Source organism: Sphingobacterium thermophilum (genome assembly GCF_039541675.1).
GTDB classification, from domain to species: domain Bacteria; phylum Bacteroidota; class Bacteroidia; order Sphingobacteriales; family Sphingobacteriaceae; genus Sphingobacterium; species Sphingobacterium thermophilum.
Window position 1 is genome coordinate 1 of the sequence record NZ_BAABGR010000020.1, and the last position, 49,199, is coordinate 49,199.

A 49,199-nucleotide genomic window follows, 5' to 3' on the forward strand; every position below is an offset into this window, starting at 1 on the left:
ATTAAATATTACAACGACAAAAGGATAAGAACTAATTTAAATGGAATGAGCCCGGTAGAATACCGAGCTCATCATATCAAAAATATTGCATAAATTCGTCTAACTTTTTGGGGCATGTCTAATTTGCCGGGCATTTTTTATTATAAGTTCATTTGGTATCTTTAGGTATGACTTTACAAGAGTTTATACAAAGTCTGGATTACGACACGATGCCGGAAAGTTTGACTGTTCCTCTACAGGCGTTATGGTGGGATGCTAAGGGCGATTGGGCAAGGGCACATGCCCTTATCAATGATTTAGAGGACAGTGTGTCTGCGCATGTCCATGCTTACCTGCATCGTAAAGAAGGAGACTTGTGGAATGCTCGCTACTGGTACAGTAGAGCACAGCAACCTGAGTTTAAAGGTCCTTTACAGGAGGAATGGCGATATTTATTAGAGCTTTATTTGCGTTAAAGCAAGTAGTGTTTTTTTATTTGTTATCTTTTCTATTACTGCGCTGCCATATTTTGCGCCAAAATTCACCCAGAGAATTAAATTCTTGTCTGTATGCTAATCCTATCGCACTAATATATTCGGCATCGGTGGAGCGTATTAAGAAGTTTCGTGTATAAGGGCGGTTATATGCTCTAAGCAAAAGGTTCCCTTCTTTACGTAGTTTAAAGGTAAGTTCGGCATCTGTGGTAACTCCCTGACGGAAGAAAGTCAAGTCAGTAGCTTCATAATTGCTGCGGTCTGAGATTCCTCCGGAAAGCACCAAACGATCGTTTAGAAGACGTAAGGAAGCTGAAGCATCGTTGAAGGAACGAATGTTTAGGTCCAGGAAATTCATGTTCAACGATTGGGAAATAATGTTGTTGAGTTGGTTGAAAGCTATTTCCGTTCCTGCGGAGAGCAACGTATTGTTTACCTCTCTTCCGATTTCGTTAGTAGAGCTAGGGGTGAAGCTTCTTCTTACAATAAGGCTTAGCGCCTGTTGGTTGATATTGTTGGCATCGCTAAGATAGCTCTGCAGCTGATCTTTGATATATGGATTCTGTGGAAAGTTGAGGTCAAAAGTCACATCGGGTTGGCTAAGTGTACCTTTAATCAGCATGTCAGCCTGTGCTAGCACGCGCTCATTTTCTCCGGAATGTCCAGCAGCATTATAAAGTGGTCCTATCGCGGTCCTTTGTTGGTATATAGCGTTTAGGTTGATGATAGCTTCCGAAGGATTTCCTGTCCAGCGGATAGTTCCTCCCTCTTTGATATCAAAGAATTTATTGATAAAGTCTTGTGCGGTGAAATGAAATTTGCCAGATCTGACAACGTAGTCGCCAAACATTTCAAAGTCTCCGAGACTGGAAATTTTCATGTTGATGTTTCCATTTCCGTTGCCTTTCAAGGAGCCCATAGTCGTCTGGAGATTTACTTCGGCTTCCGGTGTGAAGTTGAGATTCATATTCATGGTCAAGCCCTGCAAGACGCGTTGCTTATCCTTTTTCTGATTTTCCGTAGAATCCTTGCTGACGAAATAGACGAAGTCACTTTCGGAGACAGTCATAGCCGTATTGAATGGCAAAGTTATTGAAGTTCCTGTTTCCGACTTGACGTTGATATCTATGTCTATAGCGGAGGTATATCCCTTAAATTTGAATATTCCTGAGGTGAAGGCAGTTCCAAAATATAGATTGTTATCCTTAAAGGTTGTATTCAGGATCATAAAGTTGCTGGCTCTAAGATCTACATCTATATAGGGGTTAGCCAGTTTTTGGAGGTTTACAAGGCCGTTGGCTTGTGCTCTATTGCCTTTTATGTCGCGCAATACTAGGTTTTGGAGGATGATAGCGTTGTTTTCTACCAAAGCTGTTTGGTTGTCCACAAAGTAGTGCGTGTTGAGGTAGTTTACCGTAAATTCGGCACCTGTGAAACGACCGATGCCGGTTATTTTGGGGTTTTTGAAAGTTCCTTTAATATCGACATTGGCATTGCCTTTACCCCGTAGGTCAGATACCAAATTGCTCAGGAAAGGCTGGAATATTGTTAGGTCAGTCTCTTTCAGTGTTCCCTTAAGATTTAGCGGTTCATTTTCATCATATAGATTATAATTTCCGTTGACAAGGATGCCACGACGTTGCTCGTCCAGCAATTGAAGGTCTATCAACACAGATCCTGCCACCGGCTCAAAGTCTGCTCGTAAGTCCAATTTACCTACAGGAATGTCATTATAAAGGATAGGTGAAGTGTGAATGTTGGCGGAAGCTAATGGCTTACGGAAAACGGAAGTGATGTTTAATTCTCCGTTCATGTCACCTTGCAGGTCTATTCCCAAAGGTCTGGTGACACCTCCTAAGGAGGCTAGACTGAAATCGTTGAATTTAACCTGCAGCCTGTCGTCATCATTGGATAGTATCCCATCAAAGCGTATTTTCTGTCTATCGTGAGAGACCAACAAATTTTCTATATAGATTTTACCTTTGGAGACACGTAGCCTAGCGTCATCGTTGATATTCCAATTTTCTCTGTTGATTATGATTTCTGAAGGACGAAGATGGATGTTTGCCGGCTGGTGATAGGCAAAATAAATATCTCCGTTGAGATTTAAGTAGTTGGTAGCTTTCTTGTCCGATAGCTCTATATTGAAGACTAAACTATCGTTGGCCAACACATTGGAGATGGCGATATGGTTGATATAGGTGCTGTCGCTGAAGTTTATTCTGTCGGCATTGATGTTTAAGGAAAAGGCTCTTTGATCGGCATTTTCATTAATGGTAAGGTTGCTGATTTTTATGCCTTTGTAAGTGATGGAAGGACTGTACGCCTCAAATTGAGCCGTATAGTCTTCGGAAGAAAATTGAGCATTGAGCTGAGCCCCGTCATCCAGTTTTAGGTTTGGATCAAGCAAGGCTGATATAGGTTTAAAGGATTTTACTTTGACCTCTAAGTTGAAATTCTGCGGATTATATGGTGTTGTCTCAATATTTATTGCCGGTGCGTAACGCATAGCCAGTGAGCGGAAATAAGGAACTACGGTGTTTAGGTCTATATTTCCTTTGAGATGTATGTCCAACACATCCGAGGTGAGGTCTATTTTTCGATTGTTTTGGTTTCCACTAGCTGCAAAATCTATTTGCTGTATCAGAAATTCTCCCTTGGTAGTGGTGAAGAGCAGATCTTGTACGGTAGTATTGCCTTTTAGGGTATTCAACGAGTTGCCGTTTAGCTCGGTGGAGAGCTGAGCGTGATGGATGATTACAGAGTCTTTGGTTAGCCATTGCAGCTTATTGGGAGAGGCATAGCTAATGGTGGATAGGATTTTGTAGTTCGGCTGTTCTCCATTCCAATCCAATTCGGCATCATAATTCATTTCGAGGTTTGGGTCTTGAACAGATCCGTTGACATTCAAGATTCTATTTTGAACAGTTCCCTCCAGTCGGATTTGTTGATAATTGTAGTTTTGCAAGTGAAAAGAGTGAATAGTACCTTTGAAAGAAGCTTGAAGAACATTTGGTGATAGTCCCCATCCTTCAAATTCCAGATTGAATCCTGTTTTCCCAAGAAATTTTTGCTCTACAAAATCTCCCAAAAGGAAAGAATTTGATTTTATAGAACCATCGTAGGCCAACTCCTTGTCAATTCGGATGTGAGCATCGGTCTGCAAAGAGCCCAAGCCTGTAGACAGATTTCCCTTAATATCGAAATCATTATAATGACCTTTGAACAGTCCTTGATAGTGTATATTCTTTAAATGGTGGATTGCGGAAGGAAGATTGAATGTCTTGGCATTGGACAGTTGCGCCACCAGAAGCTCTATATCCGGTGCCGTACTGCTAAGCTGAGCTATATCAAAATCGAAAATGGTTTTATTGATGTTGGGTAACCCGATGATGCGGAAATTTCCCGACAGGCGGGTGTGCTGTGCGGTGGTCATGTCCACATCTCGGGCTACGATATGTTTTACGGTACCTTTGAGCTGTGCTCTCTTTATTTCCGTAAAAAATCGGATCTGCTCTACATCAGGAGCAAAAAAAGCGATATCTCTTGAATCTACTGAAGAATTTTTCAGAAGCAGGGTTACCTGCACTTTATCTATAAATTCACCGAAATCCTTGATGTCGTTGTATTTGAATGCTAGATAATCCCTAAGCTGCGATCGATTTGTACGAAGAACAAGCTTAGAGAATTCCATTTTATGATCGGACAATACTACCTCGGAAGATAGTTCTTTAAGGAAAAAGCCGGACCTTTCCTTCAGTGTCAACTTGCTTATTCGCGCTGTCTTCACGGAGTCTATCTTGATCTTGTCTACCGTGCCGGATAGTTCGGTAATATATAGGTTTGCAAAGTTTACACCACGACGTGGGTACTTGTATTTGTGGTTTATGAGTCGGAGCTTGTTGTTTGCAAATTGGATTTTATCGATTTTAAGTTCCAGCTTTTTTGAAGGTTTCTTCTTAGCTGTTTTAGGTTTACTGAATAAACGGATATATTTTGTCAGGTTCGTGCTATCTGCATACACTTCGTAGTTCAGCAAAGCTTCTTCTAGCTTAAGTTCCTCAATAGTTATTTTATTGTTGAAGAAATTACGTAAGTTCAGTGAAGCATGCAGCTCTTTGACAGATAGAGTTGTATCCCCTGATGTTTCAACAACAGCGAGATTATGTAAAGTTAATGTAGAAAAAGGTTTGAAAAATACTTTTTCTAAAGTTATTTTCACTTGAAGTTCTTTGCCAAGGAAATCCGCAACGCGTTGAGTGAGGTAGGTTTGCACAGCGGCGAACTGCAGGGAGAATAACAACAGTACTGTTAGTACGAAGATACTAACAAGACTCCAGAGCGCTATTTTTAGTAATTTTTTGATACTTTTGTCCTTTAAATAATTATTTTTCGAAATGGCTGTAATTCTTGGCATTGAGTCTTCCTGTGATGAAACTTCTGCATCTATATGTATTGACGGTGAGATACGCTCAAATATTATTGCAACTCAGGCTATTCACGCCAAATATGGTGGAGTGGTTCCTGAACTTGCGTCGCGAGCACACCAGCAGAATATCATTCCTACGGTAGATCAAGCTATACAGCAAGCCAAAATTACGAAAAATGATGTAGATGCCGTAGCTTTTACACGCGGCCCCGGTCTTTTAGGCTCTCTATTGGTGGGAACATCTTTTGCTAAGTCCTTTGCTTTGGCACGACAGATTCCTCTTATCGAAGTCAATCACATGCAGGCCCACATATTGGCGCATTTTATCGATGAACCGAAGCCGAACTTTCCTTTTTTGTGTCTTACGGTGTCGGGAGGGCATACCCAAATTGTCCTAGTAAAAGACTATTTCGATATGGAACTTATCGGCCAGACGTTGGATGATGCGGCGGGAGAGGCCTTCGACAAGACGGCAAAAATCTTGAATCTTCCTTATCCTGGAGGGCCGCTCATCGACAAATATGCGCAGCAAGGTGATTCCAAAGCCTTTGCTCTTCCGGAACCCAATATTCCGGATTTGAATTTTTCCTTCTCAGGTCTTAAAACAGCCATTTTATATCTAGTGCAGGGAGAGTTGAAGAAAAATCCTTCCTTTCTGGATGACCATCTTTATGATCTCTGTGCATCCGTTCAAGATCGCATTGTTTCTATCTTGCTGAATAAGTTGCGTAAGGCAGCTAAGATAACAGGAGTAAAAGATGTAGCCATTGCAGGCGGGGTATCTGCTAATTCCGGACTGCGTAAGTCGCTGTACGAAATGGGAGAAAAGTATAAATGGAAAGTCTTCATTCCTAAATTTGAATATTGTACCGATAATGCCGCTATGATAGCCATCGCCGGCTACCACAAATATCTCAAAGGTGAATTTGTAGAGCAAGATATCGCTCCCTTAGCACGTTTGAATGTTGTAGGATAGGATAGGACTTTTAAATGGTATAATATAAAAAGACAAAGGTTTCAATCCAAGATTGAAACCTTTGTCTTTTTATAGCTTTGCTATGTTTTACTTGCCTTCCAATACTTTAGTTACCAATTCAGCAGCTTCTTTTAATAAGATTGCTGAGTAAACTTGAAGACCTGATTCGTCGATTAATTTTTTAGCTTCTTCAGCGTTTGTACCTTGAAGACGAACGATGATAGGCACAGGAATATTGCCAATTTCGTTGTAAGCGTCGATCACTCCTTGCGCTACACGGTCACAACGTACGATACCACCGAAGATGTTGATCAAGATAGCTTTTACGTTAGGGTCTTTCAAGATAATGTTGAAACCAGCTTTTACTGTTTCAGCATTAGCAGTACCACCTACGTCCAAGAAGTTTGCTGGCTCACCACCGGCTAATTTGATGATGTCCATTGTTGCCATAGCAAGACCGGCACCATTTACCATACATCCTACGTTACCGTCAAGTTTTACGTAGTTAAGGTTGGATTCTCCGGCTTCTACTTCTGTAGGATCTTCTTCTGTGATGTCGCGTAAGGCTGCTAAGTCAGGGTGACGGAACAATGCGTTCTCATCTAAGTTTACTTTAGCATCTACAGCCAATACTTTGTCGTCAGAAGTTTTTAATACAGGGTTGATTTCAAACAAAGAAGCGTCGATAGATTCGTATGCTTTATATAAAGCAGTAACGAATTTTACCATTTCTTTTTGTGCGGCGCCAGACAAACCTAAGTTGAAGGCAATCTTGCGTGCTTGGAAACCTTGTAAACCTACTTTAGGATCGATTTCTTCTTTGAAGATAAGGTGAGGTGTTTTTGCTGCTACCTCTTCAATATCCATACCGCCCTCGGTTGAGTACATGATGATATTACGGCCTTTTGCACGGTCCAATAATACCGACATGTAGAATTCTTTTGTTTCACTTTCTCCTGGATAGTATACGTCTTGGGCGATTAATACTTTATTTACTTTTTTACCTTCTGGTCCCGTCTGTGGGGTTACCAACTGCATACCGATGATTTCCGAAGCCTTTTGACGTACTTCGTCAAGGTTTTTAGCAAGTTTTACACCACCGCCTTTACCACGGCCACCAGCATGAATTTGAGCTTTAACCACAACCCAGTCCGAGTTGAAGTCTTCCTTCATCTTTTTAGCAGCTTCTACTGCTTGTTCTGGAGTTTCCGCAACGATACCTTCTTGGACTCTAACACCAAAACTTTTAAGTATTTCTTTTCCTTGATATTCGTGAATGTTCATTGATAAAAAATTTGACGTAAAAATATGACTTTTATTCTTAAGAGACAAGAGTTTATTTTTCTTGACCTGTTTTAGTGATTATAATGTTATTCAGTTCAGACTTATGCTTATTTTATTAAGCCTAGTTATGAGTGTTTTCTTTTGTAGTAAATTTACTACAATTATGAAACAAAACATTTCTTCATGGTAAAATTTATTGGAATTAAAAGATCATCTTTGTCCACGATGGTAGCGTTTTATGCGTAAAACTAAAATACCATTGAAATTGAAATAGGACTAGGATTAATCATTAATTAACTAATTATGGTAAAGAAGACATACATAACACCTTTAATTGTGGTAGACACAATTGAATTGGAAGAGTCTATCTCTGCTGGGTCAGCTGAGCTGTCCGGGGGAAACGGCTCGAACATTTATCAACCGATTATTGACGATAATGATAATTGGAGCTCCGGAACAGGAGGTTCAGTAAATGTGGATTTTTAAAAATTAATGAATATGGTTCGTTTAAAAAACATGCAATATTTTCTGTTTGTTGCTTTGGCTGGATTGATAATGATTTCCTGTGAAAAGAAATCATCGTCGAATGTCGTTGACGAAGAAGACGGAGGTGTAAAGCTGCAGTTTGTTGTTTCAAGTGTTGAAGAGTTTGCTGTAGAAGAAGCAAAAACGGCTTCTGTCTCTCGTAAAGCATCTGGCGTCACAACCCCTCAAATTGAGAGCTTCGAAGGTTTTGATGCTGTGGCGGTTAGCTATGATGAGGATTCTGATTTGAAATATGAAATTGCAGACAAACGTGCTGCCACTTTTAATGCAGGCAATAAATATAGAGTAGTTCTTTATGAAGTATCGGGGACTAATGAAACTTATGTAGGACAATATGTCTTGACTTCAGGCGATAATACCAGTACCATACCAGTAAATTATAACCGCACGTATAAATGGTATGCAATTTCTTACAATTCATCAGAGGTTCCGGCAGAGGTGGCCGATCCGACATCGCCTTCTCCTACTTTTAATTTTGCTAACCGAGATGTGTTGTATGCCAGCGGTCAGGTTACGACAAGTGTGTTAGGAAACAATCCTTTGGGGATCAAGTTCAGACGTTTAGGATCTCGTATTGATGTCGTATTCAACGCTGTTGGTATGTCAGCTTGGGTATTGGACCAGATTAATGTAGACTTAAATGTAAAACAAGGAGTATTCAATCTAAAAACGGGGGCTTTAGTATCCTCTTCCAATTTGACTGTTAATAAGGCAAATACTGATTTTACTTATGTGGATGCTTCTTTTCAGGATATAGCAGCTGTGTCTGTATATACGGTAGGAAATGAAAGTTTGGGAACTTTTACACCTTCGTTGAAGAAGTTCAGAGTGGTGCAGCACAATTCTTTAACGACTAGTGATTCTGACGCTTATATTTTCGGAAATGGTAGTTCGGTGATAGGAAGCTGGAACTTCAGTATTGGAACTCCTGTTAAAGCGAAGTATTATCCATTTACCATCAATCTGGTGCAAGCTCCTATTACGATTGGAGGAGTAAGGTTTGCTCGTGGAAATATCTACGATACAGATAATGCTAGTAGCCAAGCAAGTCCTGTGCGCAATGCAGCAAATATGAGAAGGTACAAGCTTAGAAAGCAAAATGCTAATGTTAACAATTACTGGATAGGAGCTAATTATCATTATACAGACTATTTTCGTTTTGGAGATTCACGAGCAGGATCAGCGCCTCCTTTGTTAGGTTCGTTCTTTAATACAGCAGCGGACGGTTTAGATCCATGTAATTTCTTGTATCCATATGATACATGGAAGACTCCGACTAGAAATGAGTTAGCTGTATTGAGTTCTGCTAGTGGTAAAACCTTTACATCAAACTATATGGAAGTGCCAGGTACAGGGCCTGCAAACTCTCCTTATCCAAGTAATAATCTTCGATTAGAGAAAAAGGGTATATTTGAAAACCTATTGGCTTCGTCTCCTTATATATGGAATTCAGGAACACATCGCTACTGGAGTACCACAAATGAAGGTGTCTGGATTATCATAGGTAATATTGACTGGTACTATTATGCGGAAATGGGTTCTAATTCTTATAATGTTCCAGCTGCCTACGGCGGCCTTGGCCAATGGGCTCAGCACAATCATTATCCTATACGTTGTGTAAGAAAATAAACTAATATATATATATGTTAAGAAGAGTTTAGCGGGTTTGCTAAACTCTTTTTTTGTTCATATTCCGGAATGCATGTTCTCATTACTCATGAAAATATTGACTATCTTAGTGCAATGATTTTACAGGCATCCAATATTTATAAGTCGTACGGGGATCTTCCCATTTTAAAGGGGGTAGATCTGACGGTAGAGAAGAGCGAGATTGTTTCCATTGTAGGGGCATCAGGAGCGGGGAAAAGTACTTTGCTGCATATTATAGGTACCTTGGACAAGGCGGATCGTGGAGAGGTGACCATCGATGGCGTGCAGATCAATAAGCTTTCTGCGAGGGAGCTGAGTGCTTTCAGAAATAAAAATATTGGTTTTGTTTTTCAATTCCATCACCTGCTTCCGGAGTTTACGGCATTGGAGAATGTCTGTATTCCGGCATATATCGCGGGGACTAAAGCTGGCGACGCACAGCATAGAGCTATGGAATTACTGGAACTGCTAGGCGTGGCGGGACGTGCTCAGCATAAGCCTTCCCAACTTTCTGGAGGTGAACAACAGCGTGTGTCTGTGGCCCGAGCTTTGATAAACAGCCCGAAAATCATATTGGCGGACGAACCTTCCGGAAATCTGGATTCCGAGAATGCGGCAGCGCTGCATAAGCTATTTTTCGATTTGCGGGATACTATGGGACAGACTTTTGTCATCGTGACGCACAACGAAGACCTGGCCAACATCTCGGACCGAACCGTACATATGAAGGATGGTTTGATTTACTAGTTAAAAACTCATTACATTGGAAAAGATATTGATTACCGGTGCTACATATGGTTTGGGTGTGCGTGTAGCCAAAATGTTAGAATCTTCTTTTGAAGTAGTCCTTAGTGCTTCGGAGAATATCCCCGAATTTATGAGCCATAAGATTATCTCTATCCCGAAAGGGGTAAATCCTACTTTTGCTCATGAGATGCTGAAGTTGGCATTGGACAAGGGGTGTTCTTATATTCTGCCTTTGCTGTTGCTGGAAATAGAATCTCTTAGCGAATCTTTAGTACTTTTTGAGGAGTACGGAATTACCGTCCTATGTCCTTCGAAGGCTCAGCTAGAGGATATGGAAATTGTTCCGAACCCGCCCAAAGAGCTGCCGCTCAGCGTGCTAGTAAACAAGCGTGACCTGTTAACACAGAGAGAAGTAGATATAGAAGCTAATGGTCTTGGCATCATATCGGACTCGGGAGAAGAATTTTTGTTAGCCATTGCAAGATGATGAGTGAGAAGTTAAAAAATATTCCTACAGACAGAAAGCTGTACGCTTTTGAATTGGACGATGTCCTTTATCCCTATCAAGATTATATTCTGCAGATTTATTATCTGTTTGGGAGTTTCTATGAATTTATCGAAGGGACGGTAAAAGCCAATGATTTGGCTCATTTTATGAAAAAGGTGTATATGCATCATGGGGAAGACATGGTATTCGATGCCGCAAAGGAAGTTTACGGTATTGACGAGAAATATAAGGAGAATCTGGAAAGGCTGAAGGCCAACGGTATTTTGCCGCTGCGCCTTGAATTGTACGAAGAAGCAAAACAGCTGCTTCTTTCGTTATTAGAAAAAGGAAAGCAGATTTGTGTCTTGACGAAAGGAAATCCGGTAGAACAGTTGAATAAACTCAAATTTTTCGAATGGGGAGCATTAGAGCAATATCGTAAAAGTATAAAAATCTATTTTGTTGATGAGCTGCTTCATCAGCAAATTGATATTATTCCTTATCTTGCAGAGGAATTTACTGTAAATGAGGAAGATATTTTTGTGGTCCATTAATCCGAATTAAATTTTCTTGACGCAGATGAATACTTCAAAATATTCTATTCTTATCGTTTTGGCTTGCTTAATTTTCTTTTCTTGCAGAAAAGAAGAAAACATTATCGTCCAAGATTTATACGCTATTGATAAGTCTAGGACGTATACAGATAACGAGTCGGAGAATAGAATAAAGGAACAGGTATGGTTTTATTATAAATACCTTTCTTTGTGGGAAGAGAATATTTATCCGAAAGCTGAAGATTTTGACCTGATGGAAACAACGGGTTATATCCGGGAGAATTTTACCAATTATTTTCAGACAGCTTCGGATGTATTGGATTATCTAATGGGGGTAACACGACGTACTACCAAAGGTTACACCATGACTTCCTCCTTTCCCGGAGAGAATCCTTTCCGTTTCTATAAGAAGCTGAAAAGGACCACCACGGCAGAGAAAGGGGATTATGACAGATATACATACTTTGATCGTGGCGGATTTATCAGTGGAGCCGTAGGTTCTTCACCTTACAGAGAGTCTATGGGCATGAATCTCTTATATCTGCAAAATGAGGATAACTCCAACAAGTATTTGTATGTAGCCTATGTGGAAAAGCATTCACCAGCATATCGAGCAGGTATAAGAAGAGGTGCCCGAATTCTCAAACTGAATGACGACGCTAATATAGATTATAACTATCAAAGTGATAATCAATTTTACCAGCTCGAAAGTTATCTGCATTCCAATTCTCTAAAGGTAGAATATAGAAGCAAGGAAGGGGAGGTAAGGGTTGCTCAGCTTCAGTATTCCAATAGCATTACAGATGTGGTGTATAAAGATACTGTTGTCACCGTTGATGGTATCAAGATTGGATATCTCGGTTTTTCTTCTTTTTTAAGAAAGAATGCATGGGTATTGGACGGAGAAGTACAGAAGACCTTTTTAACCCGTATCCATGAAGTTTTTAACAATTTTAGTTCTCAAAATATAGATGAGCTGGTAGTAGATCTAAGATACAATGGAGGTGGATATATTGATATGCAGGAAGAGATTGCTAATTTTATGGTGCCCCAGCAGGCATCAGGTCAGTTAATGAATACTTATAAGATCAACCGCTATCTCAAGAGTGAAGGAAAAGATGAACCTGGTGAAGACTTCGCACCAGTATATTTTAATAAGCGAGGGGCTTTAAATTTATCTCGTGTATATTTTCTTGTTTCTGAAGAGACCGCTTCTGCCAGCGAATTGTTGATCAATGTATTGGTGCCGTATATGAAGGTCTACATGATAGGTACCTACGCCATGGAAAATGGAAAAGCTGTTGCGCAAAATACATATGGCAAGCCGGTAGGTTTTTTCGGTGTTCCTATCCTTAGCTCTTCAAACCAGCTGTATGTAGCCTCGTTTCAGATGTTCAATAAGGATGGCTTTGGCGACTATTTCCATGGTCTTGTTCCACAGCATCATGTGTGGCCGTATCAGTATTTTTATGATTTTGCTGATCCTCGGGAGTCCTTGTTTGCTGCTGCCATAGCACACATGCAAACAGGCAATTTTCCTTCGACCGTCTCGCGATCAATAAAGGAGGGAAGAGAAGCGTTTAATCCTAAGGATTATACCCCAGTATTTGGAAATAGATATTTCCCAATGATGATAAAAGAAACAGAGAAGCCTTTGCGTTCACTTCAAAATCAATAGATTGTAGTACTTAGTTTTAGAAATGAGGAAAGACTATGGCCAATAAACCCGTTACAATTAAAGAAATAGCCCGTAAGCTGCGAATATCCCCTTCCACGGTATCTCGGGCGCTGAACGACCATCCTAGCATTGGTTTGGTGACTACTGAGCGCGTGAAAAAAATGGCTGCTGAGTTGGGGTATGAACCTAATCAGACTGCTATTTTCTTCAAACAACGCCGAACTTTTATTATCGGGGTGATATTACCTAAACTTTCAGAACCTTTCTTTGCAGAAGCCATTTCGGCCATTGAAGATGAGGCAGCAAAGCATAATTATACAGTACTCTTAGGTCAATCTTTGGATAGTATAGAACGCGAAAAAAATATTGTAAATACTTTCCGTAATCATCGTGTGGATGGTATCATCATGTCTTTGGGAAAGAATACGACAGATCTTAGTTTCACCGAAGCATTAAATAAGTATAATATCCCTATAGTTTTTTTCGACTGTGTCCCTGAGCAGCTGAATGTTCCCAAGGTTTCCTGTGACCTTTCTACGGGTATTTATGAAGCTATCGAGGCGTTCAAGCAAAGAGGGCATCAGCATGTAGCCCTGATAAACGGACCGGAGACGCTCCATGCCTCTGTCGAGCGGACACATAGCTTTAAGCAGGCCTTGGAGAGATGTGGATTGCCTTTTCATGAAGATTATGTTTCCCATACAGACTTGACGGAAAAAGGCAATTTTGAAGCGTTTCAACGTCTGCGTAATTTAAAGGAAAAACCTTCTGCCGTTTTATCGTTCAACGATTTCGTCACGCTGGACTTGATAAAATATGCTAAAGAAAACAATGTTCTTATAGGTTATGATATCCATGTGATTAGCTTTGCCAACTATCCGTTGTGGAAATATATGGATAATCCTCCTCTGGCAAGTATCGAACAATATCCTGCTGAACAGGCTTCCATTGCTTCGCGAATGTTGTTCCGACTCATCAATAATGAAGGTAAGGAGGAGTTGCCTGTAGAAAATGCTAAGCTTTCTTCTAAGCTGGTGTATCAATAAATGGAAAGGAAAGCTAAATTATACTGCATAAAAAAACAGCTGCTCAATTAAAGCAGCTGTTTTTTTTATGATTAATTAGTGTTATTCTTATAAGTGGATTACTTCACCATAGGCGTCAGCTGCAGCTTCCATGATAGCTTCACTCATGGTAGGATGAGGGTGAACAGACTTGATGATTTCATGTCCAGTAGTTTCCAATTTGCGGGCAACTACCACTTCAGCAATCATTTCTGTTACGTTAGCACCTATCATGTGGGCACCTAAGAACTCACCATATTTGGCGTCGAAGATAACTTTCACGAAGCCGTCTTTGGCGCCGGCAGCCGAAGCTTTACCCGATGCAGAGAATGGAAATTTACCTACTTTGATTTCATAGCCGGCTTCGCGTGCGGCTTTTTCAGTATATCCTACGGAAGCAATTTCTGGAGAGCAGTATGTACATCCAGGAATATTGTTGTAGTTGATAGGTTCTACGTGAAGGCCTTTGATTTTTTCTACACAGGTTATAGCTTCTGCTGAGGCTACATGTGCTAGAGCCTGACCTTTCACGATGTCTCCGATAGCGTAAACGCCTTCTACATTTGTTTTGTAGAAATCGTCTACTACTACACGACCTTTTTCTACTTTTACACCTACTTCTTCAAGCCCTAGGTTTTCGATATTTGGTGTGATACCTACAGCGGACAATACTACTTCTGCTTCGATAACTTCAATACCTTTTGCTGTTTTGATGTTTACCTTGCAGAGGTCACCGCTAGTATCAACGGACTGCACCTCAGACTTAGTAAGGATGTTGATACCTTGTTTTTTAAGCGACTTTTCAAGGTGTTTAGAGATTTCCTCATCTTCTACAGGGACGATGCGGTCCATAAATTCTACGATGGTAACTTTTGTACCTATCGCGTTGTAGAAGTATGCAAATTCCACTCCGATAGCGCCGGAACCTACGACTACCATAGATTTAGGCTGTTGTGGAAGGTTCATTGCTTGACGATAGCCGATAATTTTTTTGCCGTCTTGTGGCAGGTTAGGTAATTCTCTTGAACGAGCACCTGTAGCTAAGATTGTATGTTTGGCTGTATATTCTTTGACGCTGCCGTCAGCAGCTTTAACTTCTACTTTACCACCTTTTTTGATTTTTGCGGTACCCATAATCACGTCTACCTTGTTCTTTTTCATCAAGAATTGGATACCTTTGCTCATGCCTTCAGCAACCCCACGACTTCTTTTAATAATTGCACCAAAGTCAGCTTCACCGCCTTGAACTTTAATGCCGTATTCATCAGCATGTTTCAAGTACTCGAACACTTGAGCACTTTTCAATAAAGCTTTTGTAGGAATACATCCCCAGTTTAAACATATACCACCTAAAGCTTCACGCTCTACAACGGCAGTTTTAAAACCTAATTGAGATGCTCGGATAGCAGCAACATAACCACCCGGTCCAGCTCCAATCACAATGATGTCGTAGTTCATATAGTTTTTGAATTATAGTTTCTCTTTCAATTTGTAGCCAAAAATACATTTTTTTTTTGGCTTATGAATAGTCTCTCCGGAGGATATTTGACTTATGAAGATAAAATTATGGCATGAGAATGTAAATTATGTCAGCAATCGGTCAATAAATACGATGGGTGGATGTCCTTTCAATTAATTGTATATTTTAGCGCTAAACACATTATCTTATGTTACGTATATTCAGACAAATAGCGCTGTGGGAAGCGATTTCGACCTTAATTTTATTTTTTGTTGCCATGCCATTAAAGTATTTTGCCGATCTTCCGTTGGCAGTGCGTGTTGCCGGTTCCATTCATGGTTTTCTGGTTGTAGTATTCGTTATTATGCTTCTTATGTGTTGGAAGACTTACCAATGGAAAATTTCGCGCGTATTTAAATACTTCTTCCTCTCTCTTATTCCTATAGTATCTTTTTGGGTAGAAAAAGATCTTAAGAAAGATATATTACACCTCCGCAAATAAGTAGAAGTCTATATTTCAAATTATAAAGATAAAAGCTAAAGCATGACACTTTAGCTTTTATCTTTTGGTAAGTCGTTAATACTCATGTAAGCGTAGGTAATTTCTTTTTTGCCATGAGGGGTAGGAACACCATTTTCGTTGAGGTTTACGAATACCATCTTATCTATGGAAAGTATGGTTTTTCGTGTAATCTTGTTACGTACTTCGCAGGTTAGGGTGATGGAGGTGCGTCCAAAATGGGTGGCTGTTATCCCTAGCTCGATAATGTCTCCCTGTTTGGCAGAGCTTACAAAGTTGATCTCAGAGATAAATTTGGTCACCACATGAGGGTTGCCCAGCTGTACGATGGCATAGATTACGGCTTCCTCATCGATCCAGCTTAACAGTCGACCTCCAAATAATGTTCCGTTAGGGTTGAGGTCTTCGGGTTTTACCCATTTTCGAGTATGAAAGTTCATAGGCTTAAGGATTTAAAAAACAAAAAGTGAATAAAATAGTAGACTTTATCAGATGCCGCTGTTATAATGAAAGGTAATAAAAGCGATTTCAGCATGACTTTTTATGACGGCGAAGAAAAAAGACTATTCTTAGAATTTGTACATGATACAAATAAAACTATTGAATGGGTTAAATCCAAAAATATTGATGGACACATCCAATGGTTTAAAACAGAAAAAATAGAACAATTTTTTGGATTATCATCAACTTCTTCAACAGTAATTTTCATTATACATTGCTCACAAGACCGTTGAATTGTTTTTGTTGAATGGATATATAAGCAAAGAGGCAAAGTTTTTACTTTGCCTCTTTTATATTTTAAGCGTGAATAGCTCTGTTTGCCGTAGCAGCGAGTGCCGCTTCTTTTATAGCTTCCGTATAAGTAGGGTGGGCATGACAGATTCTTGCAATATCTTCAGCAGAAGCACGGTATTCCATGGCTACTACTGCTTCGGCAATCATATCTGCTGCACGCGGCCCTATCATATGGACGCCCAGCACTTCATCTGTTTCTGCATCAGCAAGGATTTTTACGAAACCGTCCGTATCTCCAGATGCTTTAGCACGTCCTGATGCCTTGAAAGAGAAGGTTCCAGTTTTATATTTTACACCGGCTTCTTTAAGCTGCTCTTCGGTTTTACCTACAGAAGCTACTTCCGGCCAAGTATAGACCACTCCCGGAATCAGGTTGTAGTTGATATGTGGTTTTTGCCCTGCAATTCTTTCTGCTACATACACTCCTTCTTCTTCGGCTTTGTGGGCAAGCATAGCGCCTCTTACTACGTCACCGATAGCATAAACGCCTTCCACAGCCGTTTCCATATGTTCGTTGACAGGGATTTTGTTTCCTCTTTCTTCCGGTGTGATGCCTATATTTTCTAACCCTAAATCTTTGGTATAGGCTACACGTCCTACAGCCACGATACAGTAGTCACCTTCAAAAGTTACAGGTTGACCTTTAGCATCCTCTGCTGTCACTGTCACTGTTTTACCATTGTTAGTAGCACCTGTAACTTTGTGGCCTAAGAAGAACTCCATGCCCAATGATTTTTTCAATACACGCTGCAGTTCTTTTCCAAGGCTGCCATCCATGGTGCTGATGATAGATTTTGCGTATTCAATTACAGACACTTTAGCCCCTAGACGCGCATAAACCGATCCTAATTCCAAACCGATGACACCACCACCGATAATAATTAGGTGTTTTGGCACTTCTGTAAGGTTCAATGCTTCGGTAGAAGTGATGATACGTTTTTTGTCTATAGGTAAGAAAGGAAGCGCGGTAGGTTTGGAACCTGTAGCGATAATTATATTCTTTCCTGTGATTTCTTCTGTAGAACCGTCTTTTTTCGTAATCTTGATGGTGTTTTTGTTTATGAAAGAACCAACACCTTCGTACGAATCGATTTTATTTTTCTTGAAAAGAAAAGAAATACCGGCTGTATTTTGAGCGATCACATCGTTTTTACGATCGATCATCTTTTTCAAATCTATTTTGAGATCTTTTACAGATATACCGTGGTCTGCAAAGGCGTGAGCCGCATTGTGATAATGTTCTGAAGTATCCAATAAAGCTTTTGAAGGGATACATCCTACGTTAAGACATGTACCTCCAAAGGTGCTATATTTTTCTATTACTGCTGTTTTTAAGCCTAATTGAGCACAACGGATAGCAGACACATAACCCCCTGGACCACTACCTATAACTATGACATCGTATTGCATAATTGCTGATTTAAAATTTTATTGCAAAGTTAATGTTTATCAATTACTATTGCCAAATTATGTTTGCATAAAAAAAGGCACTTTGATGTGCCTTATACATATCTTAATATTGCTATTTATTCTGCAACGATTTTTCCTTTCATGACGCCGAAATGGCCAGGGAAACTACAGATATAATCGTACACTCCTTTTTCCAATGTTACGGTGATTTTGTCTTCTTCACCAGGTCCTAACAATTTGGTATGAGCAACGATAGATGTTAATGATGACTTAGGGATATATTCGTTGTCTGCCGCCGATGATGCTTCTCCACCGAATGTTGCTAGGTCTACGCCTGGCTTAAGGATGACAAGGTTGTGACCCATTGATTCTTTTGGCATGGTGCCTACGTTTTTGAACGTAATTTCAACAGGTTCGCCAGCTTTTACACGAATCAATTCTATGTTGAATTTCATTTGGTCATTACCCTCTACAGTCCAAGTATTAGAAATTTGAACATTCTCAATACCTTCCACGGTTTCCGTAGAGGCGTTAGACACTTCTTCTGAGGTAGCATCCGCATTGTTTGCATTATTGTTGTTATTATTGCCACCGCAAGAAGCGAAAGCCAATGTTAAAGCAATCGATGGAATTAAAAAATATTTTTTCATATCTGTTTATAATATTGACTTTTTAAAGTTAAGAACATTCTTGATAACGAAACAATTAAATCGGAATTTATTGTCTATTTTTGTAAATATTGACAATCTTATTATACAAGTCTGCAGGATCGAATGGTTTTGCGATTACTTCGTCGGCGCCCACATCGATGGCTGCCTTTTGCTCGTGTTCCATGACGGATGCGGAAACCGTGAAAATAGGGATTCGTCTTTTTTGAGAGTCCGGATGATTACGGATTTCCATAATAGCTTCGAACCCGCTCATCACGGGCATATGGGTGTCCATGAGTATGAGATCAAAATCTTGGCATTCCAAAGCATTGAGAGCTTGGCGTCCATTTTTGACAATGGTGACCTCACAGTTCCACGTTTTGAGCATATGAGAGAGCATGAAGCTGTTTAGGTCATTATCTTCAGCTACCAATACCTTGAAGTCCGATAATTTTTCAAAGTTGGCATAGCTTTCTATCTTTTCTTTTTGTTTGATAGACTGGTTTTTGGCTTCCTTGATGTCTGCTATGAAGGAGAAGGTAGAGCCTTCACCATAGACGCTATCTGCTGTCACCGATCCATTTAAGAGTTCAGCGAGCTTCTTGACAATGGTAAGTCCGAGACCTGTTCCGCCGAATTTTTTCGTAATCTTATCATCTCCCTGTTCGAAGGCATCGAAAATTTTATCTACAACTTCTGGTTTAATGCCAATACCGGTATCTTTTACCGCAAAACGTATGGTGTAGTTATCCTCTTTCTTTTCCAATAGGTCTACGGAGAGGACTATACTTCCCTCCTCGGTAAATTTTAGACTATTGGATATAAAGTTGCTGATAATCTGCTTGAGCCGCAGAGGGTCAAAATACATCAAAGCCGGAATCCGATTGTCGATATCAATTTGAAGGTTAATATTTTTGTTCTGTGCCTTGATGTTGAATATGTTTATCGTCTCATGTATAAGATCTCTGAGGTTGAAGTCTTCAAACTCTATTTTCATCATTCCAGAGTCTATTTTGGAGATGTCGAGGATGTCATTGATGATCATCAGTAGGGAGTTTGAGGCACTGCTCAGGCGGTTGACCCAATCACGTTGCTCTTCCGAAAGGTTAGAGCTGTTGAGCATATGAACAATTCCTAAGATGCCGTTAAGGGGTGTACGTATCTCATGACTCATGTTGGCAAGGAATATTTCCTTGGACTTGCGTGCATGTTCGGCCTCCTTGTTGGCTTGAATCAGTGCAATACGTGACTGTTCGAGCTCTGCATTTTTCTGAATAATCTCTTCCTGAATACGTACATGCTTTACGAAAGTTGTAACCTTGGCAATGGTAATGGCTGGATTCAAGGGTTTATATAAGTAATCTATTGCTCCACTTTCGAGACCTTTAATCAAGTATTTATCCTCTTTGGATATGGCAGTCACCATGATAGCTGCGATATGGCTTGTCTTAGGGTTAGATTTCAGCAAGGAGACGAATTCAAAGCCGTTTATTTCCGGCATCTGAACATCAACAAGCGCTATGGAAATGTCGTTTTTCCAACAAAGTTTAAGCGCCTCATTGGGGTCTGTGGTGCTGATGATATTGATGTCGGGTATATCTTTCAGCAGGGCTTCCAGACTAATGACATTTTCTATTCTATCATCAAGAATCAAAAGGTTGATGTTCTTCATCGCAAACTATTATTTTAAATCTTTGAAAAAGCTGATAATCTGTTCGTCGTTCCACACAAGAGCACCTGTGGTTGCTTTTATACCGGCTCTAGGCATGGTATCTATAATTGCACATTCGGGATTCTGTACAATGGCCCGTCCTCCGAAAGCTTCTACTAGCGCTAGACCCTGAGCTCCATCGGCGTTTGCTCCCGACAGCAGGAATGCCGTACAGCTTTTTTTGTAAATCTGTGCTGCTGTCTCAAACAAAACGTCGATGGAAGGTCTTGAATAATTGATATACTCGGAGCAGTCCAGTGAAAAACGGTAATCAGGCTCCACCAACAGATGATATCCTGCCGGAGCAAAGTAAACATAGTTCTTCTGGATTTTCATATTATTGTAGACAGAAGTAATATTTCTTTGTAACTTTTTCGCTAAACTGCTCTCTATCTGCGTTTCAAATTTTTTATTGCGATGGAGCACGATACAGATGGCCTGCTCAAAATATGAGGGCAACTGCCCAAGGAACGTCGTAATCAAAGGGTAAGAACCTGCAGATCCTCCAACCAGTATGATTTCCTTCGCAGTAGACATTATTTTATTTTTTGATAAATGTTATTTCTTTTGTCAATGACTTTAAATTTCTCTTTGATATCTTGGGCGTACAGACTTTCTTTGGCCCCCAAACATAAGAAGCCGAACAGGCTTAAAGACTCGTAAAAGAGGTTAAGGACTTTTTTCTGTAGCTCTCTATCGAAATAGATCATCACATTGCGACAGAGTATCAGTTGAAATTCGTTGAATACGTGATCGGTCACAAGATTATGGGTAGAGAACAGAATTTTATCTCGGTATTCTTTATTGATGATGACGGCATCATACATGGCCGTGTAATGACTGGAAAAATCACTTGCCAGTTCTGTTTGTAAGTAATTTTCAGTGTAGGACTGGATTTTCCGTGTACTATACACACCTTTGCGGGCAATGTCCAACGCCTTATGGCTGACGTCCGTGGCGTAGATGAAACTTCGTTGAAGAAGGTTGGAGTCTTTTAGCATTATGGCCGTAGAATATGCCTCTTCACCGGTGGCGCACCCAGCACTCCACACCCGAATCTGAGGAAAAGTCTCTATGTAAGGAAAGACATTTTTTCTAAGCGACACAAAAAATTGTGGGTCACGGAACATTTCCGTTACATTCACCACTATTTCCTGGATAAAGTAATTGTCGAAATCTTTGACATTCACAATTGCATTTTTGAGATCTACAAGATCCATTTTCTCCACTTGAAGGAATCTTTCTACTCTTCTTTTCAGGGAGGATTTGGAGTAGCCTGAAAGGTCATACTCCGTAACATTTTTTAAAAGATAAATAATATCTTCTAGATCTTGGAATTGTATAAGTGGATTTGAATTTAGCCCAACCATACCTGCATCAACGAAGTTAGTTTATCAATATCTATAGGTTTGCTCACATAATCGTTGGCCCCTATCTGTATAGATTTCTCCCGGTCGCCTTTCATAGCCTTTGCTGTAACAGCTATAATAGGTAAGTCCTTGTAATTTAACACGTTGCGTATGTACTGAATGGCCTCATAGCCATCCATCTCCGGCATCATGATGTCCATAAGTACGATGTCGATCTTATGGTCCGGATTTTTTAGAATTTCTATTGCTTCTTTGCCGTTATTAGCTACCTCAATATGCATATTGTAGCTTTGTAGGCTTGTCGATAACGCAAAGACATTACGCATGTCGTCATCTGCAATCAGGACACGTTTGCCATTGAGGTTGTTGGTATGTATTACAGTAGGTATTTCCGCTTTGTGTATAATGTTATTTTCCTGTTGTAGTTTGTTTAAAAACAGGTTCACTTCATCGATTAGCCGGTCACTGGATTTGTCAGACTTTAGAATAGTTGCCCTAGCGTCTGCTAGGATTTTGTCATATTGGTCTTTAGGAAGCTCATATGCCGTATTGATGATAATAGGAATTTTTGATAGTTCCTTATTTTCTTTGATACGTTCTATAAGCTCAAGACCGTTGCCGTCCGGCAGACTTAAGTCTAGGATGATGCAGTCAATGTTGTTTTCCTCGTTGAGTTTGTTCCATGCAGAATTCAACGAGAAGGTCTGTATGACATTGATATTTTGGCTAGCAAATGAATTTTTGATGTGGTCGCTTTGCAGCTCTTGGTCTTCCACCAGCAATATTTTCTTCACGGAGCTGCTTAGGTTGAGGTTTATATCTTCGAAGGTTTTCTGTATAGCCTTTTCCGTTACAGGCTTGTGCATGAAGCCTATGGCTCCTTTTTCTAGGAAATCTTTTTTAGAGAATGTAGCTGCAGACATCATGTGTATAGGGATGTGTTTGGTTGCCGGCTCTTCTTTTAGTGTGCGTAATACCTCCCATCCATCGACAATAGGAAGCATGACATCGAGGATGATGGCACTTGGAAGTTCGGTTTTTGCTATTTCTATCCCTTTGGCACCGTCGTGTGCCAACATAACTGAAAATCCATAGTTTTCTGCAAAGCCTTTAAGAATATCGGCAAAATTCACATCATCTTCAATAATCAAAATAGTTTTCTGCTGAAGTATGGAAGTTTCTGCCAATCTTGCTATTTCTTCTTTTATAGGTTTCTCCGGCTGAGATGATACACTAAGCTCTTCTTCATTTTGAGGCGCTGATATGGTCTCAAGAGGTTCTGTAGCCGCTTCCTGCAAAGGTAGGATTAGGGTGAACTTACTGCCTTTTCCTACTTCACTTTCAAGCGTTATACGTCCTCCCAAGAGACTGGCTAGTTCTTTACTGATGGAAAGTCCTAGTCCTGTGCCTCCGTATTTACGGCTGGTGGAGCCATCTTCTTGGCGGAATGCTTCAAATATTAAATCCTGCTTATCTTTTGAAATACCTTTGCCGGTATCTATGACATCGAAATACAGGTTGTTTGATTGAAGCTGTATGTCCAGACGCACTTCTCCGCCGGGCTCGGTAAATTTGAAGGCATTGGAAAGGAAGTTTTTTATGACCTGTTGCAGACGATATTCGTCGGAAAGAAAGGTTTTAGGTACCTTCTTGGCAATAGAAGTCCTAAAAGTGATGTTCTTATCTTCTGCAATGGCTCTAAAGAGCTCTTGGAGCTCTTTGACAAAAAGCTCTGCTTCAATCTCGCTTATGTTTAGTTCAATATGACCTGCTTCAATCTTCGCCAAATCGAGAAGCTGATTAATCAGCTGGAGGAGGTCTGAACCCGCATCATGGATAACTTGGGCATACTTGATCTGTTCTTCATTGAGATTATGCTGCTTGTTATCCTGAAGCAGCTTTGCCAAAATCAAAATACTGTTTAGTGGTGTACGCAGTTCGTGGCTCATGTTGGCCATGAATTCCGATTTATACTTGCTGGCCTGCTCTACTTCTTTGATTTTTTGATCTATTAGCTGTTGAGCCTGATGTAGCTCTTGATTTCTGAGTTCCAGCTCCTCGGCTTTGCGGTTAAGCTCCTGATTGGTTTGGGTAAGTTCTTCCTGTTGTACGCGAAGCTCTTCTTCCGACGATTCCAGTAGGTTAGTCTTTTGTACAAGTTCTTCGTTGGTGATACGCAATTCTTCCTGCTGTGCTTCTAGCTCTTCGTGTTGTACCTGCGCTTCCTCGAGAAGGTGTCTCACCATACGGTGGTTTTGTCCGAAACGGATGCGTGTTGCTAGGTTACGGTTCGCCCTGCGGAAGAAATCCCTATATCGGATAAGATCTTCTTCTTTGCAGTCCAAAGCCACTTCTATTACTCCTATAACTTCATCTTCATAGGATAGAGGGTTGATAAAGACGAACAAATCGTTTCGTGTAATGAAGTTGGAAAGTCCATTCGTCTGGTCATCTTTATCTATTTTCTTGAAGTAAATTTCATTTGTCGCAGCTACCTGACCCAATATCTGTTCGCCGAAGGTAAATTTTTCTATTTTATGTGTGGTAAGTCCTATGCCTTCATACAGTTCAAAGATGTCGGAATTGTCCTTTCGGAAGTAAATGGCTAAAGCATGAAGTGGGAAAGTCTGCTTGACAAAATTTTTTATGATTTGGGCAATTTCACGTTCGTCGTCAACACCGCTTATTTCTTCAATGAGGGCATTGTTTTTCTCTAAAATCCAATTGTATTCATCGATTTTCTTTTGGGCTTCTACAAAGTCCTGGTTGATTTTTTTTAGTTCACGTCTGGATTTCCTTAATGTTTTCAAGGATTGATATACGAGGTAATAAGTGAATAGAATAGTGAAGAATGACAGGATAATCAGAGAAAGAGTAATGTTGCGGACACGATCTAAATGAGTTTTATTTTTGTTGAATTCCTGATTACGGAAATCGAAGATAGAGCTGACAAAATTGTTGTATATCTGGATGTTTTTCTCTTGTTTTGCCAACCAGAAGGATATGACATCAGTATGTTCTTGTTTCATTAATGAGTCCATCCTATCCTCATCCAATAAATCTTGCGCAAAGGATATTATGGTTTTCGAAAGCTGCTTATTCTGTCCTTGCTCTCCTAAAGACTCAAGCTGCAAGATTTCGTTCTTGATATCAGTATGGTAGGAGAGGATCTGTGCTTTCAGCTCATAGGAAGGATTCCTAATATAATCTATATGTCGTTGGGTCAACTTATAAAGTCTGCTGTTCAGATCACGGGCTACTTCCAGCTGCTGTTGTGCGTTATTAAGAATGTTGTCGTTTCTTTTCAAATAATTTTTTAACTCGCTAAACAAATACGCTGAAGAAGCTATAGTAATAATTATTGATATGATTATACTGCTGAAAATCTGATTGCGGTATTTTGAAGTATCCATAGAAAATTGTCTCGCCGATAAGGTCTCTTAAGCTTGCCCAAAAGTAGAAATTTTAAATAAAATATACTTATTTCGGCACGCGATAGTCCCTATTTTAATTGCTATACCAATAGATTAATGGTGTTTTAATGTTTTCTTAGTGCTTTTATACTAAAATAACTGAATTTATCAATTTTTTCCAATAAAATAAAATAAATTAATATCTTTAGGGAACTTAAAACAAGATTGAGGCAAGATGATGAACACAGAAGTTACTATAATCCTCACCATTATCGGTTCGGTAATAGGTTTAGCCGTTTTACTTTATATTTTGCCTATCAATTTATGGTTTACGGCGCAGCTGTCCAATGTAAAAATTAGTCTTTTGAATTTGGTGTTGATGCGTTTGAGAAAAGTGCCACCGGCTTTGGTAACCAATGCTATGATTACTTCGACAAAGGCGGGGCTAACTATTACGACAAACGAAATAGAAACCCATTATTTAGCGGGTGGAAATGTAAATAAAGTTATAAAAGCTTTAATTTCGGCGGATAAGGCCAACATTCCTTTGGATTTTAAGCTTGCTACGGCTATCGACCTAGCAGGAAGAGATGTGTTTGATGCGGTTCAGCTTTCGGTAAACCCTAGAGTCATCAATACCCCTCCGGTAGCGGCAGTGGCTAAAGATGGTATTCAGCTTATCGCCAAGGCGCGTGTTACGGTGCGTGCCAATATCCATCAGCTGGTGGGGGGTGCAGGGGAAGAAACCATACTGGCACGTGTAGGTGAAGGTATTGTGACCACTATAGGTTCATCTGCGGATCACAAGGAAGTGTTAGAAAATCCCGATAGAATTTCTAAAACCGTTTTGGCCAAAGGTTTGGATTCGGGTACTGCTTTCGAGATTTTGTCTATCGATATCGCTGACATGGATATAGGCGAGAACGTAGGAGCGAAACTGCAGACAGATCAGGCGGAGGCAGATCTTAAAGTGGCTAATGCAAGAGCCGAGGAGCGAAGAGCTATGGCCGTGGCTAACGAACAGGAGATGAGAGCCAAAGCACAGGAAGCAAAAGCCAAAGTGATTGAGGCGGAAGCACAGGTACCGATGGCTATCGCGGAAGCTTTCCGAAACGGAAACCTCGGTATTATGGACTATTACCGTCTGAAAAATCTCCAAGCCGATACTGATATGAGAAACTCGATCTCTAATCCTAAAGGTGATGAAAAGAATGGATAGAGGTTTATAATAAAAAACAAAACCTTGGTGATGGGCACCAAGGTTTGCTACTAACCAATTATAAACCTAAATTATGAAAAGACTACTTTATGAACAATCGGGCTTACTACTTCCGTATTGTTGAGACAAAGTTACATCAAGATTTGACTCCCGTCAAGTCTTTTAGAAGAGAAAGTTGTGAAAACAACTAGTTTCTGACATTGTTGTGATTTTTCTTGTAAATCGTGATAAATAGCTGTCGCTATTGAATAAATTTCTAAAAATTGCTTTCCTAAATTTGAAATAATTAATTTTGCTGTCTATATGATTTATACTAAATTCAAAACTATTAAATGTGTTGTGCTGGATGTTGATGGGGTTTTGACAGACGGCAAAATTTTGGTCACGGAAGAGGGCCATCAGCTGCGCACATTCCATGTTAAAGATGGTTATGCCATACAGTATGCCGTAAAACAGGGGCTCACTATTGTGGTGATTACAGGGGCCAAATCTTTAGGAGTGAAAGCCCGATTCGAGGGCTTGGGTGTCAAGGAAACTTATTTGGGAATTCACGATAAATGGTCTGTGCTAGAAGAGGTGATGAATCGTTATCAACTAGCTCCAACGGAAGTCATGTTTATCGGTGATGATATGCCGGATTACCTTTGTATGCAGAAGGTGGGGGTAGCTGTAGCTCCGGCCGATGCTGTAGAGGAAATCAAAGCCATATCTCATTATGTGTCACGCTGTAAAGGAGGGGAGGGCGTGGTACGTGAAGTGTTAGAGAAAATCCTGAAATTACAGGGTAAGTGGCATAATGATATTTTTGTTCCTAGCGTTTGAGAGAAATATGTTATTGGATAGATTGAAGGACATAAGGGTGGTGTTGGCGTCACAGTCACCAAGGCGAAAGGAGCTGTTAGCAGCTTTGGATATTGATTTTGAGGTGATTGTCAATAGTGTTGATGAATCGGTTCCTTCCGATATTCCTAGTCATCAGGTGGCAGAATCGTTAGCGTTGAAAAAGCTTTCCGTTTTTGATACAGAAGAGTTTAGTTCATCTTTGGTTATTGCTGCGGATACTGTGGTAGTAGATTCAGAAAATCAGGTGTTGGGAAAGCCGGTATCTGAGCAGGCAGCTTTTGAGGTGATTAAGAGCTTGTCCGGGAAACCGCATGATGTATACACCGGAGTAGCTATGGCTTATGAAGGCAAGAGAGTGTCTTTTACGGAAAAAACAAAGGTATATTTTGACAGTCTGACGGACGAAGAAATCCGTTACTATATAGCGAAATATAAGCCGCTTGACAAGGCAGGAGCCTATGGTATTCAAGAGTGGATAGGTCGTGCAGCAGTTATATCTATCGAAGGATCATATGAAAATGTCATGGGGCTACCAACAGTTCGGCTTTATAAGGAACTAAAAAAATTAATCAAATAAAAAAGGAGGCTTAAGCCTCCTTTTTTATTTGATATGATATCGAATACCTGTATAGAACATCCTTCCTGTCAAAGGACCCCATAGTAGGTTTGTATCGAAATACTGTCCGAAAGGTTGGTCGAACGCAAGAATAGGATCTTTCTGATATTTATTGGTAAGGTTTTCCCCACCAACATAGATACTGAAGTTTTTATCCTTGCCGAAAGACTTGCTCACCTGTGCATTCATGGTGATGTATGCCGGAGAGTAGCTATCAAGTTGGTATTCTGTAGGATTATCTATAGTTGATGGAAGACGTTTTTTTCCTACTACGTTAAATGTATAGTCAAAACTCCATCCGCTATGCAGGTTGTATGCTAAGTTCATAAATCCTCTGTGTTTTGCAGTCAAAGGCTTACTTAATGTACCAGCCTTCTTATAATCCGTTTTTACATCGAGCAGACGGTATGCAAAGCGTGCTTCAAAGTGGCGGGCTGGCATGAACCGGAATTCGGCCTGTAAGCTGTTGGAATACGATTTGCCATCCAGATTGTAGATATTTACTTCACGTGGATTTTCCCAGTCTATGACTACCTGATTTTCGAAGTTGTTGTGGAACAGCTCTATGGCAATTCCAGACTCTCTGCCGAAAAGTTTGAAATCCTGATCCAAGGTAATTCCTGTATTCCACGAAACTTCCGGCTTAAGACCATATGCCGAGTTGGAAGATTGCAAGTTTGCGTAGTCTATAGTTCTGGCAGAAGCTAGCATACCTATGTTTTCGGCAAAGATGTTTGCGGTACGTTGTCCTCTTCCCGTGCTGATACGGATGGTATTACCTTCAAAAGGATTGTATCGGACTACAAAGCGTGGGGTTGTGAACCATCCGTATAGAGAATTGTAGTCCTGGCGAAGGCCTGCCACCAAGTCGAATTTTTCCGTAGGACTATAGGTATATTCTGCGAATACGCCCGTAACTGTTTCTGTACGCCCGAAATCATGGCTTTCAATATTTTCTTTGTATTTGTCGTAGGATACGGAGACTCCCACTTTATATTTGTGATCAATAGTTCCTAGGATATCTTGAAATATAAGGTTGGCATATCCGTTGGTTTGCTTATTGCTGTAGTCTCTTAAGCCAAAGTAGCTGTCTTGATTGTAGTTGGAAGCAGAAAGTTGCAGCCCTACACTTCTATATCGGTTTTCGGGGAATACATAACCTATTTTTCCGAATCCTTCAATTCTTTCGTTGTCGAAACCTAGTCCGTAGATGGCATTGCTTCCACGGTCTTCTTTGTTGAAAGATGTTTGCCCTCCTGTACGCTTGTCTTTTAGGTATTTAACCCCAAATTGGGCGATAAGACCTTTGCCGTTTTCGAAGTGCCATCTATTTATACCGGAAAAGAGATTACCTACAGGGACATCCCTAAAACCATTGTGACTGAAGTTCATGTCTTTGTTGTACATGAAGTTGTCATGTAACAAGAGACCTACAGACCATTTGTCGTTGATCTTTTGAGCCAAGTTGAGGTTGAGGTCTGTACGTCCCATGTTGTTGGCATAGGCATTGAAGAATAATCTTTCCGAAGTGTGCGGCTTTTTAAGTTCGACGTTGATTTGTCCGGCCATATTTTCGTAACCGTTTACTACGGAGCCAATACCTTTGCTGATGTCGATGGACTCAATCCATGTTCCGGCGATGCTGTTTAATCCCAGTGGAGAGGCAAATCCTCTGGGGCCCGGAAGGTTTTCTACTGTAAGTTGGGTATAGATGCCGCTGAGACCTAAAAGTTGTATCTGTTTGCTTCCTGTCACGGCATCGCTGCTTACCACGTCCACAGAAATTGTTGTTTCAAAGCTTTCGCTGAGGTCGCAGCATGCAGCTTTGAATAGCTCCAATGCCGTAAGAACTTCGACGCGGTTGGCATTGAGCGCTTTGATATAGTTGGATTTTTTTCGACGTGACACTACCACTTCCGACAACACATTGTTTTGAGCGTGGATGACCAATACCTCATGCAGATCTTTTACTTCTATGACTACAGGCTGCATGCCTACGGCAGTGAAGACGAGATGTTTGTTGCCTTCATTATGCTTGATTTTAAAGACACCGCTCTCGTTGGACGTCGTTTGTCCTTTGGGGCCTTCCTGCCAACGAATATTCACATTTGCAATAGGAGTAAGTGAAGCTTTGTCGTCCTCATTGACTACTACACCGGTGATGATGTGTTCGTGGTTGTGATGGTCGGATGTTTCTTTTCTGCCCTTTCCGTGATTATGATAATGATTGTGGTCTTCTCCTTTATGGCCATGATGCTCATGGTCATGATCGTCTTCATCATGTTCATGGTCTTCTCCTAATCTTTCGTAGAGGCAGCATTCATGCAGCTTTTCATACACTTCGTCTGGCGCACGATGTAATGGTGTGTCATGCCCAGCCATTGCAATAGCCTTCTGTATGGCAGAAAGTGTAGTATTGGAGTTATAGGAAACGGTTATTTTTCGTGTTTTTACGTCCCATACGGCGCTGTTTACGCCTTTTATTTTTGCAGCTTTTTCGATCCTTTGTTTACATAGACCACAATTTCCTGCCACGTCAAACGTTGCTGTGCTATCAGTCTGCGCGTAAGAAAATTGAAATATTGTACAGAATAATAATAATACTTTTATGATTTTGTCCATAGTTTGATTTCATTTATACAACCATAAGAAAGATATGCAATAGGCATCTCCTGCCGTCATATTGCATGCGACTTATATAAATGAAATCCTAAATTCTGTAAATGCAGTTTTTGATATAGATAGGGGGTGAAGAATCTATCGATGCATAAAGATAATTTGTGAAAACAGCTTTATGGAATGTATCAGTGACCTTAAAGTCTAGGGCAATCCATGGTAATGAAAGAATGGCAGGGGTCAGCTTTATGAGAAAGGAAGAGCTGTTGTAATCTTTATGTGAGAGCTGGTCAACTTTTACCACCTCATTCTTGCATTCGCCATGGCAGTGGCCGTCGTGGTCTTCGTGATGTTTGTGTGTTTCTGCACAGAAGATACAGGATTCTGGAGATAACTTTTCATAGAAACTTAAGATGAAGGAGTCTTTACAGATATGAACGTAGATGTTCCCTCCAATAGAGACGAAACAGAACATCACACTCATTAATATAGCTAAGACTCTTTTCATCAATTTTTTATATAAATTTCCTATGTAAAGTTAAATGAATTTTTTATATATTTCAATTATAAAAACCTAAGTTATGATGGAACTATTTTTTCATGACCAATCTTTTGCGGTATTGGGCATTATAGCCTTATGCATCGCAGGAATTATCCTAACAAAAGTTTATTCTAAAATCATGTCGAAGTTACACTAACAACTTCCTTTTTCCGCAATAGTGGTAAACAGTCTTTAAATACATCATGATAGTAGCATGGCGTTCAACCCTTAAAGTCACTGTCATGATGTATTTAAGAAATATCCTTTTCAGTAAAGAGTGACTTGATATAGGATACGAAAGCGAAATAAAAAGTATAGAGCGCAATAAGCGGAGAAGATTTCATGGAAAGCAATAAAGACTTCTTTATTGGTAGTAAGTGTTCGGTCTTAGGAAGCTGTATTGACCTTTTCTAGGTAAGAGAGACGGTAAAGACATCGTATCGGTTGTTGTAAAGAAGCAAAGCCCTCCTCTCATAGGTATCCCAAGCCCTTTCCGTCCCTGATTTTGTTCGTCTTATCGAAATGACACCCACCTTAAAAGTTAAGGTAATAAAGGGAAAGGGATGTGATGGATAAAAGAAAACTTTTTGGCAGCATCCCTTTCCTATTAGGTTGACCTCTCAGCTGCAATAAATCTAAGAAGTCCGCTAATGATAGTTATCGGATTTTTTTAGGATAATTGATCCATACCACGATCCCTAAGATCATTGCTACTCCTGCCCATTGTATGCCGGACACTTTTTCGTGCAGTACGAAGTACGACATAGCAACAGCCACGGGTAGTTCTACCGCACTGAGTATGCTTCCCAGAGCAATATCGATTTTGGGCATACCGTAGGCAAAAAGGAAAGGAGGAAGTACCGTCCCAAAAACGGCCAACAGAAGACCATATTGGTAAATCAGCATATCTGTCTCAGGGTCGAAAAGGGAAAAGGGCTGCAGCGTAGTGAAGATAAGGATGGCAGCCCCTGTCACCATCAGCGCACTTTTTTGTACAGGAGGGTAGTCGTTTCCTACTTTTCCATTTACGATGATAAAAATCGAATAGGCTAAGGCAGCCAACAGACCGAAGCATATACCTAACAGCGAAAGGTCGGAGAAAGAAGATTCCATGGCTCCTGTAGCAAAGACTGTAGCGAAGAGTATGGCTATGATGCCTAACGCCTGGCGGGTGCTGGGCTTCTGCTTATACACGATATAGTTAATCAGTGCACTCATCCATATAAACTGCATCAACAGTACTATAGCTATGGAGGCTGGCACCAGCTGTACACACTTGTAATAGATGATGCTGACAATCCCGGTGGAGAATCCCGCAACGATAATTTTCCAGGACGGTGTCGTGCGGCTGAAACGTTGGGAAGAAGATTTTTTTGCAGAAGTGAGGAAATACATCACCCACAATAGAAGCATTCCCAACAAGGCTTGGATTCCGGTAACCTCACCTAAGGAGAAGCCTGCAGCATACGATTTTTTTACAAAGGTAGAGAGGATACCAAAGCTTGCTGCTCCGAAGAACACAGCAAGAGCTCCTTTAAATTTCTTCATACGACAAAGGTCTTAAGAATTAACGATTAATTTGGTCATTAATATGCTATTTTCTTAACTTCGAACGGTATGCGCTATTACCATTATATTTCCGCAATAATCCTTATCCTGCTGATAAGCTCCTGTGGAGCTTACAAAAAGGACAGCAGTCGTACTTCTTATCCTTTGGAATCCTCTCCACGGGAGTATAAAGATGTGCGTAACCATTATGCGCAGCTGCTCCATGTACACCCCCATAAGCTTAATCCGGCTTTATATGCTTATATTGACGAATGGATAGGTACGCCACATCGCTTGGGAGGACAGGACAAGAGCGGAATAGATTGCTCGGGATTTGTCAATAATCTTTTCCAGAGGGTGTACAATATGAAACTTCCGCGCACCTCGCGCGAGATGGCAGAGATTGTGAAGCGTAAGTATGACCATCAATTGAAGGAAGGGGACTTGGTTTTTTTCGCTTTTGGAGAAAAGGAAATTGACCATGTAGGCGTTTATCTGCATAATGATATGTTTGTGCATGTATCGACGAAGCGGGGAGTCATGATATCCAACCTGAAAGAATCTTGGTTTTACAAATATTTGAAACGCTGCGGAACACCTCGAATGTAAGATCTCCTATGGTAATACTTTTGTCAATTAAATCAGAACGAAGAAGATGAGCCCTTTTTCTGTGCTGAAATGTTTATTTTTGCCCAAATAAATTAAGCGAGATGATTAGTAAATCGAGAAAAATTTTTTTGGCAATCTGTATTATTGTCCCATTTATCGTGTACTGCTGGATATATTATTCATCCATTATACGAAATGCGCCTTACCGCTTTGCGGATTTCGAATCTATAGAGCTTACGTATGGTTTGCCGGACGAAATGGTCAATACTTATAATTCAAAGACCGGTGTATACCAATACCTTACGAGAGACAACAAGCTGATGAAAGACACGGTAAGGATGAAAAAAGACGATTTGCTGTATCTGCACCGTAAAGCTATGGAGCTTGGATTCTGGAATGTGGATAATGATATGACCACCAAAAGAGCTTCTGCAGATGAAGGTAAAGAGGTGCCCCGCTATATTCTAAAATATACTTATAAAGAAAAGTCGAAGGAAGTTGTTTTGGATGCGGATTTTCCAGGAACGCCAAAGATGAAAGATGCCGCTAAATCCACCATCGATGCGGTAATCTCCATGATCGCGGAGGCACAGGCAAGAAAATAAGTAGGAACTAGTTTTTATTAAATATAAACAGGGACAATCGTCGATTGTCCCTGTTTTTTTTAGTGGTTTGTTTTCTGTAGATCTTCAGGGTTGTGCTTATGCTTGAAGAGAATAGCAAAAGCGATAACGATTACCAGCGTATAAGCTGCAAAGGTCAACCATATATCTGGCCAGTCTTTTAAGAATATAGCCTTATCAAAGATGCCTCCTTCCAATATCGAAGAACCTTGATTTTTGATAAAATCCAATAGATGTGGGTTGTCCGGCGTGGTCTCCAGACGCCCTGAAAGGTCAGCAATATTGTTATATGGAATAGTGAAGTATTTGTCAATAAGCCATCCTGATACCTGAGAGCCCAATACAGCACCGAAGCCGTTGGTCATCATCATGAAAAGCCCTTGAGCAGAAGAACGTATCTTGGAGTCGGTCGAACTTTCGACAAATAAAGAACCAGAGATATTGAAAAAGTCGAATGCCAAGCCATACACTATGCAGGAGAGTATGATCATCCACAAGCCTTCTGCTGGATTTCCCAAGGCAAATAATCCGAACCGCAGTACCCAAGCTATCATGGCAAAGAGCATGACATTACGTATTCCGAAGCGTTTCAAGAAGAAAGGAATAGCTAAGATAAAGAGGGTTTCGGAGATTTGAGAGATGGACATAATGATGGTGGAGCGTTCTACGACCAGTGAATCCGCATATTTAGGAAAGAAAGCGAATTCACTGAGGAAGACATCGCCATAGGCATTGGTAAGCTGCAGGGCAGCACCCAAAAACATGGAGAAGATAAAGAACAGCGCCATCTTATAGTTTCCGAATAGCTTGAAAGCTTCCAGTCCAAAAATTTCTGTCCATTTTGCATTCTCCTTGATAAGGCGTTGCGGCGGACATTTTGGAATCATAAACAGAGCGTATAGGGCTACCGTAATGGAGCCAGCAGCTGCAATATAAAATTGAAAGGCTGTAGCTTTGTTACCTGTAAGATTGGTAATCCACATGGCAATGATGAATCCTACTGTTCCCCACACACGGATAGGAGGGAAGGCTTTGATAAGATCGTACTTGGCAGAGGTTAGTGAGCTATACGCTATGGAGTTGGATAATGCCAACGTAGGCATATAACAGCACATGGCGGTGAGCATTACTGTAAAGAAGGTGGTAGGGTGGTCCACCTTTGCCAAGTAGATGAGACATACAGCGTAAAGGAAATGAAGAAGAGCATATAGCTTTTCTGCATTTACCCAACGGTCTGCCACTATCCCTACAATTGTCGGCATAAATAGAGATGCTATCCCCATCGTGGAAAATATCGCTCCGAATTGTGTGCCATCCCAATTTTTTGTACCGAACCAGTAGTTGGCTATAGTAATTAGCCATGCTCCCCATACAAAGAACTGTAGGAAGTTCATGATGGTGAGTCTTATTTTGATCGACATAACGCTTTAATTATAATGATGATTTTCTTTTTTCAATTTCGTCACGAATTTTAGCGGCTACCTCATATTGTTCGTTGGCGATAGCTTTCTGAAGAGTGCTCTCTAGCTGCTCCATAGATAGAGCGGCATAAGGGGAAGTTTCTTTCGGTGAGGAAGATTTTTCGGCAGGTTCCTCTTCTTGACTTTCTCCGGTAGTCACGGCATTGATATTTTCCAAGAAGGCTAAGTCATTGTTTTCCATGACGATTCCTGCTGATGACATGATGAAGTCGTAGGTATAGATAGGGCAATCGAAACGTACGGCCAAGGCCACTGCATCGGAAGTGCGTGCATCGATTTCATGTGTTTCATTGCCGTTGGTGCAAATGATTTTCGCGAAAAATATTCCATCTACTAGGTTGTATATCAAAACCTCGTCAATGGAAATATGGAAAGTTTCGGCAAAAGATTTGAAAAGATCGTGGGTCAGCGGACGGCTAGGTACCATCTTCTCGATTTCTACAGCAATAGCCTGGGCTTCAAAGCCTCCGATTATGATGGGTAATCTTCTATTGCCATTAACTTCTCCCAACACAAGAGCATAAGCCCCCGATTGTGTCTGGCTATACGATAAACCTACTATATCTAACTTAATTTTCTTCATCCGAACACCTTCAATAGTACAAATATGTGAATATTAACGCCAAAAAAAAAGTAGCATGCACATTTTTTGCACATACTACTTTGATATCTAAGGATTTGCTTTTAACTAGTTCCCTTTATAGACTTTCAACGCTTCTATGAGTTTAGGTACGACAACGAAGGCGTCACCCACGATGCCGTAGTCTGCCACCTTGAAGAAAGGAGCTTCCGGATCTTTGTTGATCACTACGATGGTCTTTGAAGAGCTTACTCCAGCCAAATGCTGGATAGCTCCTGAGATGCCTATAGCAATGTACAGGTTAGGGCTTACCACGAGGCCTGTCTGTCCGACGTGTTCGGAATGTGGTCTCCAGCCCGCATCGGACACCGGTTTCGAGCATGCTGTAGCTGCTCCCAATACAGACGCTAGCTCTTCGATCATTCCCCAGTTTTCGGGACCTTTAAGCCCTCGTCCTGCAGATACGACAATTTCTGCTTCAGGAAGGGAGATCTTGTCTGTAGCACGTACGATATCTTTGACTATGGTGCTGAAATCTTCGCCGCCCACCGGTGCGCTATAGTCTTCCACCTGCGCTGTGCCTCCCGTCTCTTTCACCGCGAAGGAGTTAGGGTTTATGGTGATTACTTTTACAGGCGTCTCCACGGTGACGGTAGCAATAGCTTTATTGGAGAATGCATTCCTCTTAAGTGCGAACTGCTCTCCTGTGATGGTAGGCAAGGTAATGGCTCCGGCTACCAACGCTGCATTTAGTTTTGTTGCAACACGAGGGGCTAACCCTTTTCCACTAAAAGTATTGGAAAAGACTACCACGGTAGCTTTTTGCTCTTTGGCTATATGTGCGACTATGGAAGCATAAGCCTGGTTGACAAAATTTTTCAGATTATCCTGGCTGACATGGAATACTTTGGTGACGCCACAATTTCCCAAAGAGGATAGAGCCTGTCTGTCTACATCACCGATAGACACTGCTATCGCTTCCGTGTTTAACAGATCGGCAACTTCTTTCGCATAGCTTGCCGCCTCGAAGGCTGACTTTTTCAACTCTCCGTTTGTATTCTCTATATATACAAGTACTGACATGTTGTTCTCTTCTTTAAGGGTTAAATAACTTTAGCTTCTGTGTGTAACAATTGAATAAGCTCCTGAATGTTATCTTCACTAATCAGCTTCACGTTGCCGCGCGCTGGAGGAGTGTCATAGCTTTTCACTTTGACAACAGGTGTCACTTCTATCGGTTCAATCACTTCCAACGGTTTGGTACGTGCCGCCATGATGCCGCGCATATTAGGAATTTTAGGCTCAGCTACACCTTCCGCTGTACCTACCACCAATGGAAGAGAGCTGCTCAGCACTTCTTTGCCGCCTTCGATTTCTCTTTCTACAGTGGCTTGACCATTTTCTATGGAGAGCCCTTTGGCCACCGAAACAGAAGGGATATTTAACAGTTCTCCTAAAATAGCAGCTACCTGAGCACCATTATAGTCTATGGATTCACGGCCTGTAAGGATAAGATCAAAGTTGTTCTTTTTGGCGTAATCCGCAATCTGATGCGCGACGAACCAAGCGTCAGCAGGGGTTGCGTTTACGCGTACAGCCTTATCCGCTCCCGTAGCTAAAGCTTTACGGATTGTAGGCTCTGTACTGCTGTCACCCACAGTGATGACCGTAACAGTACCATTGGCTCCTCCTCCTGCTAAATCTATGGCTTTGGATAAAGCGATCTCATCGTATGGATTGATAATGTATTGTACTCCGGAAGTGTTAAATTCCTGATTGTTATTGGTAAAAGTAATCTTTGTCGTTGTATCCGGTACATTACTTATACAGACTAATATATTCATGACCTGCTTAATTTAGATTTATAGTTCTTTAAGTTTATTACCAAATATAATGATAATTTTTAATTTTCCTATGCTTGCATAATAAATTATTCTGCTTTTTTTGCTCATCCCGACGGTAGCTGTATTTTTGTAGTATGAACAGAATAGCGCAGTTGGAGGAATTTCTTAAAGAGAGCCCTAACGATCCATTTTTATATTATGCTTTGACGTTGGAATACCAAAAGCTGGGGGACGATTCCAAGACAAGAGCAGGGTTTGAGCATCTGGTGCAGACATTTCCGGATTATGTAGGAACCTATTACCACTTCGGGAAATTTTTGGAACGGTTAGGAGAAAGCCAGCAGGCGGAAGAAATCTACCGTCGCGGAATAGATATAGCTACCCAACTTCGAAATCACCATGCCAAAGGAGAACTTATGGGCGCATTGAATCAGCTTCTAGGCCTTGATGATGAGGACGAAGATTTTTAAATCAAATTTTTACAATTCCAAAATTGAGATTGGTATCTTTTTTGAGAAGACTTTCGTATCATGAGAGTCTTCCTATATATACTGTTGTTTTTGGAATTGGGCGCATTGGCATTAGGTTGTGTCAACAATCAAAAGAAGGTTTCCGCCAAAGATAGCAGTGAAACCATGGAGTCTCTTACTGCCAATATTGTAGGTTTATACTTCGGGCAGCTGCCTTGTGTAGATTGTGAGTCTATAAACACCCATTTAGAGCTTCATCGCGATCATACGTATACATTACGATATATGTACGAAGGAAAATCCGACGATTTGTTTGTCAAAGAAGGCAAATGGGATATAAAGGACGATAAGTTAAGTCTTAAAGGAGTAGACTACCAATATAGAGTTGAAAGAGATAAGTTAGTGCAGTTGGATCTGACAGGAAATGAAATCAAGGGAGATCTCGCGGATCAATATATCTTAGGTAGGATAGAATAGCTTTGTTTGAAATATAAAAGTAAAAAGGGCTAAAAACTTAGCCCTTTTTACTTTTATGGATGTTCGCAAATTTCTTTAAGTTTTGCTACGGTAATGTCGATTTCTTCTTTTGTATTGTATTTGCTGAAGGAGAATCGCACCGAAGGCCTGTTCGGGTCGGCTTTAATGGCACGCAACACATGAGAGCCTATATCCGATCCGGAGCTGCAGGCACTTCCTCCTGATGCCGAAATGCCGGCGATATCTAGGTTGAACAGCAGCATGTCGTTCATATTGGTACATGGCAACGAAACGTTCAACACCGTGTATAGGGATTTGTCTGCTTCGATATTTCCGTTGAAGGCCACATTAGGAATGTTTTCCTTTAGCTTTTCAATCATATAATCTTTAAGGGATTGTATGTAGGTTTGGTGCTTGTGCATATCGCGGTAAGCAATTTCTAACGCTTTGGCTATTCCCACGATGCCGTACACGTTTTCCGTTCCACCACGCATGTTGCGTTCTTGTGCCCCACCGTAAATCAACGGTTTAATTTTATTATTCGAATTGATATATATAAATCCTACTCCTTTAGGACCGTGGAATTTATGGCCAGCAGCAGTAATGAAGTCAATTTTCAGGTCGGTCAGGTCATGTGGATAGTGTCCCATAGTCTGCACCGTGTCCGAGTGGAAAAGGGCATTATATTCTTTGCATAGGGCCGAAACCTTTTTGATATCCAGTAGATTGCCGATTTCGTTGTTGGCATGCATAAGCGATACCAGCGTTTTAGGAAGTGAAGACAGGAGCTCTTCCAAATGAGCTAGGTCCACATTTCCTTTTTCGTCGATGTTGACATAATGCAGCTGGATTTTGCCGTCCTTTTCGAGTTGTTCGAAAGTGTGTAGCACGGCATGGTGCTCTAAAGGAGATGTGATGGCATGTTGGATGCCGTATGCTTCTATAGAGCGGACGATAGCCATGTTGTCTGCCTCTGTACCTCCCGAAGTGAAGAATATTTCGGCAGGGGTGGCATGTAGCAGATGTGCTACTGTCTTTCTGGCTTTTTCTACCAAAGTTTTAACCTGACGGCCGTGCGAATGAATGGAGGATGGGTTGCCGAAATGTTCCTTCATGGCTTCCACCATCACGTCGATGACCTCTGGATCTAAGGGAGTTGTCGCTGCGTTATCTAAATATATTTGCATTGGGCAAAATTAGGGAATAGATATTTTTAATTGAACATTTTTTTGAACTTCGAAAGAATTATCAGAAAGAATGCGGCCAAACATCCTGCCAATGCGATAAAGACTATAATATCGCCGTGTTCGGTATAAAATGTTCGTTCGTCATTCAGATTAATTTCCTGGCTAATTGCTGCAGGCACCCACCAAGCGGTATGTTGCACCACGTCTCCACGTTGATTGATAAAGCCGGAGATGCCGGTGTTGGCGGAGCGTGCTACCCATCGGCGATTTTCTATGGCGCGTAATTTGGCGTAGGCCATATGCTGATCTTTGCCGGAGGTATCTTTCCACCATCCGTCATTGGTCATTACCGCGATAAATTGTGCCCCCTTCTTGACATATTCACTCACGTAATTTCCCCATATAGATTCGTAACAGATGGTAGGCGCTACACCTATACCGCTTTGAGCATACAGCACCCTAGGTTCAGTATCTTTGCCGTAGCCTCCGGTAGTACCACCGAAATGTTCGAACAGAGGTGTCATAAAGGCCAAAATCTTTCCGAAAGGCATCTGCTCTACGCCGGGTACCAGCTTGGACTTGTGGTAATATTGTAGTTTGCTGGAGCCGTCTATCAGGGTAGAGCTGTTGAAACTGTCTACATATTTATCTCCTAAAGGTCGTGCTGTTGGCGTCTTTTTGTCGTCGTAGAGGGCATAGCTCTCAATGCCGGATAAAACGTTTCCGTTGAAATACTTGCCCAAGAAGCTTACTATCCTCTCGTATGCCGGATATTGACGGAAATCTTCTTCGTTGATGCCACCGCGAGAAGAGATTGCCGTTTCCGGCCATATAAAAAATTCCGTATTCGGCTGGGCCACGCTTTCCGACAGACGGATAAGGTTTTCCAGCTGTTCCTCCGGAGCGATATATCCGTATTTGCCGTATGGATCTATGTTGGGTTGTACGACCACAACTTGTGAAGGGTTGGCAGGCTCTTCATAGGTGCTGTATTGGACAAGCGACACAGCAATGGGAATGATTGTTATTGTGGCAATCAAAAGTCCGATTAGTTTTTGGGAGTAAGCTTGAATTTGGTGTTTCTTTTGCCAATAGAAGAGAAAAACCAAAATGTTGACAGTCCAAATCCATAGTGTACCGCCGTATACGCCAGTATAGGAATACCACTGTACTAGTTGATGAAAATTGGCAAAGCCGTTGCCTAAAGTCATCCAAGGAAACGCCAAATCCCAGCTCTGATGTAGGTATTCGTACCCTATCCAAAAAGAGATAAGTCCCAGAAAGCTGATAAGTATATTTTGTCTTTTACGCAGTTCGTAATAAAGGCGGAAGGCGGTTGCCATGAGTAGGGGAGCTAAGCCGAAAGGTATCAGCGCTATCAGTAAGGATACCCATGCCGGCAGGTAGGCGTGCATGGCGTTGAACACCCAATAGATGGATGCGGTATTCCATACGAAGCCCGTGAGAAAGGCGGTAGTAAATATTTTGCTTCCTTTCCTCGTAAATTCGCTGCGGATAATATTTTCTGTGGCCACTAAAAGAGGAACCAAGCCTATGAGTAGCAGCGGACTGCTGTACGGTACGGGCGGCCAGCCTAACCACAATATGAAGGCACTTAACAGCGCCAATAGATAATTCTGTTTCACGTGAATATTATAACTTCGATAAAAGTTCAGCTTTTTTACTTTCGTATTCTGCCTGTGTGATTAATTGTTTGTCGTAAAGGCTTTTCAGCTTTTTGAGCTTTCTTGTCAGCTCATCCTCTTCTTCTTCTTCTACAGCAGCGACAGTTTTTTCTGCCGCCGGAGGAACAAAGGTTGGTGACGGAGTAACGTATGTATGATCCTGTGTCGCTGGTGGTGACATATAGGTGTCTGGCTGTGGTGCAGCTGCCGTCGGCTTGCCTGTCGGATTCTCCTGAGTCGGAACTTCACGGAGCGGCATGGTAACAGGTCTGGCCTCCGTGGCAGATGTTTCTTTATAATCTTCATCACCTCCGGCTTTGATTTCTTCTAAAGCTTCTTTTATGAGCTGATAGAGACGACGCGCCTGCACCTTAGGGATATAATCTATACTAAGATTTTCTCCCGTGAAAGGAATGACTGTGATTTTAGAGCCGAAAATCTCTTCCTTGAAGGCGATGTCTTTGATCTCCTTCCAGTCGAAAATTTCAAAATTGGTAGCTAATCCCAACTTAGTGAATTCACAAAGGAAAATCCTTTTGTTGCTGATGGTAATGCTGTCGGGAAGCAATGTTACCGCCGGCTTTTTCTGTACGGCGATGTAGTGTATGCTTTCATTGTGCATAAGCATATCTACAATCTTGCCGTATATCTTTTCTACAATTTTCGGGTCTTGGCCGTCCTGTAAGAATTTGTCTAAGCTCATCATGTCGAGATAAATAATTGAACCATTATTCTGCTCCTGCAACACAAAATACAAATTCTCCCTTAATCGGGTTGTTTTCGAAATGTAATTTTAGTTCTGCCAGTGTTCCGCGTATGGTCTCTTCGTAGAGTTTGCTGAGCTCACGAGAAATGGAAGCCGGACGTTCGGCACCGAAATAGGTGATAAACTCTTCTATAGTTTTCAGCAGTCGGTGAGGAGATTCGTAGAAGATCATGGTACGCTTTTCCTCTACTAGCTGTTTCAGGCGCGTCTGTCTTCCCTTTTTTACGGGAAGGAAACCCTCAAAACAGAAGCGGTCGTTGGGAAGTCCCGAACTTACTAAGGCAGGAACGAATGCTGTAGGACCAGGAAGACATTGCACTTCTATGCCTTCTTTGATAGCCTCACGGACCAATAAAAATCCGGGGTCCGAAATGGCTGGTGTGCCGGCATCAGATATCAGAGATATTGTTTGTCCTTCTTTCAGAAACCTGATGATCTCTGCTACAGCCTTATGCTCATTGTGTTGGTGATGCGCGAAAACCTTTTTCTCGATACCGAAATGTTTGAGCAGCGGCGCACTGGTGCGTGTATCTTCCGCCAGAATAATATCAGACTCTTTCAGGATGCGTATCGCACGAAAGGTCATATCCTCCAAATTGCCGATAGGCGTTGGTACTAAATAGAGCATAGTCAAAGGTAAGTATTTTTATTCTTGTTTTAATTTAACTCCATTCCGGTTTCCCGTAAGGAGAAAAGCTTTTAAGAGCTTAAACTTGCACTACCAAACTAAAAATATTATTCTATGAAAAAAATCTTTTTAATTGTGTTAGCTGCTACAGCTTTAACTTCTTGTTCAACTATAAAATCAGGAACTTTAAAGTCGATGGATATTATTGGACCTGGTGTAATTCATGTTCCGGTATTGGCTGATCTTGAAGTACAGCCAAATAAGCAACAATTGACACGTACTTATACAAAGGTAATCACGATGGAAATGGCTAAGAATAATGTTATAAGAGATTTGATAAAGCAACATAATGCCGACGTCTTGATAGAGCCTACATTTGAATCGGAAACGAAAAGTGGAGCCACCACTATCACGGTAAAAGGCTGGCCGGCAACCTATAAGAATTTTAGACAGATTACGAAGGAAGATGTCGCAATTTTAGAAGTAGCTCCGCATTATTTGCAAAAGGCCACATCTGTTGTAGTATCTGAACACGAAGGGACAAAGAAGAGAAAAAGATAATTATATGGTAGATGTGAAATATGAGGCACCTTCAGCTTTTTGTTGAAGGTGCTTTTTTATAAAAAATAAAGACTTAAACATAAGGTCTAAGTCTTTTGAGGAAAGTGTGATGGAAAATTTTTACTCTATTCTTTTTATAAGACGGTTGAAAATGCATGTATGCTACACTATTATTTCCTTTTATTTATATCGTCTAAGTCATGGATTATCATTATCAGTTCTTATCTTTGTCCTCATAAACTCAAAAAAGTATGTTGCAGTTAAATTATATCCGTGAAAACAGGGATACAGTCATCGAAAGATTGGCTGTAAAGAACTTTAAAGATGTAGCTTTGGTTGATGAGATCATCAGTCTAGATGAGCAGCGCCGCAAAATTCAAAATGAGTCGGATTCCATCGCTGCAGAGGCTAATGCTTCGGCTAAACAAATTGGGGATCTGATGCGTCAAGGTAAGAAGGAAGAAGCGGAAGCAATCAAAGCGAAGTCGTCCGGATATAAGGAGAAAATAAAGCAGCTGACCGAACAGCTTTCCGAAGTAGAGAAGCAGCTAAACGACAAGATTGTCTTGTTGCCTAACCTGCCGCACACTTCGGTGCCTAAAGGTTTGACAGCGGAAGACAATGAGGTAGTATTGACTCATGGCGAGATTCCAACACTGTCAGAAAGCAAGTTGCCACACTGGGAGCTGTTGACCAAATACGATATCGTTGATTTGGAGTTGGGCGTAAAAGTTACGGGAGCTGGATTCCCTGTTTATAAAGGTAAGGGGGCTCGTCTACAGCGTGCTTTGATAAACTTTTTCTTAGATGAGGCCGCAAAGGCGGGCTATACCGAAGTGCAAGTGCCGGTAGTGGTAAATGAGGCGTCAGCTTTCGCAACAGGCCAGCTGCCGGACAAAGAGGGGCAGATGTACCACGTCACTAACGACGACCTCTATCTGATCCCTACGGCGGAAGTTCCGGTAACCAATCTGTATCGTGACGTAATCCTTAAGGAAGAACAATTTCCTGTCAAGCATTGTGCTTATACACCTTGTTTCCGCCGTGAGGCCGGCTCTTATGGAGCGCATGTACGTGGACTGAACCGCCTTCATCAGTTCGATAAGGTTGAGGCCGTTCAGATTGTGCATCCGGATAAGTCATACGAAGTGCTGGAAGAGATGAGCCAGTATGTGCAGGGTCTGTTGCAGAAATTGGAACTGCCATATCGTGTGCTGCGCCTTTGCGGGGGTGACATGAGCTTCACGTCGGCCTTGACTTATGACATGGAAGTATTTTCGGCAGCGCAGGAGCGTTGGCTGGAAGTATCTTCGGTATCCAACTTCGAAACGTTCCAATCCAATCGTCTAAAGGTACGTTTCAGAAATGCAGAAGGCAAGATGCAGCTGGCACATACCTTGAACGGCTCTGCCTTGGCTTTGCCACGTATCGTCGCTGCAATCTTGGAAAACAACCAGTCGGAAAAGGGAATTAAGATTCCTGCTGCATTGGTGCCTTACACAGGATTTGAGTATATAGACTAAGAAGTACATTTCAAGTTAATAGATAAAAAAGGTGATTAGCGATAATCACCTTTTTATTTGTCTTTATTTTTCTGCTGTTCTTTCCACTGCTGTGCGAAAGATTTGTCTGGGAACTGCGGCAGATTGCGCCATGGCCCCCATGCTTTGCGGAAAAACTTACGCATTATGAAGTTTTTGAATTTGCCGCCAAAGAAGTCTATGAGTTTTCTCTTTTTGATGGCGTAGGTAAATCCTTTCCACATCCTTTGTTCGTTTTTTTCTGTCAGCTTCTCTTGTACGGCATCTCTGCGGTTGAGCAACAACATCTTTTGGATGTCTATGCCGGCAGGGCATACCTCCGTACATTTGCCGCAAAGGCTGGAAGCATACGAAAGGTGCTTGAACTCTTTCATGCCTTTGAGATGTGGGGAGATTAAAGACCCTATAGGACCTTGGTAGGTGGTCTCATAGGTGTGGCCTCCAATGTTCTGGTAAATAGGACATACGTTGAGACAGGCGCCACAACGAATACAATACAGTCCTTGTCTTTGTTCTTTCTTTTGCAATACGTTGGTACGGCCGTTGTCCAGCAGTACTACATACATCTCTTCCGGACCATCGCTTTCGTCCTCTTTACGGGGACCGCTAAGAAGGGTGTTGTATACGGTCAGGTTTTGTCCTGTGCCGTGGGTAGCCAACAAAGGCCAGAAAAGGTCTAAGTCCGTCATGCTAGGAATAATCTTTTCTATCCCTACCACGGAGATATGTACTTTCGGAAAAGTGGTCGTCAGCCTTGCGTTGCCTTCATTTTCGGTGATGGCAATGCTTCCTGTGTCGGCTATCAGGAAGTTCGCTCCCGTAATTCCTATATCTGCTGATGTATATTTTTCGCGTAGAAGCTCGCGTGCTTTCATGGTAAGTTGCTCGGCCGTGGCATCCAGAGGGGTATCAAACTTTTCGTGGAACAGTTTGGCAATCTCTTCAAGGCTGAGGTGCATGGCCGGAGTCACAAAGTGGTAGGGCTTCTGGTCCAACAGCTGGATAATATATTCGCCGAGGTCACTTTCTACAGGCCTAATGCCTTTCTTCTCCAAAAAGTGGTTGAGCTCTATCTCTTCCGTAGCCATGGATTTGGACTTGACTACCGTCTTGGCGTTGTGCATTTCGAAGATTTTCCAGATCTCTTGGCGGGCCTCTTCGGCGTCGTTGGCCCAGATAACTTTACCGCCATTGGCTGTGAAGCGCGCTTCAAAGTCGATTAAGTATCGGTCAAGGTTTTCGATGGTACGCCACTTTATCAAGTTTGCCTTCTTCTTGGAGTTGGAAAGGTCGTAAAACTTACTTTTGCCCCTCTCGAAAGCGGTATTGTACTTGTCTATATTGTTTGTGATAATTTCACGGTGGCGTAAATCGAATGATTTGGCTGAGCTGTCTTCTAAAAATTTATTTGCGGTACTTTGCGCCATGCTGACTCTACTTAATCTTTTGCAAAAATAAACGCTGGCCTCTTACCAACCAACATTTAAAGATAATGTATTTATTATAGTTGTACCACTAATTGTTAATAAATTCTATTTTTGTATTGCCAAACCGTTAACTTTTATATGGATTATCATACCTCTACCTGTCTGAACTGTAACCACGAAATAACAGGGAAATATTGTTCGAACTGTGGGCAAAGTGCGGATACCCACAGGCTTTCTTTTTCTCATTTTATTGCCCACGATGTGGTGCATGGCATGTTTCACCTCGACAAAGGGCTGATTTTCACCTTAAAGCAGGTGCTGGTGCGTCCCGGTTATGCCGCTTTGGATTATATCGCAGGAAAAAGAAAGAACTTTTACAACTTTTTCTATTTGATTTTGTTGCTCGTCGGTTTTTATTCGCTGGTAGGAAAGTTGAATGGCAGCTTATTTCCCCAGCTGAAGGGGCCAGAGGTGGAAGATCAGACGGGCATTAACGACTTTTTGACGCACTATAGCAAGTTTGTGCTCATCGCTTTTGTGCCTGTAATTTCATTAAACAGCTTCCTGCTGTACCGAAGAGCCAAACTGAATTATTTGGAACATGTTATTGTCACCGTACTGGCATTCATCGGTGTGCTGATAGTATTTATCCTTGGGCGAATCTTAGAGCCTTTGGAGTTGCTTAAGGTCTCTTTCTTGGACTCTTTGTTGGGATGGGGACAATTCCTAGCAGTAGCCGTTTATACTAACCTTTCTTTCTATCAGGCTTTTAAGAATTACTATTCCCAAAAGGGTATTTTCCTCCGTTTTGTAGGCTTTTGCTTCATGGTCATTGCGGAAATCGTGCTTTTTCTCATCTTGTTGATAGGAATTTTTGTGGCGAAAAAAGGTTAGCCTTTACATAAAACCTCTTTTACATTGCCTCTATTCTTAAAGTGTAATAAACAAAGAAATGAAATAGCGATGCGGTGGGGGAGCTTGATTTAAAATGACCTATAGGCATATGCTTTCAGGAACTGCTTTTGTCTAAAGGGAATTATACTCCATTTGCAGGCTTTAGCTTCATGGCCTTTGCGAAGATATTCTATGCCCCTACGTATTCAAAAATACTTCGTCTTTGTTGTAGTGGTTTAATTTGGTTGTTTAAGGATATTTTTTTACTTTTGAAGTATTATGAGAATGACTGTAATGCTTTAATTTCCTTTTTCTGCTTAGTTCATTAGCATAGCGCTTTATTGATGTAAGGCGTACAGATTCCCTATTATATTTATTCATTTTATCGTTAACCCTAGCCGAATTCATCGGCTGCTAGGATTGTAGCTTGATGAGATTGGTTTTAAAGTAGTATTATGGCAGAATTATTAAGTAAAAAGGAAATAGAGCAATTTATTCATAGCGGTTTTGTTCGTATAGATAACGCATTTTCCAAGCAAATAGCAGAGGCAGCTTTGGATATACTGTGGAAGGATTTACCTTGTGACAGAACAGACTCTTCCACCTGGACGGAGCCTGTAATTCGTCTGGGAATGTATACGGCAGAGCCTTTTGTCGAATCGGTAAACAATCCCACGTTACATACGGCGTTTGATCAGTTGATAGGTGCAGATAAATGGATTCCTTGCCGCAGTGTGGGCACATTTCCGGTAAGGTTTCCTGCAGCGAAGCAGCCAATTGATACCGGCAAGCATGTAGACGTTAGTTTTCCGGGTGATGACCCGAATAACTACTTCGAATGGCGTGCCAACATCAAGTCAAAAGGCCGTGCCTTGCTGATGCTGGTATTGTATTCGGATGTTGCTGAAAATGACGCACCTACCATTCTTTACGAAGGTTCGCATATGGATGTGGCGAGACTACTGGCCACAGAAGGGGATAAAGGACTTTCTTTTATGGAAATCGCAAACAAGTTAGACGAGTTGCCTAAGAGAAAAGAAGTGATGGCCACAGGTAAGGCGGGTACGATTTATCTTTGTCATCCTTTTTTGGTACATGCTGCCCAAGCACATCATGGCGTCAACCCTAAGTTTATGGCGCAACCGCCTTTGTTGTTAAAAGGCGAATTATGCATTGCGGGCAATGATAATAGTTATGCTCCAGTGGAAGAAGCCATACGTCTAGCAATTGGTGAGTTCTAAAATATATTTAGAGTGAAAGAGGCTGCTATGCAGCAGCCTCTTTGATTTATGATGAAGATTTTGAAAATAGGTGTCTTGACTAATTTGCCAAGCCTACTAAAAAGTTATCATTTTATAATTCAGACCCCAACTTTTATTCTTTTTTATCTCCGGAAATAAGATAGGTTAGTTTCTCACAGTGAACAATTTTCCTATAAAGCTATCGGAATCTAGTTTTTTCGAATTCCATATATATGGTTCTTTTCATCTAATTCGAAGGAATAATTTTCGTTTAGTTGCAATAACCAGCCATCTCCTTCAATGGTTTGTCGGGCAATTTTCGTTGGGCGACTAAGAGTAATTTTGTCCCAGTTGATGCTTATTAACGCTCCTTTGTTGACTTTGAGAATTCCCCAATTATCGGTCAAGCGAAGGGTTGGGTAAATCGTTCCCATCTCTTCAAGGGGGATTAAATTTCTAGGATCAAAGGAAATATTCATTTGCTCATGTAAGCTCCCCTGAAAAAAAGACTGTTAGAGAATAGAAAAATGATTGATAACTTTAACAGTATATTATGAAAGGGAAACGATTCAGACCGGAGCAGATC

General features: G+C 41.2%; 45 protein-coding genes. 22 read left to right on the forward strand and 23 right to left on the reverse strand.

Going from position 1 to position 49,199, the window contains the following annotated elements:
• Complete coding sequence (locus ABD873_RS13840; protein ID WP_425568709.1) at positions 1 to 93, forward strand: IS3 family transposase; 93 nt, start codon at positions 1 to 3, stop codon at positions 91 to 93.
• A gap of 74 nt (positions 94 to 167) precedes the next feature.
• Entirely contained in the window at positions 168 to 455 is a 288-nt protein-coding gene (locus ABD873_RS08900; RefSeq protein WP_039054124.1) for a hypothetical protein, read from the forward strand.
• Between the two features lie 16 nt (positions 456 to 471).
• Here ABD873_RS08900 and ABD873_RS08905 read toward each other — a convergent pair whose 3' ends face one another.
• Positions 472 to 4,890: a translocation/assembly module TamB domain-containing protein gene (locus ABD873_RS08905; RefSeq protein ID WP_345067489.1), complete on the reverse strand. Its 4,419-nt coding sequence runs from the start codon at positions 4,888 to 4,890 to the stop codon at positions 472 to 474.
• On the opposite strand from ABD873_RS08905, the gene tsaD reads away from it, so the two are divergent.
• Positions 4,871 to 5,878 (forward strand): tRNA (adenosine(37)-N6)-threonylcarbamoyltransferase complex transferase subunit TsaD, encoded by a 1,008-nt coding sequence (gene tsaD, locus ABD873_RS08910; RefSeq protein WP_345067492.1) that lies wholly within the window; start codon positions 4,871 to 4,873, stop codon positions 5,876 to 5,878. The genes ABD873_RS08905 and tsaD overlap by 20 nt on opposite strands.
• 87 nt (positions 5,879 to 5,965) lie before the next feature.
• Here tsaD and sucC read toward each other — a convergent pair whose 3' ends face one another.
• Positions 5,966 to 7,162 carry an ADP-forming succinate--CoA ligase subunit beta gene (gene sucC / locus ABD873_RS08915; RefSeq protein WP_039052982.1) on the reverse strand — a complete coding sequence of 399 codons (1,197 nt, stop codon included), beginning with the start codon at positions 7,160 to 7,162 and terminating at the stop codon, positions 5,966 to 5,968.
• A gap of 303 nt (positions 7,163 to 7,465) precedes the next feature.
• Here sucC and ABD873_RS08920 point away from each other — a divergent pair, with 303 nt between their 5' ends.
• From ABD873_RS08920 to ABD873_RS08950, 7 genes are all read left to right on the forward strand, one after another.
• On the forward strand, positions 7,466 to 7,648 hold the full coding sequence (locus tag ABD873_RS08920) for a hypothetical protein (RefSeq protein ID WP_345067496.1): 183 nt from the start codon (positions 7,466 to 7,468) through the stop codon (positions 7,646 to 7,648).
• Positions 7,649 to 7,660: 12 nt separating this feature from the next.
• Positions 7,661 to 9,337 carry a hypothetical protein gene (locus ABD873_RS08925; protein WP_345067498.1) on the forward strand — a complete coding sequence of 559 codons (1,677 nt, stop codon included), beginning with the start codon at positions 7,661 to 7,663 and terminating at the stop codon, positions 9,335 to 9,337.
• Positions 9,338 to 9,451: 114 nt separating this feature from the next.
• The gene (locus ABD873_RS08930) at positions 9,452 to 10,105 is read left to right on the forward strand and encodes an ABC transporter ATP-binding protein (protein ID WP_345067500.1); all 654 of its coding nucleotides are present in this window, start codon (positions 9,452 to 9,454) and stop codon (positions 10,103 to 10,105) included.
• A gap of 16 nt (positions 10,106 to 10,121) precedes the next feature.
• A complete protein-coding gene (locus ABD873_RS08935; protein ID WP_345067502.1) occupies positions 10,122 to 10,592 on the forward strand; it encodes a hypothetical protein in 471 nt (156 codons plus the stop codon).
• On the forward strand, positions 10,592 to 11,146 hold the full coding sequence (locus tag ABD873_RS08940) for an HAD family hydrolase (RefSeq protein ID WP_345067505.1): 555 nt from the start codon (positions 10,592 to 10,594) through the stop codon (positions 11,144 to 11,146). Before ABD873_RS08935 ends, ABD873_RS08940 begins: the two co-directional genes overlap by 1 nt.
• Before the next feature lie 25 nt (positions 11,147 to 11,171).
• Positions 11,172 to 12,824, forward strand: coding sequence for a S41 family peptidase (locus ABD873_RS08945; protein ID WP_345067508.1), 1,653 nt, complete (start codon positions 11,172 to 11,174; stop codon positions 12,822 to 12,824).
• 35 nt (positions 12,825 to 12,859) lie between these two features.
• A complete protein-coding gene (locus ABD873_RS08950; RefSeq protein WP_345067511.1) occupies positions 12,860 to 13,870 on the forward strand; it encodes a LacI family DNA-binding transcriptional regulator in 1,011 nt (336 codons plus the stop codon).
• Positions 13,871 to 13,957: 87 nt separating this feature from the next.
• Here ABD873_RS08950 and lpdA (ABD873_RS08955) read toward each other — a convergent pair whose 3' ends face one another.
• The gene (lpdA, locus tag ABD873_RS08955; protein WP_345067514.1) at positions 13,958 to 15,346 is read right to left on the reverse strand and encodes a dihydrolipoyl dehydrogenase; all 1,389 of its coding nucleotides are present in this window, start codon (positions 15,344 to 15,346) and stop codon (positions 13,958 to 13,960) included.
• A gap of 209 nt (positions 15,347 to 15,555) precedes the next feature.
• Here lpdA (ABD873_RS08955) and ABD873_RS08960 point away from each other — a divergent pair, with 209 nt between their 5' ends.
• Positions 15,556 to 15,849, forward strand: coding sequence for a DUF3817 domain-containing protein (locus ABD873_RS08960; protein WP_039052985.1), 294 nt, complete (start codon positions 15,556 to 15,558; stop codon positions 15,847 to 15,849).
• Between the two features lie 50 nt (positions 15,850 to 15,899).
• Here ABD873_RS08960 and ABD873_RS08965 read toward each other — a convergent pair whose 3' ends face one another.
• The 7 genes from ABD873_RS08965 to ABD873_RS08995 form a co-directional block, all read right to left on the reverse strand.
• Complete coding sequence (locus ABD873_RS08965; protein ID WP_039052986.1) at positions 15,900 to 16,307, reverse strand: acyl-CoA thioesterase; 408 nt, start codon at positions 16,305 to 16,307, stop codon at positions 15,900 to 15,902.
• Positions 16,308 to 16,665: 358 nt separating this feature from the next.
• Entirely contained in the window at positions 16,666 to 18,072 is a 1,407-nt protein-coding gene (lpdA, locus tag ABD873_RS08970) for a dihydrolipoyl dehydrogenase (protein ID WP_345067519.1), read from the reverse strand.
• Positions 18,073 to 18,188: 116 nt separating this feature from the next.
• The gene (locus ABD873_RS08975; protein WP_039052989.1) at positions 18,189 to 18,722 is read right to left on the reverse strand and encodes a plastocyanin/azurin family copper-binding protein; all 534 of its coding nucleotides are present in this window, start codon (positions 18,720 to 18,722) and stop codon (positions 18,189 to 18,191) included.
• A 67-nt stretch (positions 18,723 to 18,789) separates the two neighbouring features.
• Positions 18,790 to 20,394 carry a response regulator gene (locus tag ABD873_RS08980; RefSeq protein ID WP_345067523.1) on the reverse strand — a complete coding sequence of 535 codons (1,605 nt, stop codon included), beginning with the start codon at positions 20,392 to 20,394 and terminating at the stop codon, positions 18,790 to 18,792.
• A gap of 9 nt (positions 20,395 to 20,403) precedes the next feature.
• The gene (locus tag ABD873_RS08985) at positions 20,404 to 20,970 is read right to left on the reverse strand and encodes a chemotaxis protein CheB (protein WP_345067526.1); all 567 of its coding nucleotides are present in this window, start codon (positions 20,968 to 20,970) and stop codon (positions 20,404 to 20,406) included.
• Positions 20,970 to 21,803, reverse strand: coding sequence for a CheR family methyltransferase (locus tag ABD873_RS08990; RefSeq protein WP_345067529.1), 834 nt, complete (start codon positions 21,801 to 21,803; stop codon positions 20,970 to 20,972). The genes ABD873_RS08985 and ABD873_RS08990 overlap by 1 nt, the downstream gene beginning before the upstream one ends.
• Positions 21,791 to 25,216 (reverse strand): hybrid sensor histidine kinase/response regulator, encoded by a 3,426-nt coding sequence (locus ABD873_RS08995; protein ID WP_345067532.1) that lies wholly within the window; start codon positions 25,214 to 25,216, stop codon positions 21,791 to 21,793. The genes ABD873_RS08990 and ABD873_RS08995 overlap by 13 nt, the downstream gene beginning before the upstream one ends.
• A 238-nt stretch (positions 25,217 to 25,454) precedes the next feature.
• On the opposite strand from ABD873_RS08995, the gene floA reads away from it, so the two are divergent.
• The 3 genes from floA (at position 25,455) to ABD873_RS09010 (ending at position 27,855) form a co-directional block, all read left to right on the forward strand.
• On the forward strand, positions 25,455 to 26,435 hold the full coding sequence (gene floA / locus ABD873_RS09000; protein WP_039053958.1) for a flotillin-like protein FloA: 981 nt from the start codon (positions 25,455 to 25,457) through the stop codon (positions 26,433 to 26,435).
• Positions 26,436 to 26,738: 303 nt separating this feature from the next.
• Positions 26,739 to 27,257 (forward strand): KdsC family phosphatase, encoded by a 519-nt coding sequence (locus ABD873_RS09005; protein WP_039053956.1) that lies wholly within the window; start codon positions 26,739 to 26,741, stop codon positions 27,255 to 27,257.
• Positions 27,258 to 27,264: 7 nt separating this feature from the next.
• Positions 27,265 to 27,855 (forward strand): Maf family nucleotide pyrophosphatase, encoded by a 591-nt coding sequence (locus ABD873_RS09010; RefSeq protein WP_345067537.1) that lies wholly within the window; start codon positions 27,265 to 27,267, stop codon positions 27,853 to 27,855.
• 24 nt (positions 27,856 to 27,879) lie between these two features.
• On the opposite strand, the gene ABD873_RS09015 is transcribed toward ABD873_RS09010, so the two are convergent.
• The 3 genes from ABD873_RS09015 to ABD873_RS09025 all read right to left on the reverse strand — a co-directional run bounded on the left by ABD873_RS09015 (position 27,880) and on the right by ABD873_RS09025 (position 32,599).
• The gene (locus ABD873_RS09015; protein ID WP_345067539.1) at positions 27,880 to 30,516 is read right to left on the reverse strand and encodes a TonB-dependent receptor domain-containing protein; all 2,637 of its coding nucleotides are present in this window, start codon (positions 30,514 to 30,516) and stop codon (positions 27,880 to 27,882) included.
• An 88-nt stretch (positions 30,517 to 30,604) separates the two neighbouring features.
• Positions 30,605 to 31,018, reverse strand: a complete 414-nt coding sequence (locus ABD873_RS09020; RefSeq protein ID WP_039053154.1) for an HYC_CC_PP family protein — start codon at positions 31,016 to 31,018, stop codon at positions 30,605 to 30,607.
• A gap of 690 nt (positions 31,019 to 31,708) precedes the next feature.
• Entirely contained in the window at positions 31,709 to 32,599 is an 891-nt protein-coding gene (locus ABD873_RS09025; RefSeq protein ID WP_345067542.1) for an EamA family transporter, read from the reverse strand.
• Positions 32,600 to 32,668: 69 nt separating this feature from the next.
• On the opposite strand from ABD873_RS09025, the gene ABD873_RS09030 reads away from it, so the two are divergent.
• Positions 32,669 to 33,208 carry a C40 family peptidase gene (locus ABD873_RS09030; RefSeq protein WP_039054010.1) on the forward strand — a complete coding sequence of 180 codons (540 nt, stop codon included), beginning with the start codon at positions 32,669 to 32,671 and terminating at the stop codon, positions 33,206 to 33,208.
• A gap of 101 nt (positions 33,209 to 33,309) precedes the next feature.
• Positions 33,310 to 33,813: a hypothetical protein gene (locus ABD873_RS09035; protein WP_345067547.1), complete on the forward strand. Its 504-nt coding sequence runs from the start codon at positions 33,310 to 33,312 to the stop codon at positions 33,811 to 33,813.
• Positions 33,814 to 33,872: 59 nt separating this feature from the next.
• Here the strand turns inward: ABD873_RS09035 and ABD873_RS09040 are convergent, their stop codons facing one another.
• The 4 genes from ABD873_RS09040 to ABD873_RS09055 all read right to left on the reverse strand — a co-directional run bounded on the left by ABD873_RS09040 (position 33,873) and on the right by ABD873_RS09055 (position 37,736).
• The gene (locus tag ABD873_RS09040) at positions 33,873 to 35,252 is read right to left on the reverse strand and encodes a nucleoside permease (protein WP_345067550.1); all 1,380 of its coding nucleotides are present in this window, start codon (positions 35,250 to 35,252) and stop codon (positions 33,873 to 33,875) included.
• A 10-nt stretch (positions 35,253 to 35,262) separates the two neighbouring features.
• Entirely contained in the window at positions 35,263 to 35,895 is a 633-nt protein-coding gene (locus ABD873_RS09045; protein ID WP_345067553.1) for a bifunctional nuclease family protein, read from the reverse strand.
• Between the two features lie 105 nt (positions 35,896 to 36,000).
• A complete protein-coding gene (locus ABD873_RS09050) occupies positions 36,001 to 36,975 on the reverse strand; it encodes an electron transfer flavoprotein subunit alpha/FixB family protein (RefSeq protein WP_345067556.1) in 975 nt (324 codons plus the stop codon).
• Between the two features lie 20 nt (positions 36,976 to 36,995).
• A complete protein-coding gene (locus tag ABD873_RS09055) occupies positions 36,996 to 37,736 on the reverse strand; it encodes an electron transfer flavoprotein subunit beta/FixA family protein (protein ID WP_039054011.1) in 741 nt (246 codons plus the stop codon).
• 134 nt (positions 37,737 to 37,870) lie between these two features.
• Between ABD873_RS09055 and ABD873_RS09060 the strand changes: the two genes are divergently transcribed.
• Both ABD873_RS09060 and ABD873_RS09065 read left to right on the forward strand, forming a co-directional pair.
• Positions 37,871 to 38,206: a tetratricopeptide repeat protein gene (locus ABD873_RS09060; protein WP_345067561.1), complete on the forward strand. Its 336-nt coding sequence runs from the start codon at positions 37,871 to 37,873 to the stop codon at positions 38,204 to 38,206.
• 60 nt (positions 38,207 to 38,266) lie between these two features.
• Positions 38,267 to 38,683: a copper resistance protein NlpE gene (locus ABD873_RS09065; protein ID WP_039054013.1), complete on the forward strand. Its 417-nt coding sequence runs from the start codon at positions 38,267 to 38,269 to the stop codon at positions 38,681 to 38,683.
• Between the two features lie 53 nt (positions 38,684 to 38,736).
• On the opposite strand, the gene ABD873_RS09070 is transcribed toward ABD873_RS09065, so the two are convergent.
• Genes ABD873_RS09070 through rsmI form a run of 4 tightly spaced genes read right to left on the reverse strand, consistent with a single transcriptional unit; the run spans position 38,737 to position 42,949 of the window.
• A complete protein-coding gene (locus ABD873_RS09070) occupies positions 38,737 to 39,870 on the reverse strand; it encodes a cysteine desulfurase family protein (protein ID WP_345067568.1) in 1,134 nt (377 codons plus the stop codon).
• 26 nt (positions 39,871 to 39,896) lie between these two features.
• Positions 39,897 to 41,516, reverse strand: a complete 1,620-nt coding sequence (lnt, locus tag ABD873_RS09075) for an apolipoprotein N-acyltransferase (RefSeq protein WP_345067571.1) — start codon at positions 41,514 to 41,516, stop codon at positions 39,897 to 39,899.
• A 7-nt stretch (positions 41,517 to 41,523) separates the two neighbouring features.
• Entirely contained in the window at positions 41,524 to 42,261 is a 738-nt protein-coding gene (locus tag ABD873_RS09080) for a PH domain-containing protein (protein WP_345067574.1), read from the reverse strand.
• Between the two features lie 22 nt (positions 42,262 to 42,283).
• A complete protein-coding gene (gene rsmI, locus ABD873_RS09085; protein WP_345067577.1) occupies positions 42,284 to 42,949 on the reverse strand; it encodes a 16S rRNA (cytidine(1402)-2'-O)-methyltransferase in 666 nt (221 codons plus the stop codon).
• Positions 42,950 to 43,063: 114 nt separating this feature from the next.
• On the opposite strand from rsmI, the gene ABD873_RS09090 reads away from it, so the two are divergent.
• Positions 43,064 to 43,510: a hypothetical protein gene (locus ABD873_RS09090; protein WP_345067580.1), complete on the forward strand. Its 447-nt coding sequence runs from the start codon at positions 43,064 to 43,066 to the stop codon at positions 43,508 to 43,510.
• A 251-nt stretch (positions 43,511 to 43,761) separates the two neighbouring features.
• Entirely contained in the window at positions 43,762 to 45,033 is a 1,272-nt protein-coding gene (serS, locus tag ABD873_RS09095; protein ID WP_345067583.1) for a serine--tRNA ligase, read from the forward strand.
• Between the two features lie 53 nt (positions 45,034 to 45,086).
• Here the strand turns inward: serS and ABD873_RS09100 are convergent, their stop codons facing one another.
• Positions 45,087 to 46,478, reverse strand: a complete 1,392-nt coding sequence (locus ABD873_RS09100; protein ID WP_345067586.1) for a LutB/LldF family L-lactate oxidation iron-sulfur protein — start codon at positions 46,476 to 46,478, stop codon at positions 45,087 to 45,089.
• 138 nt (positions 46,479 to 46,616) lie between these two features.
• Between ABD873_RS09100 and ABD873_RS09105 the strand changes: the two genes are divergently transcribed.
• Positions 46,617 to 47,372 (forward strand): DUF3667 domain-containing protein, encoded by a 756-nt coding sequence (locus tag ABD873_RS09105; protein WP_345067589.1) that lies wholly within the window; start codon positions 46,617 to 46,619, stop codon positions 47,370 to 47,372.
• Positions 47,373 to 47,827: 455 nt separating this feature from the next.
• On the forward strand, positions 47,828 to 48,613 hold the full coding sequence (locus ABD873_RS09110) for a phytanoyl-CoA dioxygenase family protein (RefSeq protein WP_345067592.1): 786 nt from the start codon (positions 47,828 to 47,830) through the stop codon (positions 48,611 to 48,613).
• 209 nt (positions 48,614 to 48,822) lie between these two features.
• On the opposite strand, the gene ABD873_RS09115 is transcribed toward ABD873_RS09110, so the two are convergent.
• Entirely contained in the window at positions 48,823 to 49,092 is a 270-nt protein-coding gene (locus ABD873_RS09115; RefSeq protein ID WP_345067595.1) for a hypothetical protein, read from the reverse strand.
• Between the last annotated feature and the right edge of the window lie 107 nt (positions 49,093 to 49,199).

Coding starts and splice junctions, on each gene's coding strand:
- ABD873_RS08900 (WP_039054124.1), top strand. CDS start 168: ATGACTTTACAAGAGTTTATACAAAGTCTGGATTACGACACGATGCCG.
- tsaD (WP_345067492.1), top strand. CDS start 4,871: ATGGCTGTAATTCTTGGCATTGAGTCTTCCTGTGATGAAACTTCTGCA.
- ABD873_RS08905 (WP_345067489.1), bottom strand. CDS start 4,890: ATGCCAAGAATTACAGCCATTTCGAAAAATAATTATTTAAAGGACAAA.
- sucC (WP_039052982.1), bottom strand. CDS start 7,162: ATGAACATTCACGAATATCAAGGAAAAGAAATACTTAAAAGTTTTGGT.
- ABD873_RS08920 (WP_345067496.1), top strand. CDS start 7,466: ATGGTAAAGAAGACATACATAACACCTTTAATTGTGGTAGACACAATT.
- ABD873_RS08925 (WP_345067498.1), top strand. CDS start 7,661: ATGGTTCGTTTAAAAAACATGCAATATTTTCTGTTTGTTGCTTTGGCT.
- ABD873_RS08930 (WP_345067500.1), top strand. CDS start 9,452: ATGATTTTACAGGCATCCAATATTTATAAGTCGTACGGGGATCTTCCC.
- ABD873_RS08940 (WP_345067505.1), top strand. CDS start 10,592: ATGAGTGAGAAGTTAAAAAATATTCCTACAGACAGAAAGCTGTACGCT.
- ABD873_RS08945 (WP_345067508.1), top strand. CDS start 11,172: ATGAATACTTCAAAATATTCTATTCTTATCGTTTTGGCTTGCTTAATT.
- ABD873_RS08950 (WP_345067511.1), top strand. CDS start 12,860: ATGGCCAATAAACCCGTTACAATTAAAGAAATAGCCCGTAAGCTGCGA.
- lpdA (WP_345067514.1), bottom strand. CDS start 15,346: ATGAACTACGACATCATTGTGATTGGAGCTGGACCGGGTGGTTATGTT.
- ABD873_RS08960 (WP_039052985.1), top strand. CDS start 15,556: ATGTTACGTATATTCAGACAAATAGCGCTGTGGGAAGCGATTTCGACC.
- ABD873_RS08965 (WP_039052986.1), bottom strand. CDS start 16,307: ATGAACTTTCATACTCGAAAATGGGTAAAACCCGAAGACCTCAACCCT.
- lpdA (WP_345067519.1), bottom strand. CDS start 18,072: ATGCAATACGATGTCATAGTTATAGGTAGTGGTCCAGGGGGTTATGTG.
- ABD873_RS08975 (WP_039052989.1), bottom strand. CDS start 18,722: ATGAAAAAATATTTTTTAATTCCATCGATTGCTTTAACATTGGCTTTC.
- ABD873_RS08980 (WP_345067523.1), bottom strand. CDS start 20,394: ATGAAGAACATCAACCTTTTGATTCTTGATGATAGAATAGAAAATGTC.
- ABD873_RS08985 (WP_345067526.1), bottom strand. CDS start 20,970: ATGTCTACTGCGAAGGAAATCATACTGGTTGGAGGATCTGCAGGTTCT.
- ABD873_RS08990 (WP_345067529.1), bottom strand. CDS start 21,803: ATGGTTGGGCTAAATTCAAATCCACTTATACAATTCCAAGATCTAGAA.
- ABD873_RS08995 (WP_345067532.1), bottom strand. CDS start 25,216: ATGGATACTTCAAAATACCGCAATCAGATTTTCAGCAGTATAATCATA.
- floA (WP_039053958.1), top strand. CDS start 25,455: ATGAACACAGAAGTTACTATAATCCTCACCATTATCGGTTCGGTAATA.
- ABD873_RS09005 (WP_039053956.1), top strand. CDS start 26,739: ATGATTTATACTAAATTCAAAACTATTAAATGTGTTGTGCTGGATGTT.
- ABD873_RS09010 (WP_345067537.1), top strand. CDS start 27,265: ATGTTATTGGATAGATTGAAGGACATAAGGGTGGTGTTGGCGTCACAG.
- ABD873_RS09015 (WP_345067539.1), bottom strand. CDS start 30,516: ATGGACAAAATCATAAAAGTATTATTATTATTCTGTACAATATTTCAA.
- ABD873_RS09020 (WP_039053154.1), bottom strand. CDS start 31,018: ATGAAAAGAGTCTTAGCTATATTAATGAGTGTGATGTTCTGTTTCGTC.
- ABD873_RS09025 (WP_345067542.1), bottom strand. CDS start 32,599: ATGAAGAAATTTAAAGGAGCTCTTGCTGTGTTCTTCGGAGCAGCAAGC.
- ABD873_RS09030 (WP_039054010.1), top strand. CDS start 32,669: ATGCGCTATTACCATTATATTTCCGCAATAATCCTTATCCTGCTGATA.
- ABD873_RS09035 (WP_345067547.1), top strand. CDS start 33,310: ATGATTAGTAAATCGAGAAAAATTTTTTTGGCAATCTGTATTATTGTC.
- ABD873_RS09040 (WP_345067550.1), bottom strand. CDS start 35,252: ATGTCGATCAAAATAAGACTCACCATCATGAACTTCCTACAGTTCTTT.
- ABD873_RS09045 (WP_345067553.1), bottom strand. CDS start 35,895: ATGAAGAAAATTAAGTTAGATATAGTAGGTTTATCGTATAGCCAGACA.
- ABD873_RS09050 (WP_345067556.1), bottom strand. CDS start 36,975: ATGTCAGTACTTGTATATATAGAGAATACAAACGGAGAGTTGAAAAAG.
- ABD873_RS09055 (WP_039054011.1), bottom strand. CDS start 37,736: ATGAATATATTAGTCTGTATAAGTAATGTACCGGATACAACGACAAAG.
- ABD873_RS09060 (WP_345067561.1), top strand. CDS start 37,871: ATGAACAGAATAGCGCAGTTGGAGGAATTTCTTAAAGAGAGCCCTAAC.
- ABD873_RS09065 (WP_039054013.1), top strand. CDS start 38,267: ATGAGAGTCTTCCTATATATACTGTTGTTTTTGGAATTGGGCGCATTG.
- ABD873_RS09070 (WP_345067568.1), bottom strand. CDS start 39,870: ATGCAAATATATTTAGATAACGCAGCGACAACTCCCTTAGATCCAGAG.
- ABD873_RS09080 (WP_345067574.1), bottom strand. CDS start 42,261: ATGATGAGCTTAGACAAATTCTTACAGGACGGCCAAGACCCGAAAATT.
- rsmI (WP_345067577.1), bottom strand. CDS start 42,949: ATGCTCTATTTAGTACCAACGCCTATCGGCAATTTGGAGGATATGACC.
- ABD873_RS09090 (WP_345067580.1), top strand. CDS start 43,064: ATGAAAAAAATCTTTTTAATTGTGTTAGCTGCTACAGCTTTAACTTCT.
- serS (WP_345067583.1), top strand. CDS start 43,762: ATGTTGCAGTTAAATTATATCCGTGAAAACAGGGATACAGTCATCGAA.
- ABD873_RS09100 (WP_345067586.1), bottom strand. CDS start 46,478: ATGGCGCAAAGTACCGCAAATAAATTTTTAGAAGACAGCTCAGCCAAA.
- ABD873_RS09105 (WP_345067589.1), top strand. CDS start 46,617: ATGGATTATCATACCTCTACCTGTCTGAACTGTAACCACGAAATAACA.
- ABD873_RS09110 (WP_345067592.1), top strand. CDS start 47,828: ATGGCAGAATTATTAAGTAAAAAGGAAATAGAGCAATTTATTCATAGC.
- ABD873_RS09115 (WP_345067595.1), bottom strand. CDS start 49,092: ATGAATATTTCCTTTGATCCTAGAAATTTAATCCCCCTTGAAGAGATG.